Here is a 53133-nt window from a genome sequence, read left to right as displayed (position 1 = left end):
TATCCATGTGTTGACTACCATTGAATTTAAATCCAAGTCTACCTGCTCGAAGATAATACCAAAGATGTCTCTCAGCATCTGTGCTATTTTTTCGTAAATCGCGAGCTCGCTGTCTTTGCAAAGGTTTGTCCATTTCCCTCTCCCCAACCCTCTCCCGCGAAAGGCATCATCATACTACTCAAACTCCTAGCGCGGGAGAGGGAGCAGATCGAAGTAAAATTGAAAAATATGTGAAAAAAAACTTCAGGGACGTTGCCTATTAAGCATTTGTCCCACCATCAACAGTAAGATTTGTTCCAGTGATATACCCAGCCTCGGGACTTGCTATGAAGGCAACCAAAGCTGCTACCTCATCTACCTTCCCATAGCGTTTCAATACAGTATTAGCCAGCTGGGGCTCAGCCCACTCGCTATTTGCAGGGTTTAAATCCGTGTCGATCGGGCCAGGTTGCACATTATTCACGGTAATATTTCGCTCACCAACTTCCCGAGCAAGCCCTTGAGTAAACATCCTTATTGCCGCTTTCGTAGCAGCATAAGTGACTAATCCTGGAGTTAATATACGTTCTCCAACACAAGAACCGATAGTTATGATACGCCCTCCAGAAGGCAGATGTTTCAAAGCAGCTTGTGTTGTTACTAAAACGCCAACCAAATTTAGATTAATAACCTGATTTATTTCTTCAATTGATGTTTCTTCAAAAGGTTTAGGAATCGCTGTGCCCGCATTGTTGACTAGGATATCGATGTGACCAAAAGTATTTATCACTTGCTGGAAAACTCCTTCAACTATGGTTAAATCTGTTGCATCTGCTTGGATGGCCATAGCTTTCCCGCCTGCTGATTCTATCGAACTAACTACTGATTGTGCTGCTTCAAAGTTTTTGGCATAGGTGATCGCTACATGAGCCCCATCTTTGGCTAACCGTTTTGCAATAGCCGCTCCAATGCCTCGTGATCCTCCAGTAACTAGGGCTACTTTGTTTTTTAGCTGATTCATTATTTTCTCCTTTTTAGTTATTCCTTTTTTTATGCTGGTATTTTCATATTTGAACAGTAAACCACTACGCCACTCGTCTTAAACTAAGAAACTCCTCTTCTGCTCTCAAGCGTCATGTAATCAATCTTTCCTGAAGGCAACACTGGAATCTTACTTCCAGAAAAAATTTTATGCGGTATTAACAATTCCGAATAGCTTTGCTCTTGTACTTTTTTAATGAAGCTATTCTTATTAGCATCAACCGCCTCACTAAACAATAAAATTTGCTCACCCTTCTTAGCACTTTTTTGTGATACAGCAGCATGTAATAATTCAGGCCAGATCGACGCAGCAATGCCTTCAACTGCGGTTAAAGAAATCATTTCACCAGCAATTTTGGCAAACCGCTTAGCCCGTCCAGCAATCGTAATAAAATTTTCTTCATCCATAGTGACAATATCACCCGTATCATGCCAGCCATCTTTAGGCGCATTAATCACGCCCTGCTTTTCAACAGAAAGATAGCCTTGCATGACATTAGGCCCACGTAAAAACAACCGCCCACCTTCAGTAATTCCATCAACAGGTTCAATACGATGCTCCATAAAAGGTAACATCATACCAACACTGCCAGGAGTATCAGCTAAAGGACAATTCATAGAAATTACAGGTGCCGTTTCAGTCGCACCATAGCCTTCAAAAATTTTCACCCCAAAACTCTCGATCCAGTTGCGAATTGTTTCAGGTTTCACTTTTTCAGCTCCTGCAAAAACATAGCGCACACTGCTAAAATCATGGCGTTCTGCAGCACGCGCATAGCCGGTTAAAAAAGTATCCGTACCAAACATGATGGTCGCACCACTTTGATATACTAGCCCTGGAATAATTTTATAATGCAAAGGAGATGGATAAAAAAAGCAACTAACTCCCGTTAATAAAGGCAAAATAGCCCCTGTAGTTAGACCAAAACAATGAAATATAGGCAAAGCATTAAAAAAAATATCGCGCGAAGAAAAATCAACCCTTGAGATAAGCTGCCAGCAATTAGCTTCTAAATTGGAATGACTTAAAGCCACACCTTTGGGAACTCCTTCAGAACCCGAAGTAAATAAGATCACACCAGTCTGCTCCGCACTTACTGGTGTGCCCAACCACTTATAGGTTAATGCAGGAAACATCCCCTTCACTAAACCAGATAATTTATGACCTAAATGAATTGATGATTTAAATTTTTCTAAAAAACGCACCGTCAAACCAGCATTTTGTAATTCCTCAACCAAACTCTCTAATTTAGCAGTAGCAATAAATTGTTCAGAGGTATATATGGTTTTGATTCCCGCAGAATGGCAAGCAGAAAGTAAATTATAAAATCCCATGCTAAAATTCAGCATGGCAGGAATACGCCGATAAGCATGTAATGCAAAAAAGGTCACCATTGCGGCAATGGTGGTTGGCATCATTACTCCAACAAATTCTCCAGTCTTAGTTTGGGTTTTGATCTGACGTCCCAAGATAAAACAACGCGCTATAAATTGTCTATAATTCAAAGGGTTACGGTTAATGTCTTCAATTTTTGCTTTACGTTTTATGCCTAAGTAAGCGCCATCAATTAATGCTGCGAATAAAGATTTAGGACAAAAACCATTGGCAAAAGTCAATTCACTAATCAAACGAAACAAACGCAGGCTTACTGTCGCTCTGTCTACTGGCTGGCTTTGGGTACATTCGAATGATTGGATGGGCAAAACATGCAAAATTACTTTCGGAAATAAACGGATACGATGCTTGTCCTTACCAATTGAAAAAATACTGTATTGCGCCCCATCAATACGTACAGGAATAACTGAAGCACCGGCTTTTTGTAAAACCAATGACGGTCCTTCAAAAACTCTTACACTATCCTCTTGCAAGCCAGTTCCTTGTGGAAAAATCACACAACGCTTGCCTGAACGAACCGCTTTAATCAATGCTTTAGCCGCATAGGCACGACTTGAATCAATCGCAATAATGTCGGCAAAAAGCGCCATTGCTCTCATCCACAATTTCCCTGCAGCACGAGGATGAATGGCTACAGTAATCTTTTCTGGTAAAAATGCTGCGAGCAATAGTAAATCAATTTTTGATGTTCTATTGGCAATAATAACTGAATTAGGTTCAGGGCAATAATCACCGTGTAATTCGACACGAAACCAACGGAGTAATACGGCTTTGATCCAACGTTGTGCACGAAGCTTTTGTCTTTCTTTCCAGCGAGTTTGTTCCATATTATTCTTTCTCTAATTATCAATTCGCATTTGGTTATACTCAATCACTCTTTATTTTGCAAGATTGTAACTTATCATCAGGTATAATAGACTGCTTCCTACCATGAAAAGAGTCTTAATCCAAGTGAGAGTATGAGGTTTTCATTTCCCCCATTGAAAATATTCTTTATTATTTTAGTCCTAATCACCTTGATTACGACTGCATTTTTATTTCAAAAATATTCTAGCGAAATTATCTTGTGGGTAAATCAACTCGGCTGGCTGGCTCCAGTACTTTTCTTAAGTCTCTATTGCCTCGCCACAGTCTTGTTTTTACCAACGATGATGATAACCTTTGCAGGCGGTGTTATTTTTGGCCCACTTGCGGGTACTGTACTTAATTTATTGGGTGCCACCTGGGGAGCTACCTGTTCTTTTTTGATTACTCGGCATTTAATTTCCGACTGGGTATTACAAAACAAAGGAACACGCATCAACAAACTCATTTATGAAGTGGAACAAAAAGGCTGGATGTCTGTAGCAATCTTACGTTTATTTCCGATTATCCCTTTTAATATAGTGAATTACGGCTTAGGAATGACCCAAATTAAATTTCGTACTTATCTAATAACTACCTTTATTTTTCTGATTCCACCAGAAATTATTTATACTTATTTTGGCTATGCAGGAATGGATATCTTTTTAACCCAAGGAACATTTTATCGTAATAGTGGTATTATTATTTCAGGATCAGCAATCCTCATTCTCTTCCTCATCAAATTAAGAATGCTCAACCCATTTAAGCGTGCAAAGAAGCCTTTAAATCCTCTATAATCGGGTGATTTGTTAGAAAAATCATTTCATCTAAAACACTACTCAAAAAAACTGCATCAGCCTCTGCGATTATCGCTTTGCCAAATGAAATTTCTCGACACAAAATATTATGCTGCTTAGCCCATTGAATCACGCACGAACGGGTAATACCTGGCAGTACTCCATCCGTCAGGCGGTGTTAATAAACCGTTGTGCGCAATCGCTTAGCCTTTGCCAATGCAATGCAATGCATTGTAGTATAGCGCGGTTTGGCCTGCTCCACCTTGAGCGTTTCAAATAAACCTTCACCTAAAAAAACGCGAGCATCTACTACCAACATTAAAGTATTCCCCTTCCCTTCTATGAGCATTTGAGTATGCATAATAGTAGGTTACTGACTAGTAGTCACCAAAATCATCTAACTCGTCACGCAAACGTTTTTCATCTAACATGCTTTCCAACCGCCTACGCGCATCGACTTCGCGATGCACTGACTCATCTGCTTTTGGTGCTGAATACAGTTCAGTATCTGCATCAAGGAATTCTTCTCCGATTTCCGCACCAGTACCATTATTATCTTCTTCAAACAAATCACTCATCTTTTTCTCTCAATGATTTATTAAAATAGGTCACAATACATGTGAAGCTGAAACGGCTATATACCTTATTTTTTTTTTCTTGCCTAGTATTTCGTCTACTTTAATAAGATTTAGAAGGGATACAGTACATAGTTTGTTCTATAACAAAACAAGATAAACAAATGAATTACAAGCTAAGAAGTGATGGCTGGAGGGAAGAGGAACCCCACACCAGACACAAAAAGTGGTATCTCCTTTAAGAGCTTGAACTTTAGGAATAAAAAAAAGATAATCAAAATAGCATAATCGAGGTATACATCCATGGTAGATCAAGTAAAAAAAGCAATTCGAGATACGATGAAGCAGATACGCTCCAAAATATCGCTTTCCTATCGCGCTACAGCTTCAAATCAAATTTGCGCACGCATACGTACTTTAGAGCAATATCGTTATGCCAAAAAAATCGCTCTTTATTTTGCCATCAACAATGAAATTGATTTAGACGGAATTTGGAGCAGTGCTCCTTTGCAAGGAAAATTTTGTTACTTCCCTGCAATTAATCAAGATAATTTAACACTTTCTTTTTTACCAGCAACACCGGCAACACCTTTTAAGAAAAACCGTTTTGGGATTCCTGAGCCAGACGTAAGTTTTGATTTAGCGATTCCTGTAGAAGAATTAGATCTCATCTTAATGCCTTTAGTTGCCTTTGATGTGCGTTGCACACGCTTAGGGATGGGAGCTGGCTTTTATGATCGCACTTTTAAAAATAAAACCAATTGCACACTTTTTGGAGTAGCATATCAATTCCAACGCGTTGATTATATTCAAACCCATCCTTGGGATATTCCTTTAGATGCAGTCATCACTCAACGCGCTATTTATTGGCGTAATCTCTCTTAACTTAAAGCGTCTGTGCCTATCTCACCAGTACGTACACGCACAACTTGCTCTAAATCATAAACAAAAATTTTACCATCACCAATTTTGCCAGTGTATGCAGATTTACAAATGGCTTCAACTGCCGCGTCCACCATTTCATCAGGCAAAGCCAGTTCAATTTTAATCTTGGGAAGAAAATCGACGACATATTCCGCACCACGATAAAGTTCAGTATGCCCTTTTTGCCGCCCAAAACCACGCGTCTCGGAAATGGTAATTCCAGGAACATTAATATCCATCAATGCTTCATGAACATCATCCAACTTAAAAGGCTTAATAATTGCTGTAATCATTTTCATAATATATTCCGCTGTGATTATACTTTTGTTAGACTCTTATAAAAATAAAAATGGAGTGATTATGTTCGACCCCAAACAATTTGACGATTTAGCCAAAAAACTTTTTGCGGCCCTTCCCCCCAGTCTACAAAACATTGAAAAAGACATCCAACAAAAGTTCAAAGAAGTACTGCAAGCCACATTTGCTCATATGGATCTCGTAACACGTGAAGAGTTCGATGTCCAAAGCAAAGTATTAGCACGAACTCGTGAAAAGCTGGATCAAATTCAGAAACAAATTGATGAATTAATGAGTCAAAAAACCAAGAAAAAACATTAGGACGGCACATAAATAAATTGATGGCAGGAAAATCCATCAACAAACAAGTCCAGCAACCTCATTAAAGGAAATAGGTATTCTATGAATCTTGCATTTACAAAAACCCGTAGTACCGTAGGTATTTTGGCACATCCAGTGTCCGTAGAAGTTCATTTATCAAATGCATTACCAAGCTTTACGATTGTAGGCCTTGCAGAAACCGCCATTAAAGAAAGCAAGGATCGTGTACGCTCCGCCATTATCAATAGTCAATTTGAGTTTCCTTGCCGTAAAATCACGGTCAACTTGGGACCCGCAAATTTACCAAAAACCGGAAGTGGTTTTGATTTACCCATTGCCTTAGGTATTTTGGCTGCCTCCAAGCAAATTTCGCAAGAGAGCCTATCTAATCATGAATTTATCGGTGAATTAGCTTTAAGTGGAGAATTGAGAGGCGTATCAGCAGTTATTCCTTCAATATTAGCAGCTCATAAAGACAAGAGTACCTTAATTATTGCTCATGCAAATGCGGCAGAAGCCTCGCTTACCGGACATCAACAAATATATACTGCAAAGAATTTACGAGAAGTATGTAGCTACTTATGCCAAGGCACTTCTTTGTTATCTCTTCCACCAAAGCCAGATACCGATGACTCCGTACATGATTTGGATTGGTCCGATGTCAAAGGTCAGTTTCATGCGAAAAAAGCGATGGAAATTGCCGCCTATGGCGGCCACAGTATTCTCTTAAGTGGTGCACCCGGCAGTGGCAAAACAATGTTGGTTAAACGCTTTAATACCCTATTACCGCAATTGTCTGAAACTCAAGCACTTGAGTGCGCGGCTATTAATTCAATACGAGGTAAACTTCCCGATTTCTCCCAATGGCGCTCCCCTCCTTTTCGTGCACCACATCATACAACTTCGCCAGTAGCTTTGGTAGGTGGAGGCAGTCCACCGAAGCCAGGAGAAATCTCTCTGGCGCATCATGGTGTATTATTTTTGGATGAGTTGCCAGAATTTAATCGGCAAGTACTTGAAACCTTAAGACAACCGTTAGAATCTGGAGTAATCTGTATTTCGCGCGCTGCAGCACAAATTGAATTCCCGGCAAATTTCCAATTACTCGCAGCAATGAATCCCTGCCCTTGTGGGCAATGGGGTAATCCGCAAGCAGAGTGTTTATGCAGCCCTGAACGCATCAACCGTTATCTAAGTAAATTATCAGCTCCTTTATTGGATAGGATTGACATGCATATTACGGTTCAAGCATTAAGCAAAGAAGAGTTAGTCAAACCTAATACTACTACAGAGCATCAAAGTGAGCTTATTCGCGACCAAGTGATCCAAGTACGCGCATTACAAATGGAACGGCAAAATTGCCTCAATGCAAATTTAAGCGCCAAAGCTTGTGAACAAGTTTGTAATTTAGGAGTTAAAGAACAAGAATTTTTGAGTTTGGCCATGAATCAATTAAAGTTATCAGCTCGTGGCTATCATCGCTTGCTGAAAGTAGCACGCACTATTGCTGATGTGAATAAAAGCATTCCTGTGAGTTTAACCCATTTGCAGCAGGCTTTGTCATTGAGACATACATTACAGATACCTAAATAGTCTTTATAACAATTCTATTTAATTAAAAACGGAGGCGTGGCTTCAGCAGGCTTAGGATTTTTGAATGAGGGAGCGCAAAAATATGACGTCTATGAACGTTTTTGGGAACGAAAACGAAATGTCAACAGACCCTAATATCCTAATACGCCACGCACTCTTTGCACATACCCTGCTAATTGCGTTTCCTCTACTAAAAACTTCTTCAATGGCGTATCAATATCAAAGAAAAAAATATTGGCTAAAAAGCCATAGCAACAAGCATCAACAGTATGGACTACTTTACCAAAGAAAAAATCATTAGCACCTAATAATTCACTTAATAGTCGTAAATCCTCAATACCCGTTTGATAAATCTGCTCTTTATCGTAACGGCTTATGCCTTGATAATGATACTTTTCAAGATTGTATTTCCTGGAATTTTCTAAAGCACCTTCGTTTAATTGAGGTAATTGCTTTAGAAACTCAGCCTTAAATAAAGGCCAGAATTCCTCATCTTGCCAACGTGAATACGACATAATCCAATACAAATGGCAATCCAACATCCGCGTAATCAGAAAATGCAAATTTTTCTGACCTACAGCAAGCTTTTTATCTAAAGTGAGCTTATATTTCCTGATTAGATAATTAATAATCAGATTACTGTCAGTAACCAATTCTCCCTCATCAATAATGTAGGGTAACTGCCCTCGGGGAGCATCCTTGGTATTAAGAATATGTTCAACTCGATATTGAAGTTGAGTAAAGCGTAAAAAGGTATCCACCTTTAAACCAAAAGGATTATTATCAGGTAAGCCAAATAATTGTGGATAAGAATATAAGGTAATCATAAAAAATCCTTATTTTAATTATGTTCCATCCAGGAACAACTTATTGTGCTAAAGCATCAAAAATAGCCATTCGAGCAAATACCCCGTTTTGTACTTGCTGCAAAATAAAAGAGCATTCACCATCGGCCACATCACTATCAATTTCAACACCGCGGTTCATTGGTCCTGGATGCAGTACCATTACATTGGGTTTTGCATAGCGTAAGCTCTTCTGAGTTAAAGCAAAATTCTGGTGATACATATTAAGATCCAACTGATCTTCTGCTAACAAACGCTCATGTTGCACACGTAAACAAATCACCACATCTGCATCACTCAAGCCATCATGCAAGTTAGAGGTTACTCGCCCATAATGTACATTGTATGGTTGCCACCGCTCTGGAGCAATCAGCACCAGCTCCCCAACACCTAAAGCGCTAGATATACATTGGAAAGAATTAGCCACTCGCGAATGGCGAATATTTCCTAATACTGCTATTTTTAACTGATTTAATTGCGGCTTTTGTTCAAGTATAGTCATAATATCCAATAACGCTTGGCTAGGATGCGCATGTGTGCCATCACCAGCATTGATAATATGAATGAAATCACCTAATTTTTTAGCCAAATCCTGTGGGAAGCCATTATGTGGATGACGAATTACAAAATAATTAATTCCCATTGCTGCCAATGTCTTAATCGTATCTTCAATCACTTCTCCTTTAGTCTCTGAAGAGCTTTGCAAATCCAAATTAACCATTGGCATGGACAGATGATTTGCCGCTAACTCAAAACTTACTCGTGTACGCGTACTATTTTCATAAAATAAATTAGCGACTGTATATTGTTTTAATGAAGGATACGTTTTTGATTGCTTAAAAGAAAATGCGCGTTGAATTAAAAACTCTATTTGTTGACGTGATAATTGGCTGATATCTAAAAAATGATTCATAAGTCCTCATTCAGGATGTTGTAACCACTGCTCGAGTATAACACAAGCCGCTATTGCATCGACTTCTGTTTTTTTAATTTTTCGATACCCACCTTGAGCAAATAATTGCCCTCGCGCTTCCACTGTTGATAAGCGCTCATCAACCAAATATACGGGTAAGAAAAAACGCTTGGTCAATTCTTTAGCGAATCGTTTTGCTGCAGAAGTGGTGTATAAACGACTACCATCAATACAAGTAGGAAGCCCTACAATTAACGCCTGTGGCGACCATTGCACAATCACTTTAGCAATTTGGTTCCAATCGGGAGTACCTGCTTGAGCATTAATTGTTGCTAAAGGGGATGCGCTGCAGGTAAGTTTTTGTCCTACCGCAACGCCAATACGCTTAAAACCAAAATCAAAACCAAGAAAAACATCATCAGGCATGGCCAACACTTATACTTAATTGATTCATTTTAATCCCTAAGGTCGTTCCGGCATATTCCCAACGATCTTCAAAGGGTACTTCATAAAGAATTTCAGAGCGATAAGGACAAACAAGCCAAACATTGTCCAAAATTTCTTTTTCTAATTGATTCTCTACCCAGCCGCTATATCCTAAGGTCACCAAAATCTCTTTGGGACCTTCGTCCTTAGCAATTGCACGAATGATATCATTAGAGGTAGTCACCGTCACATCTTCTTGCAAAAACAAGCTCGATCGCCACTCTCCAAACTCTTTATGCATCACAAACCCTCTTTCTGGTTGTATCGGGCCACCAAACATTAAAGGCAAATGGCTGTATTCAATATTGATCGGCTCAATTTCCAATTGATCAAAAACAACAGACAAGGGAAACTGCATTGGGCGGTTAATAATTAAACCCACTGCCCCTTCTTCACGATGTTCACATATGTAAATCACTGTTTTTTCAAAATTTGGATCGTGTAATGATGGCATTGCGATCAACAAATGATTGGCGAGTGAGTTAATTGTTGCCATTCTGCCTCCTTAAAAGGACAGTTCTCAGTTTAAGTATATACCATACACAATCTATTTATTTCTAAATCACCAGCCCTCCGCGCCATTAATGCTTTGATTAGAACGACCAGGCCTACTATTCACTTGCGAACTGCTCCCAACAATTGTCACTTTAATATATAAAGCAGATTGTTGTGCAAAAGTATTACCTGCATTGTAGTAAGTCGAGGAATTATCTGTTGTTTGTGCACCTTCTGGATTACCTAAAGAAACCCACTTATTTAGCGGAACCATCACTGTAGTATCTATTTTTTGATTATCAAATTGTTGCCCGCCCGCGGGATTTGCCTGCTCTCGTAAGTGACGTACATTCAATTGCACTTGAGACCCTCGTAAAACTGGGTGTACTAAAATACCATTTCTTATTTGGTGTTGCTGATAAGAAATTCCAGAGAAATATCCGGCACCTACTGAGGTAACTATAGGCACTTCCTGATTCATTGCCACTAAAGCAGAATCACCGTTCATGACTTGCACAGATTGGCTTTGTAGCATTTGTGATTGCGTTTGTGTGCTGTAATTTACTGAACCATCGTTTTGCGTACTTAACCATTGAGGATCGCCTTGATACACGGAAATATTAAAAGTCACTGGTGGCACGTCCACTTGATGCAACACAGTTCGCATCTGAGTCAAAGTTTGTTCGCTGACTTTGGCAATTAATGTTTGTCCTGTCCCACTTAATTTTTCACCAGACTGCATCAAAGGTTGCATTATCTTAATCGCTTGTTCAGCAGAAATGTAGTGTAATTGGATCATTTTAGTGATCATTGGTTGCGAAAAAACCTGCGTTGCAATAAATAATAAACCAATCAGTAAGACTCGTTTCATCCTAAAACTCCCTATAAAAATGAAATGACAACATAGCATGCACCAATTTCACATCATGTAGTATTGATTAAAAATGCATAATATTTTCATATTGTAGCATCAATATAAAGAATGAATGGGTTTTGTTCTGATAAAAGTTTGGGTATACTTCCAGAAAATCTTTTGTATTGAGATCATTATATGGGTAGCATTTTTAACATGTTCGGTCCTTCTCCGATAAGGCCTATTGAACAACATATGCGCAAGGTGCATCAATGCGCTAAGCAACTCTACCCGTTTTTTGAAGCAGTATTAAAAAAAGATTGGCAAACTGCGAGCAATATTAATAAAAAAATCATTTCCTTGGAGAAAGAGGCTGATCTCATTAAACGTGATCTTCGCCTTCATTTGCCTACTGGGTTATTTTTACCCGTATCACGTACGGATTTACTTGAACTACTTAGTGCTCAAGATCGGATTGCGAATAAAGCAGAGGACATTGCTGGTTTAATTATCAGCAGACAAATGACTATCCCTGAGGCACTCGTTCCTTTGTTTATGCCTTTTTTACATAGCTGTCTGGACGCATCCAAGCAAGCGTGTAACGCTATTAATGAATTGGATGAGTTATTAGAAACCGGATTTCGAGGTTCTGAGGTAAAAATCGTTGAAGAAATGATTTTAACGCTTTTTGACATCGAACATAAAAGTGATGATCTACTCGCAGAAGTAAGGCATCGTATTTTTGAAATCGAAAAAGATTTATCAGCAATTGAGACAATCTTTCTCTATAAATTGGTCCAGTGGATCGATGACTTGGCTGATAATGCCCAAACCGTGGGCAGTCGACTACAAATTCTAATTGCTCGGTAGTAAATTCTTATGGATTCATCACTTATTTATCTTTCTATTGCTATTATTCTTTGTTTCATGATGACATGGGGGGTTGGGGCTAATGACCTTGCAAACGTCATGAGTACTACTATGGGCTCTAAAGCTGTTACAGCTAAGCAAGCCATGATGATTGCCATTATTTTTGAATTTGCAGGTGCATTTTTGGGAGGTAATGAGGTTACAGAGACCATGCGAGATGGAATTATTAATTCCAGTCAATTATCGGAGCAACCACTTATCTTGATTGAAGGTATGCTCGGCGTGCTTTTGGCGTGTACCGTATGGATGAATCTTGCCAGTTATATTGGTGTTCCGGTATCCATTACTAATGCATTGGTAGGCTCCATGGTGGGTTTTGGTGCCGTGGTTTTAGGTACTGATGCCATTCATTGGCATCAAGTAGGGCACATTGCTATTAGCTGGATTACTTCACCTGTTATTTCTGGAGTTACTGCATATATTTTATTCATCAGTATCCAACAAACTATTTTTGTTAAGAGTAATCCTTTGGCTAAAGCCAAGCTTTACATTCCCATATACTTGTTTTTGATTGGATCTATTTTATCTTTTATTACTGTTTTTAAAGGATTGAACCATTTCAATATCCATTTGAATTTTAAACAAAATTTGGCGGTAACCTTGGCAACCAGTATTACAATTACTGTCATTGGCATGATTTTTATCCGCCGCATTCCTGAACACTCAAGAGTTCGTCGTAGAGAACGCTTTATTCAGGTGGAGAAATATTTTGCTGTATTGATGGCGATGACTGCCTGTGCGATGGCTTTTGCTCATGGCTCTAATGATGTTGCTTTGGCAGTAGGTCCATTAACGATTATCCATAGCCTGATAATGCATTCTCATCAAGTATTTAATGCCAATAATTATCCTGCCTGGATTATTTTATTAGGTTGTTTTGGGGTGGTGACTGGTTTATTAATGTATGGCAGAAAAGTAATTGAAACGGTAGGGAGTGCCATTACGGCCTTAACACCAAGCCGTGCTTTTGCAGCAACTTTATCTGCTGCAACTACGGTTGTGGTTTCAACCAGTACAGGAATTCCTGTTTCTGCTACTCAAACTTTGGTTGGAGCGGTGCTAGGAGTTGGCCTGGCGCGAGGTATTGGTGCGCTGAACTTGATTGTGATTCGCAATATTTTTATGTCTTGGGTGTTGACCCTACCTGCAGCATCTCTTTTGACAATTTTGTCTTACAAGATACTTCATTGGCTGATGGGGTAAGATATAAATTGCCTATCTCACAATTCAAGTTACGAGTTTGTCTTCCTGCAAGAGCGGGAACGGTCAACCTGTGCTCAAATATGACCGTTCAGCCAAGATTCACCATCCCCCGTGACCTCTTATGCGGGAACTTCCAATTAACCTTGAGTTTTACTTACACCTAAAAGTAGGAGATTAAGGGCTGACCTTTTACAGCCCAATGGACTTTACCTTAAAATCCTTCCCAAATCTTACCTTTATTATCTTCATAATTCTTATCATCACGCATTTTGGCAATCAATTGATGCTTTTTAATTTCTTGCAATTGTGATTCTGATTTACTGTGAGTCGCATCAAATTCAAACATAAATTTGTCGTAAGGACTCACATAAAACTTATCAATATCTGTTGTACTCATAATTAATCCAAAATTCGCACATTCTTAAAACAACTATTTTATAACTTTTTCATCTAAGTTACCATTAGCTGTTATTGAAAGAAATTAGGGAATGGCGATGAATTTAAAAAAAGTGGAATTGCACGTGCACTTAGAAGGGACTATTACCCCACAATTAGCAGCAAAATTAGCACAACGCAACCAAATAACCTTACCGAAAGGACTGGTTGCTCCTGATGGCAAAAGCTATCTCTCCAAAAATTTCCTCGATTTCCTCAAAGTATTTGACACATTAGCTGCAGTGATCAAAACCTCTCAAGATTATTACGACATTACTTTTGATTATTTAAGAGCTCGGGCGCAAGAAGAAGCTATTTATGTAGAAATGATGTATTCTCCAGATCATGCAGAAAAATCCAGTGGCATACCCTCAGCAGAACACTTGACCGCAATTCAACAATCAATTGATGATGCCAAAGCACAATACGATATTGTTGGCCGTATCATTATTACTGCCGTTCGTCATTTTGGTACAAACGCTGCAGAACGAGTGGCACAACAAACACATCGAGATCCGTTCCCATGCGTGATAGGTTTTGGATTAGGCGGGGATGAAGCTCAATTTCCTCCTCAATTATTCACCAAAGCATACCAAATTGCAGCTGACGCGGGTTTAGCCTGCACAGTTCATGCGGGAGAATTTGCTCCAGCAAGTAGTATGGTTAATGCCATAAAGCATCTGCCTATTCGCCGTATTGGCCATGGCGTTAATGCCATTTATTCTCCAGAAACCATGGCGATGCTAAAAGATAAAGAAATTGCTTTAGAACTTTGCCCCAGCAGCAATATCTTTTTAGGTCTATTTAAAGACATGAATCATCACCCCTTACCCAAATTTTATGATGCAGGCATAAAAATCAGCATCAGTTCGGATGATCCCCCTTTTATGAGCACCACTTTAGGGCAAGAATATCAACGCGTTCAACACGCTTATCAATACAGTGATGCAACCATGAATGAGATCACGCGTATGGCCATTGAGTCCGCATTTGTTGATGAGGCAACAAGAATTACCTTATTAAATAAAATATAAACTTCTAAGCCTAATGTGTACGTAGCCCCCATTTTTGGACAAGATTTTAGGGTATACATATAACAAATTGAGTAATTAATGAGTTTTTTGATATGGTGTAGAGATTTTTATTCCGATTATTAACAGAGGCGGAACTTATGTGGGGAGATTGATTGTTGCATACCAGCTTTAATCGCATAAATAACGTTTTAAATCTTCTTCAGTTGGGACAGAAGGTAAGCACTTTGTTGTAGTGGTAACATGAATATCAAATTCTTCTCTGATTTTTTTGAATAGATCTCGCAAATAATCGAACTAAAATATCGATTCAGAATTGGTCACATTAAGGACTATAAGAATATATACGCGCTAAACTCTACAGCAAAAGGTAGAACTTTCAAAAAAGCCTAAAAAGCAATCCGGTCATATCAACTTCTAGTAGCTATTATTACTGTGGAATAAAGCCTGAGTCTCCATTATCAAGATCATCTTCTTCACTCGATGATTCCTCAACATCCACTAAAGGCTCGTCAATTTTTTTGGTATTTTCGTGCCAAGGTTTGTTATCAAGAGCCACATTTTCTATTTCTAAATCGCTGTTAGCATTAAAATAGGTTTTAAAAAAAGTTACAATTTTTTGCCAAATAGAGGTTTGATTATTTTGTAAAAATCTAAAAGCCTGCTCCGCTTCAGGACTTTTACTTATTTGTGTTACATTAAAGTTATAAATAGCAATTCTTTCCGGCGTTATGTCAATTTCAACTCGAGCCTGCAGGGAATCTTCTCTCGGATCTTTCTTGATATTCTGCCAGGTACCATTGAAAACCAATTTGACGTGATTTGGGCTTTGAACCTCAAATTTAACATCGTAATCGGGGCACATCAAAAAGTCATGCCCATTATCTAGGAGCAAGCCGTTTAAGACGTTGCCCATGGCATAATGCACTCCTGCTTTACACTGTAACAACATTGTCATGGCTTTATTCTGCATGAATTGGTCGACAACACCGCGTGAGCGCAACCCTTCTCGTAACGCAGCAAGTGTTATTTTTTCACCGCTCTCGAACATTGTCTGCAATTCAGGAAATACAGCATAAGAGCCTCTTCGACCCACTTCATTTTCGTCTGCAGTTCCAAAATCATTGATAACACCTTCGGATTTAAATTTAACTACTATGCCACCAATCTGTTTGATTTTACCAAAAAAATTTAGCCGCGTCGGACAGGAATAAATTAAATTTAAAGTCTTATCCATAATTAGCACCATAACATTACAAATATAATTCTTATTATAATGATTAATTATTATCAAAAAATTAAGACTGAAAGATTAATTCAGGGACTCTGCGCATCTAATTTCGAACATCAAGCCATAACAATCATTTGAAGTTAACTCTTGTTATGTAGTTCCGTCATTAACTGCTCAATATAACGTCGACAGGTCAAGGGATTACTTAAATAATTAATCATACGACGTGTACCACCAGTCCCGGTGATGCATACCATACCATAACGTAAAATACTGCCTAAAATAGATTGGCGAATATCAATCGCTTCAATTTTACTTAAAGGTATATCTATAGTTTGCCGTACAACTACTCCCGTACGTAAAATCACTTGATTCGTTTTTATCGTTAATGAAGAAAAATAATAGGTTACCCATGTCATAAACAACCAAACTAAAGTAAAAACCGTCAATCCGTATCCTACTTCACGTAATGGTGGTATAAAAGCTACAAGCGCGAGTGCTCCTATCAAGCCTAAAAGAGGCCAGGAAAATATAATCCAATGCATACGGGTAAAATAGACAACATTCTTGTCCTTCTTTAAATTCTCAATCATAAATCACCTTCTAAAAAAATGCTTCTGCTAAGTAGCTTTAGGATTATGCTTTAGCGAACATGCAAAATGGTTTCCGCCTGCGCGGGAATGACACAATGCTTACCAATTGACGTTAATTATAAAAATATCATATTGCATTTTGCATTATTTTGCTATTCTATAGTCGTCCTAGTTAAAAAAGACCATGACCATGCGTACCATTAGCCGTTGCCTTAATAAACAACTTGTCGACATCTGCCAACACTCGGTGCAATTAGAGGAACTTTCCAGTAAATTAGGGTCACTACTTCCCCAAGAATTAGCACGGCAATGTCAGGTAGGTAGTTTTAATAAAGGATGTTTAACACTCACCACCACGAACGCAGCTTGGGCAACACAATTAAGATTTGCCATACCCGAACTACGTGACAAATTACGTAAAGAAGCAAGAATGTATCAACTAAGTTCCATCAAGATTGTCATTAGTGAACCTAAAATCACGCCTAAAAAGAAAGATCCATTAAAAAAATACAGTCTTTCTGAAGAAACCAAAGCACTACTTATCAGCGAAAGCCAGCAATGCAACTATGAACCCTTGCAAAAAGCATTGCTGCATTTGGCAGAAGAAAGTTAAGAGAAATAGCCTAAATAAAATAAAGTTATTCTGACCGGCTCCTTTGCTTATTACTAGAATCTTTCGCTGTATACAGGTTTATATATGATTATCGCAGCTTATTTTTATATTTTCAAAGACATAAACTAGCCTTTGCGAAACATCGTGTTACCCACTCTTCGCCTAAATAATGAAAACAATCTTGCAAATAATCCCGCAATTCTTTTTCCTCTATTCTATGTTCAAAACCGATAGGCTCAATATCATGATGAAAATAGGTACCCAAATAACGCATAGAAAAATCGCAATAATCGCGCGTATGTAAGATAAAACAGTGCCATAACTTATCCAACACCAATAATGGGCCGAATAAATATGTTTTCTTATCTTGCGTTGCTCTTTGCAAATTTAACCACATCCAACTTAAAAGATCAGTAAATAACTTCTCCCCTTCAACTAAAGAGTATTCAGGATGATGATGACAAAAATAAGCAACAACCTCCGGGTTACGATAACTTAAAATTGTGGCTAAATCAGCATGCATTTTATTCTAAGCACAACAAGTTTTTTGCATACTGGGCCTTTGAGTAATATAGCGTACAATATGACAAATCATTTCTTCTTGAGTCATAAACTAATCTCCAAATTGTTCTTTCAAATTTCAAATGGACATATAGTTTACCTAATGCTCATCTAATATAGAAGTTATATTTTACTCATTTTGCACTACCAAATGACACAACGTTTTTTATTGACCATAGGACTGTCTTCTGGGATATTAAATGCTTGTTGAAATTGCGGTATGTTGGCCAAACTGCCATTCACTCGATATTGTGCTGGCGGATGCGGATCAGTAGTGACCTGATTTTGTAATTGTTCTGGACGTATATTCATTGCCCACACATGTGCTGTTCCTAAGAAAAATTGTTGATCTGGAGTAAAACCATCAATTGTTTTTGCTTGTTTATAAGCATTGGAATGATGAAAGGCACGGTAAGCCAAAGTAATTCCGCCTAAATCTGCTGCAGCCTCGCCAACTACCAATTTGCCTTGTACGTGCAAATCACCATTAACTACATATTGCGAAAATTGCTCAATAATACACTGAGTTGCTGCTTTAAACTTAGTTAAGTCCTCAGGTTTCCACCAATTTTCTAAATTGCCATGACCATCAAATTGTGCTCCTTGATCATCAAAGCCATGTGTCATTTCATGTCCCATCACAAATCCAATCGCTCCATAATTGACCGCTTCTGGCATATTAGGATCAAAAAATGGTGCCTGTAAAATCCCTGCGGGAATATTCAAATTATTCATAGAAGGATCATAATAGGCATTAATGGTTTGTGGAGTCATACCCCACTCACTGCGATCGATGGGTTTATCAATTTTATTTAAATCTCGCTTCACTAAAAACTGATTTGCTCGTACCACATTTAAGACATAAGGGCCACGATCTACTTTTAAAGAAGAATAATCCCACCATTTGCGTGGATAGCCTACACGCTCTTCCATCAAATCCAGTTTTTTTAAAGCGGCTTGGCGCGTTTTGGGGGTCATCCAAGTTAAATTATTCATGTCTTGCTTCAAAACAAAGCGAATATTTTTCAAAATATCCAAAGCTTGTTTTTTCGCAGCAGGAGAAAAATATTTGTCCACATACATCTTACCAATAGCAAAACCCAAAGCTGCATTTTCTGTTGCAACGACCCTTTTCCACCGAGGTAATAGCTTTTCTATGCCTGTAAGCACCTGAGCCATTTTAAAGTGTTCATCAACAAAAGGTTTAGATAAATAGGAAGCGTAACCATCAATTAAGTGCCAACGCAAATAAGTTTGCCAATCTTTAAGAGGTACTGCAGTTAACTGCACACTTAGGGATTTAAAAAATTCAGGCATAGCAAGATTCATGCTTTTTAGATTGCCTTGCCCCATTGCAGCAAAATAAGCAGGCCAAGAAAAATTGGGTGTTACTTGTGCTAATTGTGCCTCATCCATCACATGATAAATCGCATGCGGGTCACGCTGCTCAACTTGCGACATCGACACTTGCGCTAATTGCATCTCAAGCTTCATAACTGTATTCGCTTCTGCGGCTGCCTGTTTAGGAGTATCACCCAGTAATTCAAACATTTTTGCAACATGCACCACATAGGCACTACGGATTTTCTTAAATTTCTCGGTATCTTTTAAGTAATAATCTCTATCTGGTAAACCTAGACCACCTTGCACTGCGGCAGCGATCATTTTGTCACTGTTTTTATAATCTTGCATGCTGCCAAAACCAAAAAATACATCAACACCAATTTGATGTAAATGAGCAATTTCGCTTTGTAAATCAGTTAGATTTTTAATTGCAGCAATACGATCAAATTCAGGTTGTAGTGGTTTCACACCTAATTGGTTAATACTGGCCTCATCCATGCCACTAAAATAAAAATCCCCTACTTTCTGCTCAATGCTGCCCGATTTAGCATCTTTATTCGCGGCAGCATTAATCAACATTTGATGAATAATATGCTGCATCTTTTCGCTGACTATATTAAAACTGCCCCAACTGGGGTATTCTGGCGGAATAGGGTTATTTTTTTTCCATGTACCATTAGCATAATTGTAAAAATCTTGTGCTGGAGAAATACTACGATCTAACCAATCCAGATGCAATCCATTATCTGCCGTCGTTTGAGGCATTTTCGGAGCCGTGGAATATGCCGATGTACTGTATAATAAAACAATAGTTAATAGTTTTAATTTCAAATTCATAAAGTGGCTCCTTTACAGATAAGTTTGTTTCATCAAGGCAGACTTATAGCTTACCTGAATACCGCTTGCGCGGTCAAAACCCACAGCCATATATCACAAATTTGGCTTGCATTTAAAGAGCAGCATATTAAAAATTTTAAGCTTCGACAGGATAAAAATCAGCGTGAGAAACTGGGAGGTGATCATCGGCATCAAAATAGGTGTATTCCCATGCATCTTGTCTTGCCATTAACTCACGTAGCAAGCGGTTATTCAATTCATGGCCTGATTTATGCCCTTCAAAGGCACCAATTAAACTGGAACCTAGCAAGTACAGATCACCAATGGCATCAAGAACCTTATGCGTTACGAATTCCGATTCGAAGCGTAATCCGTCTTCATTCAAAACACGATAATCATCAACTACAATGGCATTATCCAAACTACCACCTTTAGCCAATTCGCACTCACGTAATTTTTCATAATCAGAAAGAAAACCAAAAGTACGGGCGCGGCACACTTGTTTTACATAAGAAGTTGTTGAAAAATCAAAACTTACTGCTTGTGGCTTGTCATTAAACGCTGGGTGATCAAAATCGATAGTAAAGGAAATTTTATATCCATTGTATGGATAAAATTGAACGTATTTGCCATTTTCTTCAACACGAATCGGCTTGGTAATGCGAATATACCGTTTTGGAGCATTTTGCTCGCGGATACCTGCAGATTGAATCAGGAAAACAAACGGTGCTGCACTGCCATCCATGATTGGCAACTCAGGTGCATTCACATCGATGTACGCATTATCAATGCCTAAGCCTGCTAAAGCAGAAAGCAAATGCTCAACCGTAGCAATCTTGACCTCACCATGATGAAGTGTCGTGCATAACATGGTATCGCCAACATGCTCATAGGATGCTGGAATTTCGACAACAGGTGATAAATCAACGCGTCGAAAAACGATGCCTGTATTAACAGGAGCAGGTCTTAAAGTTAAAAGCACTTTCTCACCGGAATGTAACCCCACGCCAGTAGCCTGGATTACCTTTTTAGGAGTTCTTTGTCTTATCATTCAGTGCTCACCTTGTTTCTCGTTCCTCTTAAATATTTTAATTTTGCACGCAAAAAACCTAAGGATTTTATCAACAAATTAGTCCTTAGTCTATTTCTTTATACATAATAGAAATTAAACTCCTAGGTTAAATAGAGCACCCAACCTAAGTTACTTATTTAAGAACTTTTTTAAATTATGCTTCTTCTTGGCGACGTAAGAAAGCAGGTATATCCAAATAATCTACATCCGGAATATGTTCACTCGCAGGTTTAATAGTAGAAGCTGATGCTGCTGAATGAGCTTGCTTACGTACTACAGCAGGTTTATCTAATTCTTCATAATCGAAAGTACCATCACTACGCATGGTTTCAACCAAACGCGCACGATGATTTGGTTGCACTTGCTGATGACGTTGTCTTGCATCACCTAAACCTGTCACAATGACAGTAACTCGCATTTCATCAGTCATTTCAGGATCAATTACTGTTCCAACAACTACAGTAGCATCATCAGAAATAAATTCTTTAACGACATCGCCCACTTCTTCAAATTCACCGATGGACATATCAAGACCAGCAGTAATGTTGACCAGAATTCCACGAGCACCAGAGAAGTTCACATCTTCTAATAAAGGAGAAGCAATGGCTGCCTCTGCGGCTTGGCGTGCTCTTTGCTCACCAACTGCGCTACCAGTTCCCATCATTGCCATACCCATTTCCGACATTACTGTGCGAACGTCAGCGAAATCCACGTTGATTAAACCTGGACGGGTAATTAAATCAGAAATACCTTTTACTGCACCTAATAATACATTGTTTGCTGCTTTAAATGCATTGAGCAAGCTAATGTTCTTACCCAGAACACTAAGTAATTTATTGTTAGGAATGGTAATTAATGAATCGACATGTTCTGCCAAGCGGCGGATTCCTTCTTCAGCAGCTAATGCGCGTTGCTTGCCCTCAAAGGAGAATGGTTTAGTAACAATCGCAACTGTTAATATACCCAATTCTTTAGCAATTTCAGCAAATACAGGTGCAGCACCTGTTCCCGTACCACCTCCCATACCGGCAGTAATAAATACCATATCAGCACCAGATAAAATTTCACGAATCAATTCACGATCTTCTTCTGCTGCTTCGCGACCAATTTGTGGGTTAGCACCAGCACCAAGACCTTTAGTAAGTTCGTCACCTAGTTGAATGTGAATTTTCGCATTAGATGCTCTTAGAGCCTGAGCATCAGTATTGGCGCAAATGAACTCAACGCCATCTATATTTTCAGCAACCATGTGTTCAACAGCATTACCACCACCACCGCCAACACCAACCACTTTAATTACTGCACTATTTGTCTGCAGTTGGCCTTCCATCAATTCAAACATTACCATGCTCCCCATACGTTCATTCTGTTATTGTAACTATCGAACCTCTTTGTTTCTCTTAACACTTATAGTGAAATTTATAGTTACTTATTATTCTTAATTTTAAAAATTTCCTTGAAACCATTCTTTCATGCGTATCCACAAGCCCTTTCCATTTTCACTCATTGCAGGAACATTGTAACGTGCATCATATTGCTGTTGAAAACCATGCAACAGTAAACCTACGCCTGTTGCAAAAGCAGGATTCTCTGTCACTTCAGCTAAGCCCGCGACATAATGTGCATATCCTTTACGTACAGGCATTTCAAAACAAAGTTCAGCCAATTCAATTGCGCCATGAACATTGGCTGCACCACCGGTCATTACAATACCGGCAGCCATTCGATCTTCAAAACCACTACGACGTAACTCATTACGCACCAGAGTAAATAACTCTTCATACCGTGCCGATACGACATCAGCTAAAGCCTTGGCAGAAATTTTACGGCCCGGTCTATCACTGACACTGGCGACTTCTAACATCTGACTAGAATTAGCCAATTCAGATAATGCACAAGCATGATTAAGCTTGATTGATTCTGCAGCTTTTGTAGGAGTGCGTAAGGCCATGGCAATATCATTAGTCACTTGATCCCCAGCAATAGGAATCACGGCCGTATGCTGGATTGCTCCCTCACAAAAAATGGCAATATCTGTAGTACCACCACCAATATCAATAAGGCAAACACCTAAATCTTTTTCATCTTCAGTAAGTACTGCATGGCTTGATGCTAATTGCTCAAGAATAATATCACTTACATCCAAACCGCAGCGGCGTACGCATTTAACAATGTTTTGAGCAGCACTGACAGAACCAGTGACTAAATGTACTCGTGACTCAAGACGAACACCTGCCATACCAACAGGCTCACGAATACTACCTTGATTATCGATAATAAATTCCTGAGGCAAGATATGCAGAATTTTTTGATCGGCAGGAATTGCAACTGCTTTAGCTGCTTCAATCACCCGATCAACATCTGCCTGCGATACTTCTTTATCGCGAATCGCGACAATACCATGTGAATTTAAACTACGAATATGACTGCCGGCAATCCCTGCAAAAACAGTACGGACTTCGCAATTTGCCATTAACTCAGCTTCTTGAACAGCACGTTGAATAGAGTTCACCGTGGACTCAATATCAACAACGACCCCCCGCTTTAAGCCACGTGAAGGATGACGGCCTATCCCGATAATTTCAATAGTTCTATCGGACGTTACTTCGCCAATAAGCGCGATAATTTTTGAAGTGCCTATATCCAAGCCAGTGATAATATTTTTTTCTATTTTTTTTGCCATTATCGTTCCGTTTGTTGTTTCCACTGCACTGCCATACCACGCGGGTAACGTAAGTCCACGCTTGCCAGTTGATCTGCTTTTTGAGCAAAAATGGCAGGATATGCCTTACAAAAACGCAGCAACCGTGCCTCTAACTCTTTCTTTCCTAAGTAGATTTTTACCTCGTTGTCGATCAATAATACCCAGGATTGGTTATCTCTTAAATGTAATCCAGTAGCATTTAATCCGTACATTGATAATATCTTACTCAATTTTTCATAAACTTGTAAGACTTCTCTTTGTTGTGATAGAGGCCCCTTCAATCGCGGTATATTGATGCTGGTTGGAATATCACCCTCACTAAAGAGCTGACCACCAGCCGTCATTAAAGCATTACCCCAAATTGCTATCGGTTTCTTTTCAACAAGTTTAATTTTTAAAGTGTCAGGCCACACACGCTCTACAGTTGTCATATCTACCCATGGCATTGCATTTAATTCCTTTTGCAATTTTTTTACCGGCAACATAAAAAAACTGTCGCCTACATATTTTGCTAAAACACCTTCTAAGTCTTTATGTGACACGTGTTCATAGCTTGCTGCAACTTTGATGGTTGCAATAGGGAAATATTCTACATCGGACAAATACCAATAAGCCAAGCGCCCAGCCAAGAGTATTGCCACGAGAATAAGCACCCAGAGCGTAAAGCCGTAACGTACTTTTTCAGAACGATTATCCCTTCTTTCGATCATTGCTCTCACAGGTAATTAGTCACTAAATGTTTACGACAATTTTGATGAATCAAAGCCAAGCGGATCAATTCATCAAGTAAATCTGGATAAGCTAAACCACTGGCATCCCACAGTTTTGGATACATACTGATGGATGTAAATCCAGGTAATGTATTTAGCTCATTAAAATAAATAGTTTCTGTTTTATCATTAACGAAAAAATCAACTCGCGCCATACCCTTACACTTTAAGCGTGTAAAAGCATCTGCAGCAGCTTGCTTTAATTCAGCTTGCAATTTCGGGCTTAAGTCGGCCGGAATCAGTAAATCAGTTTGATTACTTTCTAGATATTTTGCTGAATAGGAATAAAAACCATCCGGATGGTGAACCCGTATTTCGCCAGCAATACTGACTCGTGGTGCATTAGATGGAATTGCTGCTTCCAATACCGATAATTCAATTTCTCGGCCTTCAATAAATGACTCAATTAAAATTTCTTCATCATAGCGTAAAGCATCATCAACAGCAGCTAATAATTCGGCCATATCTTTCGCTTTGTGAATACCAACACTAGAACCCATAGCACAAGGTTTAACAAATAAAGGCCAACCAAACTCTGCCGCAGCTTCCTGGCAAAAACGTTGGCGCTCTGCTACTGGAGCATGCCATGAAAGCAGTTTATAATGTGCTGATTTTAAACCATTCACACAAGCAATCCTACGGGTCATGTCTTTATCCATGCCAATTGCAGAAGACAATACATCGCAACCAACATAGGCAACACTAGCTAGCTCCAAAATACCTTGCAAACAGCCATCTTCATAAAGAGGGCCATGCACCACTGGAAATACCACCTCAGCATCTACCGCCAAGCGTCCATTCACTAATAAACTTTCTAAAGACTTGGAACACTCAGTCACTACAGGCAGTTTCTCTTTATAAGTCAATAAATCCTGGTATTCATGCACATGGAATAGTCCTTCCTTATCCATAGCAATAGGGATAATATGATATTTTTCAACATCCAAATGCTTCAAAACTGATGCTGCTGAAACTAACGAAACTTCATGTTCGCCAGATTTTCCACCGTAAAGCAATACCAGATTAATAGGCTTAGACATTAATAGTCTCCAATAATATGTACTTCGCGCACCAATTCAACTTTTGTTTGCTCGCAAACTTTAGTTTGCACCAAATGAATCAACGCTTCAATATCTGCGGCTGTCGCTTCACCGTGATGATTGATAATAAAATTAGCATGTTTCTCTGAAACCTTGGCTCCCCCTATACTCAATCCCTTCAGTCCACAAGATTCAATCAAACGTGCAGCAAAATCCCCTGGGGGATTACGAAATACCGAACCACAATTGTATTCGCTCGTAGGTTGTGTACTAGCGCGATGCGCTAATAAATCTTTAATTCTTTGTAAGGATGTTTCTTTCTCACCAACCGGCAATTTGAACGTAGCAGAAATGAACCATTCATCTGCAGGTCCAGAAACATATCGATAAGCTACTTCATATTCTGAAGGCTGACGCGTTTTAATTTTACCATCGCGGTTGATTGTTTGCAGTTCAACAACTGATTGCCAAGTTTCTCCACCATGACATCCTGCATTCATACGCAAAGCTCCTCCCATGGTACCGGGAATACCTGCCCAGAATTCACCACCAGAGAGATTATTTCGTGCACAAAACCGGGCCATACTGGCACAAGAAACACCTGCATCGACGCTTACCGTCTGCGTATCAAGCAAATTAATTTCTTTGAGACATCCTTGAGTCAGAATGACAGTGCCTGCAAATCCAGCATCCTTGATTAATGAGTTTGAGCCTAAACCTAACCATAAGAGAGGTTCTTTCTTCGGAAAACTACGCAAGAATACCGCTAAATCGGCAATATTAGCTGGCTTATAGAGTTTAGCAGCAGGGCCACCTACTCGCCAAGTGGTATATTCTGCCAAAGGTTCATTATAAAGCAAAGTCCCTTGATATTCAGCTATTAAATAGTGCTCACGCTCAGCAATGCTCATATGGATTCTCTCACATTTCTTTCATCAAGTTCACAGCAATTTGCCCAATATTCCCCGCACCTTGCATCAAAATCACATCACCATCTTGAATAAACTGATCCAGTTGTGACTTGAGTGATTGTTCATTCACCAATGTTACGGCGCGATCATAATCTCTGATTTTTTGCGCCAGACCTTCACTTGATATCCCTGGAATTGCTACCTCACCCGCAGAATAAATATCAAACAAGAATAATTTATCTGATAATCTTAATACGTCCACAAATTGATCGTGCAAAGATTGGGTACGACTGTAACGGTGAGGTTGAAATACATGAACTAGCCGACGATTCGGCCAAACTCGACGAAATGCATCTATAGTTGATAAAATTTCTTGGGGATGATGTCCGTAATCATCAACCACTAAAGCGGAACCTTTTTCAAATTTCTTCTCACCCAGCATTTGAAAACGACGTCCTACACCTTGGAATTTGGCCAAGGCATTAATAATTGCTGCATCGCTTACACCTAGTTCAGTCGCAATTGCAATGGATGCTAAGGCATTCAATACATTATGACGTCCGGGATAACGGAAACGAACATTTAAAGAAGCATATGGCGCAGGACGAATCACGGTAAATTCACTCAGTAATTCATTTTGTGTCCAATCCACTGCTCGATAGTGTGCTTCGTCGTTAAATCCATAAGTTAGCGTTGGTCGTTGAATGGATTGGATAATATTGCGTACCTCAGGATCATCAGTACATACAACAGCTAATCCGTAGAAAGGTAAATGATGGAGAAACTCAATGAACGTCGTTCTGAGTTTGTCAAAATTATCTTCATAGGTACTCATATGATCAGCATCAATATTGGTGACAATCGCCATCATAGGTTTAAGAAACAAGAAAGAAGCATCACTCTCATCTGCCTCAACCACAAAATAAGGGGATTGGCCTAATTTGGCATTTACACCGACACTGTTTAGTTTCCCACCAATAACAAAACTAGGATCCAAACCACCTTCTGCTAATAAGCTACTGACTAAACTGGTAGTCGTCGTTTTACCATGAGTTCCTGCAACAGCAATCCCATGACAAAAACGCATTAATTCAGCAAGCATGGCAGCACGAGGAATTACGGGGATCATTTGTTCACACGCTGCTGCAATTTCTGGGTTATCCATACCTACAGCGGAGGAACGAACGACTACATCAGCTCCTTTAATATGTTCTGCTTTATGGCCCAGATAAACTGGGATTCCCAAAGATTTTAATCGGAGAACAGTACTACCTTCTCCTGTATCTGAACCAGTAATACGATAGCCTTGGTTATGCAATACTTCAGCGATGCCACACATGCCAACACCGCCAATGCCAACAAAATGAATTTGTTCAACTCGTCCCATCCTTGGAGATACAAATTGTCCTGAATAATTCACAATTCCCCCTTATGCTGACAGCGGTTTTAACCCTAAAGCCTGCCAACGATTTTCATGATCAATTCGCAAGAGTAATGCAATGACCACACAATTAATTACCATACTTGCACCACCATAACTCATTAATGGTAATGTTAGACCTTTTGTTGGCAATAAGCCCGAATTTACGCCCATATTAATAGTGGCTTGTAAACCAAGCCAAAAAGTTAAGCCATAAGCAGCATAGGATGCAAATAAACGATCTTGAACATGAGCATTATAAGCAATGGTCATGCCACGAATCACCAAAATGGTGTATAAGGCAATTACCACAAGAATACCCATTAAACCCAATTCTTCCGCTAAAACTGCGAATAAAAAATCAGTATGTGCTTCAGGTAAATAGAGCAACTTCTGAATACTTTCTCCTAAGCCAGCACCAAACCAGCCACCACGACCAAAAGCAATCAAAGACTGAGTTAACTGATATCCACTATTATATTGATCTGCCCAGGGATCTAAAAATGCCGTTAAACGGGCAAGACGATAAGGAGAAGAAACAGCCAAAAAGGCCAGTGCGCCAATTACCACAAGCATTAAACCTATATAATACCGCAACTTGACCCCTGCAAGAAATAACATTGCCATAACCGTGCCCGAAATAACCACTGTCGCACCAAAATCAGGCTCACGCAGAAGTAAAACCGAGACCAAAGCTAAAACCATCATCGGTCGAATAAAACCACCAATACGCTCACTTACCGCTTCTTGTTGGCGCACTAAATAACCTGAAAGATAAAAAATCATAGTTAATTTGGCTAACTCAGACACTTGAATACCAATAGGCCCTAAAGCAAGCCAACGGCGGCTACCATTTACAGTACGGCCAATACCGGGCACTAAAACTACTAAGAGCATTAAAAGACAAATAATCAGCATGGGCGTGCTGATACGTTCCCAAAAACTACTGTCTGTGCGAATAACAAATAAGGCAATCAATAAGCCAGCAAGTAAGTAACACGATTGGCGAATCAGAAAATGAAAAGGTTCATGGAAATATTTAGTAGAAATCATAACTGAACTTGAAGCCACCATCATCAACCCAATGACCAATAAGCCGATAACAACTCCTATCAGCCATTTATCATATAGTGAAATAGGCCTGCTTACTGGTTTGCCTCGTTGATTGACATGTCTTGGGCGCATAAAGTTACAATCCACCTACTAAAGCAGTAAATTGTTCACCGCGATGATTAAAATCACGAAACATGTCCATGCTCGCACAGGCAGGTGATAATAATACCACATCACCAGGTTTTGCTTGTGTTTTTGCCATTTGTACTGCACTGTCTAGTGAAGAAGCTCGCGCAATAGGCACCACATTCGCTAATGCTGCTTCAATTTTATCAGCATCTTCCCCAATTAAAACAATCGAACGCACATAATCTGCAATTGGTTGTGCCAATTCACGAAAATCAGCACCCTTTCCTTGCCCACCCGCTATAAGCACAATCTTTCCTTGCATAGAGCCCCCTATTCCATTAATTGCGGAGATTGTTGCCCCGATATTGGTTCCTTTCGAGTCATTAATCCAATCCACATCATTAAGGCTACGCACCCATTGGCAACGATGAGATAAACCCGTAAAGGTAGTCAGTACATGAATCATATGCTGCAAAGAAATGCCTGCAGCATCAGCCAAAGCACATGCGGCAAGCGTATTAAGCCAATTATGTACCCCTTTGATTAATACCGATTCTGCCGATAAAAAGCAAGTAGTTCCTTTCGCAAGATAAATTTTATGATCTTTAGTTCTTAATCCCCAATCGCCTGCTGCCGGTTCATTTTGACCAAATGAAATTGCTTTTGCTACAAGAGACTTAGGAGTTGTATACGCATCATCACGATTAAATAAAGTTACTTGCGCATGATGATAAACCCGTTGTTTCGCCTCAATATAGGCCTCCATACTGTGATGTCTATCTAAATGATCAGGAGATACATTAAGAATTGTTGCCGCTACAGGTTTTAATGAATGAGTTAAATCCAATTGAAAACTGGATAACTCTAAAACCCATAAATCATATTGATGCTCATCATTGAGCATATCCAGCACTGGAGTACCAATATTGCCAGCAACCGCAACCTTATAGCCAGCGGCTTTAGCCATCTCACCAACTAAAGTAGTCACAGTTGATTTTCCATTAGTGCCAGTAATGGCAATAACTGGTGCATGAACTTCTCGTGCCAGGCATTCAATATCCCCATACACAGCAATACCAGCTTGCTTGGCTTGTTGCAATAAGGGTAGATCTAATGCCAACCCAGGGCTTGCGATCACATCCGTTACTTGGCTTAAAATATCCATAGGGACCTGTTGTACATACACGGTCACCTCAGGAAACTCTACTGTAAAATCAGCTAAGCCTGGTGCTTGTGGACGCGTGTCAAAAGCAATAAACGGTTTATTATTTCTACGCAAATAACGTGCTACAGATAAACCTGTTTTACCTATGCCTGCAACCAAATATAAGGGATGTTTCATGAATCCACCTTCATTTATCGAAGTTTTAAAGTAGCCAATCCACAGAGCACAAATACCACTGTAATAATCCAAAAGCGCACAATAATTTTAGGCTCAGTCCATCCTTTTAATTCAAAATGGTGATGTAAAGGAGCCATACGAAATAGACGCTTACCGTGAGTATATTTAAAATAACCCACCTGTAAAATGACTGAGAGTGTCTCAATTACAAACAATCCACCCATCAGTAAAAGCACTAATTCCTGGCGTACTACAACAGCCACAATACCTAAAGCTGCACCCAAAGCTAAGGAACCAACATCTCCCATAAATAACTGCGCAGGATAACTGTTGTACCAAAGAAACCCTAAACCTGCACCGACAATTGAAGCACAGAAAATAGTTAATTCCCCTTCATTAGGAACAAAAGGTATACCTAAATAATGAGCATGAACTGCATTACTTGAAGCATAGGCAAATACTCCTAAAGCACCAGCAACCATGACAATCGGCATAATCGCCAAGCCATCAAGACCATCGGTTAAATTCACCGCATTGGAGCTCCCCACAATCACAAAATAAGCTAAAACAGGAAATAAAATACCTAAACCAATCGTTGCTGTCTTAAAAAAAGGAATCGTTAATTGCGTATGCACTGGCAAAGTCGCATTGACATATAAATAAATTACAGCAATTAAAGCAATAACTGACTGCCAAAATAGCTTCCAGCGCCCTGGCAAACCTTTACTGTTTTTTAATACCAGTTTACGATAATCATCAACCCAGCCTACTACCCCGTTACCTAACGTAACTAAAAGAACGAGCCATAAGCTGGATTGTTTCAAATCTCCCCATAATAGACAACTGACGGTGATCGCCAATAAAATCAATACGCCCCCCATAGTTGGGGTACCTGCTTTCGACAAGTGTGATTGCGGACCATCATCGCGGACCATCTGACCAATTTGCATGTTACGTAACCAGCGAATGGTAACAGGGCCACAAACTAGTCCTACGATAAGAGCAGTTAAAGCTGCTAAAATGGACCTGAATGTCAAATATTGAAACACACGTAACGCATGATACTGTCCTTGAAACAACTGCGTTAGCCAGTAGAGCATAATTCTTCCTCTCGTTAAGTAGTACCTAAAAATTATCTGTGTGGCCTTGCTTCATTTTCAGGATTAATGCAAAACTCTAAAAAATACAGACAGTGGGCCAAAAAGCGGCCAAGCATAGCATACACATACAGCTCAATTAAGCAGTTTATTCACAATTTTTTCCATAGCACTAGAGCGAGACCCTTTCACTAAAACAACTGTATCTTGAGTTAACTTTTCGAGCAAATTTTGAATTAATTGTTCCTGATCAGCAAAATGCTCACCACCAACACCAAATGACTCAGTCGCCAATTTACTGTAAGTACCACAACTTAAAAAGTAATTAATTCCCAAACGGCGAGCTGCCAATCCTACTTCTTGATGATGTTGTGTTGCCCAAATGCCTAACTCCCCCATATCTCCAAATACAAAAATTCGTTTTGCAGGCCATTTTGCTAAAACTTCCAACGCGGCCAAGACAGAGCGCAAATTAGCATTGTAGGTATCGTCAATTACTGTTGATTGATTTTTGCCTTTAAGCACAGTAAGACGTCCTTTGACTCCGGAAAAACCATTAAGTCCGTTTTGAATTTCTTTAACCGAAACTCCTACCGCATGACAACAAGCGGCTGCAGCTAAAGCATTACGGATATTATGCATACCAGGTACTTGTAACTGAATGTCTGTACGACCATTAGGTACTATTAACGAAAAATGCCCGCATCCATGTTCATCGAGGCGAATATCTTGCGCGTAAATATCCGCCGGATGTTCAATCGAAAAACGCAACACTTTTTTATGAAAAAGAATATCATCCCAAAAATGAGCATAAGCATCATCATCATTCACCACAGCAATACCTGTAGGGGATAAGCCTTGATGAATTTCCCCCTTGGCACGGGCCACACCATCAATAGAACCAAAACCTTCCACATGCGCGGGAGCAATATTACTAATTAAAGTAACATCTGGATGCACAATAGCCACAGTATGGGCAATTTCCCCAGGATGATTAGCACCTAGTTCAAAAACTGCGTAACTATGCTGATTATTAAGCTGTAATACACTTAAGGGAGCGCCAATATGATTATTTAAGTTTCCTTTAGTTGCGTGTGAAGGAGTGGGCAAAATGGCAGCAATCATTTCTTTTGTAGTTGTTTTTCCGTTTGAACCGGTTAAGGCAATAACTGGACAATGAATATTTTGGCGATGTGCAGCAGCAATTTTCGCTAAAGCCAATAAAGGGTCAGCAACAACGAGCTGGGGGATAGTTACACCTATAACAGCACGCGCCACAATTGCAGCTACAGCACCTTTTGCTTCGGCTTCTTTAATAAAATCATGGCCATCAAAACGCGCTCCCTGGATGGCAATAAACAAACTACCGGGCTTGAGTTCACGACTATCAGTGCACACGTTGGAAATTTCAACATTCACCTGACCTGGTTGAGCAAGTAATGCAGCTACTGTATTTAGATTCATAGTATTAATAGATGGCCAAAAGTCTAGTGTACTAACACTTTAGCGTAGAGTTCAAGGGTCTAAGCATTAGAAGCCTGGTTAAAAGACCATACGCTATAAATTTTATAGCGTATGGCCATTACACAATAGCAGCCATGACAGCGTTTCAGTACAAACTGCTATAAGGTCTTTTCCTTGAACTATTTTTTTCTTCAGTTTTTTCAGAAAGCACCGTTTTTTGCAATTGATAAGAGGCTACAAACATTGCAGATTCTGCTGAATTGCTGTTAGTTAATAATAACGATAAGTTCTCTTTAGTAAGAAGGTTATCAATGAATTCAAAGGAGAGTCCTGTTAGAAATGTCAATGAAGTTTCACGAACGGATGAGTCAGTATCCTCTAATTTCTCAATAGCAACAGCTATTATCTTCTGTTGTTCTTCTGCTTTTAAGCGAGGAAACAAAGTTATCAGGCTATACGGCATTTGAAGATCTAAAAGCTCATGCGGATTTTTTCTTTTCATAAGTGCGTCGACTATCTGTTGCTGTTCATCTTGTTTAAGATAAGGGGAAAAAAAAGTTACCACGCGCTCCAGGACTTCAGTATCCTTTATTTTCATAACCGCATCTACTACCCGTTGTTGTATGCTCGGTTGCAGGTTGGAGAATCTATTACTCAAAATTTTTAGGATGAAACATTGCACTCCGGGATTATAAATCATTAATTTTTCAATCATAACGTCCACCATCCGCAATTGTTCATTCGGCTGTAGGTGAAGAAATAGAGTATCCAGCGCTTGAAGTGCAGAATAAGTGATATAGCAGATATTTTGTGCCAATGCATCAATAATACCATCCAGTATTTGTTGCCGCTCATCCGGATTGAAGTAGAAAAATAGAGTGCTCAGTGCGTGCAGTATCTCACCAGAAGCGAAATGCGGATAGGCCAAATAGAATCGCTCCATAGCCTTCTCTCGTATTTGTTGTTGTTCATTTGGTTTTAGGTAGGAGAATAGAGGGCTTATTTTTTTTAACTTAGCATCATCATTAAATTTGTTGGGAGTTACTATGCTTATAACCGCTTCGATGACTTCTTGTTGTTTCTTCGGTTGTAGGTGAGGAAGCATGGTGACCAGAATTTTCCCTGCGGCATAACTGACATCAATATCTGCATTTGCGACGTTATTAATAACATCACTTACTATCTGTAACTGTTCATTTGACGATAGGTGGGGAAGCAAAGCTTCTACAGCTTCTAGGCCTTGTTGTATAAAAAATGCCCTCTTATCCAAAAGTAGTCTCTGTATCCGTTGAATTAGCTTAGTACGTTGTCCCGGAGTTAAAATAAGTACCAGGGGAAGCAAATATTTTAATGATAATCGCTCGATGGATTCATCAGGCAAATAGTACTTTAGTTGTTTTGCCAAGCATACTAAGCCAGTTAATTTATAATTATCAGAAGATTTTTTGACTCTTTCTTTAATTAAGTGAATAATTTGATTTCCATTATCTTTATTATAATCATTCAAATAGTTTAGGCTATTTTGTGAAGACATAGACCAATTTTTCATGAGTTGTTTTTGACATGCTCTTGCTGCATCATCACTTCTTTGGAACAAAATTTTTGTAGCCAAATAAAAACCTTGTCTGTTGAGCTGCGGAATTTTTTCCAATAATTTCGTGGCAGAAAACTTATCTAATATATTTTCCAGAATTAATTCAGGTAAGTTAAAAAAAGAGGCTGGGGAAGAAGATAAGGGGAACATGACTAATGACTCCTGTTTTTACACTATATAAGATTAACAAATTGACTATTATATCAAAATAATATCAAATTGTTAAATATAAGTCATTTTTAGGATGCACCAAATGAAACAATAGTTGAGCTATAGGAAATTCAGAAATTAATAATTTTAACCTAGCCCAATTCTTTTTGTTTGCATTTCTAAACATTCCATAGCTTGATGGACAAGAGTTTTGACTTTACTAGGTCCAATTGAGGCATCATAGTCAGGATATCTACGCATCACTTCAACCAACTCTTCTTTGCTTCCGGTGCCTTCACGTAACATGTGATGTGCCGCTTTTAGGACCTCTCTTTTATGATGATCTGACTTACCATTTTTCTGTTCGAGCTCAGCAAGTTTTTTCTCTATTTTTGGCAGCAAAAGATCTGGAGTTACATTTCTCACATAGCTTCCTGAGTGATGATTTGAGAAGAAAGCATATTTTCTTTTTTTCGATTCAGTAGACTGAGTTAACATAGAGGAATTTTCATGCATTAGCTTACCAAAACCATCTTTATAAATTTCGCTATTACTCTCACTATCATTAACTATAAATTGGTTTAATTGCTTAATTTTGTCTTTTATAGGCATCTCCATGGCAATAATAGCTGTGAGATTATCAATTATTACTGCCCGTTGCCGTTTCTTCATTGCTAATTTACAGCTATCTTCTGGCTTACTTAATTTAGCGATATCCTCATCTATCTGTGCCATTAACTTCTTACTATTTGCACAAACTGCAACCAAAGCATCATATAAGTTAAGTGTTTTAACAAAAGCATTAATTTCATTTGCTACCTGATGCCTATTACTGTGTTCGCATTTGTCTACTAATTGCTTTTCATAGGTATTAAGATACGTGATTTTTTGATGCATGCCTGCGTTCATCTCCTTTGGAGATTTAGCAAGCAGTTTTTCTTTCTCACCTTGCAATTGCGCATAATTACTCAAATTATCTTTATTAGTAAGTAATTGGTAATTACCTAACTTATCTCTAAATGATCTCACAAAAGCGACATGCTCTTGTAGCTGCTCCATATAAGCACGCTTTTCAGCCTCACCACTTCTTGAGAAGTCTTTATTTTCAAAAGCCTGTACTTCTTTTTCAAAAGCCTCAAATTTAGTAAGGATCTCTTGAATTAAAGAGTTCGTCTTTTTACCTTGAATCTGCTTTTTTACTTCTTCAATTACTTTAAGATCTATAGTAGTCTGTTCATAGAGTTTTTTAACTTGTTGAACAAAGTTCTCACCTTGCGTGATCGAAGGGTTCATTACCTCCACAAGTAAACTATTTAACCTATCTCTAATAGTTTGCTCAATTAAAGTGTCTTGACCTATGCTACTCAAGATTGATTCTTTACGCTCATCTAATAATTGCTTTATATCTTGAAAAAATTGCTTGGCATAAACACCCATCTTTGGGGTAACTAAAGGACGAATTTCTTGCTCCAAGATCTTTTCATAGGTTTCTTGTTTAAATTGCTCAAATTTTCTGGTATTTGTCGCTTCTTTTTCTTTTTTTAACTCCGTTAAATAATCTACTCTTTCCTGGGCAATTCTAATTTCCATCTGTCTCACTGGAGTCATTTTGCTCGCTGTTTCTTGAAGTGCTTGCACTCTTTCTTGCTCATGAATTATTCGCTTTGAAATAATATTGTTATCTGTTACTAATGTTAAAATTTCCTGATTGGAAAGAGGCATCTGCATACTCGTCACCAGCTTCTCAAGGAAGCTTTCAAATTGCTTAGTCAATGTAGAAGATAAAACCCCTGGTTTCAAACCTAGTGCACACTCAGCATCATCGGTTAACAAAATTATTGATGCCACTTCGCTTTGCACACTTTTTAGTTTTTCCACAATTAACTCGCGACTTCCGACACTAACATTTATTAATGCGGCATAAAGTGCTTGGACTGATCTAAAAAGTTTTTGTAGTTTTTCAGGAGTTACTCCTATATTCGATAAAGGTAAAATCATCCCTTCCAGAGCAACAACAAAATTTTCTTTATCTTGCGCTAGAGCAGGTAATTTCTTAATGCCCTCAATGACTTTTTGTAGAGTCTCCTTTTGCTTCATTTCATCTGATTTTTCTACAATCATTTCTTGAGAGGAGTCGGTCTGTGCAATAAGGTTTGCAGTAAGCGCTTTTCTTATGCCTTTAAGCTCTCGTATATAATAAAGACCTACCTGAGCTAATTCTTGTAAAGAATCAATATCCTGATTTTCTCTTTCTTGCCCTTTAGAAATATTTCCTTGCTTACCATGAAGACCATCTACTTTAGCCAGTTTTACTTTTATTTGTACGTTGATTTGATGTAAAGCATCTAAAATTTTCTCTGTCGCGAGAGTTTTTGCTAACCCTTGTGACTCTAGATCTTGGAGAAAAAGAATAAAACCTTGCTCAAATTCGTTAAAACGAGCATCCATTTCTTCAAGGGGGGTATTTTCGAAAAAATTAAACAGCTTATATTCTAACCAATCAATCACTTTAGGTATGAGGCAAGGATCATCGGTATGCTCCAAATATTCAGTTACCTCTTCAGGCATGTTTTGCAACATCACGGCAAATCGTGGATCAACTTTGGCTTTTGCAACAGCCTCACTCACTTTCTCAGCGGTCATTACCTTTGCTTGTTCAAAAAACTCCGCTAATTCTTTAGGCAGAATTTTAACCAAAGCAGCAAACTGTGGATTATTGCTTACATTTCTCAGTGCATTAATCATATTTGTGGCAGATGAAGAAACCGCCAAGGTTGTTTTACCGAAAAAGTAAGCTCTTGAGAAAATATTTTTTGTATATTGATATTCGTTTTGCTCTTCTAGCACAACAAATGATTCTCTTAAATAATAAAGAGCATTTATTGCATTTTTGTATAAAGCGGCCTGATTAGAATCGCTTGCATTTAACTGATAGGGACGAAAAACTTTTACTGAACTCTCTTGGTTAAGATGAAGAGTTTTTAGCATTTCAGTAGAAAGGTTGTTTTTCAAAAATCCAATTGCTTTTTGTAGGGCATTATCAATGACACGATAAACATAATTGAATAGAGTTTTGTACAAAATAGATTCAATTGAGTCACTTTCATTGATTAGATAGAACGGTTTTGGTGAACTAGCGTCGTAATGAAGCTCTTCCGCTACTCCAGTAGCAAGATTTTTTTGCAAAAACTCAATTGCTTTTTGTAGGGAATCATCAATCTTTGCGGATGTTTTATATACTCTTGCTTGGGTAAGTAGAGTGCCTTTAGATACATTACTTGATGGTTTTAGAATAATAGGATCCATTGGTCTTTCTTCTGATTTCGCTTGTAGATATTGCAAATAAAACACTTTCTTTGCCGCAATATTCTCTTGAATATTAAGCATGTTATCAGAAATATTTTCTCTACGAGCTAACAGGTCTGCAATAGCCAGCTCCTCTTCTCTCTTCGGTTTATCACTCATCAACGCAATAACGAGTTGCTTATCTAACTGATTTAATGACTCATCTTCTTTAAGCCCAATATATTTTTGGAATTGAGCATAATGTTTACGTAAGTATTCTTTTTCCTCTTCATTTGCACTACTTAGGAGTTGATGCTCTTTTGCAACTTCAGTGAGCATACTCATAAATGCAGTAAACTCAACTTTTGCTTGTTCCAAACTCGCTAATTCGTCACTCAAAGTGGATATTTCTTTATTAAGGCGTTCGAAAGGTAAATGTTCATCAACTGAGAGTTGTGCTAATGATAAGCATCTATCAGAAACTGGCGAAATGGATGTCTTTTTACCTGTTCTGACATACATCGATTCTTTTGCTCGGATTTGACTGGTTTTACTTAACTCTATTTGTGTTGTGATTGAAGTGATTTCCCTATTTATAGCGTCAGTAACTGAAGCACGTTGAATCAAAATCTTGTCAAATAAGGATTTTACTGCCAATCGAACAGGACGCTCGACTGCCGTTTTAGGACGCCTCCATAGCTCTTTTTCCTTCTCGGTTAAATTAAGATAGCCAACAATTGCCTTATCTAGTTGAGGATCTCTAACCACCATATAAGATTGGAATTGCTGATAAAGAAATGCTAATTCTTGTCTATCCTTGAGCGTGAGATTTTTAGGTCGCGCATTAATTTTTGTAAAAAATAATTCAGCAGCTTTAGCGACATTCTGTACTTCATGCATCTGTTTTTTTGCAGTATCAAGTCTTGCAATTTGTCGCTTTTCTCTTTGTTCTTTGAATGCATCATCAAATAAATAGGCTATTTTTCCTCTTATTTTGAATTCAGAATCTAATTCTAATTTATTTTGATTATCTTCAGTGACAAATAAGAAAGCTTTCACCAAATTTTTATTGGTTTTAACTCTTGCTTCTTCAATTTTAGTGTTAAGTGTTTCAATTAATTTATTGTAATATTGGTTAGCAGCATCTAAAGCTGGCTCAACTAGAAAGCCCGGTTTTAAACCCAAAGTTACCTCTAAGGCTTCCAATTCATCGATAATTGCTGGCAATATTTCGAGTTTAAAATGAAGTAATGCTTCTTCGAGCCTTGCATTTGCAGTTTTAGAAGTTGCTATCCCTATTTGGACTATGGATTTTGTATGCTCTTTCATAAAACCTGTCAATCTTCCAACTGCAGCAACATATTCAATCCCTAGCCCTTGCATCCATGTTTTAGCAGCCAGGCTATCCAAATTAGCAGCAAATGCCTTTGCGTCTTCTTTTCTTGCCTCTTTTTGTTTTAAAAGTCGAGGATCTAGAGGTTGTTCTGGCTCTGGTAATAATGCGCCGGTTTCAAGCAACATTTGTAATTGCTTGAAATATTCCGGAATATTGAAAACAGCTTGTCCAAGCAGATTAAAGCTTCCTTGTTCTGGAGTGATACGCTCTTTGGGTAGCAAGTTAAACATTTGTCCAAGAACTTGCCCCCAATTTTGTTCAATGACAATACGGTTAGGCGTAAATTGACTTAATTTCGCAATTAAGGGACTTATGTTTTGTTTCAGTTGATTAACATAAGGTCCAAATAGCACCTGAGCTGAAACATTAGAATTATTGATTAAATCGAACATTTCATAAACTTGTTTCACTGCTCTATAAAGATTTCGTGCAATTTTGGGTGCATGCGCTATTAATTCTTTGGGACTTGTTGTTTCACTAAGATTTATTGTTTCGAGATCTTGGAGTATTTTTTCAATATTTAACAAGATATTGATTACTTTTTTCACCAAGACTACTTGTTCAGGATCAGAAGAATCGATGTGATACGCTCTCCCTTTAAGTGGAGGCACCATCTTGACAGTGATCTGATCAGACATGATGTCGGGATTAGTAATCAACAGAGTCAGATTATAACGGATATGATTAACTTGTTTAGAGAGATGTAATTCCTTAAACTCGTCTACCATACTTTTAATCTTTTTATAATGTTCGTCCATTAAGCTCATTTTAATTACAAGAAATAAAAATCTTATACTTAATTATACTACCTAATTCTTATCAGAGTATTAAACTTGTATAAAAATCATAAAATCGAATTTCACTGATAAAATAATTTGTAGGTTGGGCCAAAGCCCAACCTACTTCTTTCAAGATTATACTTTGGTGAAATCACCCTGTCATGTAAAAAAATATTTCTTGAATCGAATACGAAAGATAAAATTCTTAGTATTGAACAAATCGATATAGATTAGCCAGACTTAAAAATTTCGAGCAGAAATCCTGGAACCAACATCTTCATCGTCAAGAATCTCTTCTTCGCGAGAATTGGCAGGAGCGCTTTCTATAGTTTGTCGCTCGACAATTTCTGCTTCTACAGTCAATAAAAATTCTTCAGCGTATTTTCTTAATTGTTTTGCTTCCTGCCAAGATTTTTGGGCTTTATTACAAGCTATGCTGGTAGGTCCAGTAATGGCTGTCGCGGGAGAGAAAAATCCTACCTCTCCTGATTCTTTAGCTGCTCGGCTCGCATATTGATAATGCTCATCTATTTGCTGCACAGCTGTTCTTATTTCTGCAACTGTTTTACGTAAACCAACAGCTACTTCTTCCATTTCAGCAACACTTGGTTTTGCCTTCAGGGTTGAGAGAAAAATTTGACCTTGCTCTCCCTGAAGAGATTCAGCAGATTTTGTAACCTTTATTAACTGCGCTTGTGCTTCTTTAGCATGAGCAGTGGCTTTTCTTTCGTGAACAGTCATCTGAGGCAGCATCTTAAGCTCTACATTTTTAATGAGATTGACATGAGTCATTACTTCAGTAAGTTTGTTAAACGTTTTTTTATAACCCTCTAACTCTTGATTAACGCCTTGTTGCCATCTTGCATCACCGCTAGAAGACGTTTTTAACAATTCTTGGGTATCTACTAATGCTTTAGTTATTTCTTTAGATGTGACTTCTATCTTCTGAGCGCGTTCTTGCATGTTGTGATAAACTTTTAAACGCTCATCATAACTTTTTTGCAAATTAAACTTGCTTGCATCAGGTTTAGTCGTGCCATAACCAACAATTTGTTTGTCCTTAATTTGTTCATCAACTAAGCTTTGAAATTCTTTTAATTTCGTTAGTAATTGACCAAGCGCTTGTTTTTCAGTTTCCAGAGTATTACGTGTAGGATGAGAACGAGTCAAATCACGCGCACCTATTGCAGTATCGACAACCGGTTTAACACCCTGAGTAAAAAGACCGGCTACTTTCTGATAGAAGGTATCCAACAACACTGCTTTTGCGAATCCAATTCCGAAACATTTCACTCCCGTTAAAGCCGTTAACATGCCTTTTTTGATGGGAGAAGCATTGCTTTCTTTAATGGCTTGAAACTCATCATCACGACGCCTGACCTCTTGAGCCGTAGTATACACCACTCTTGCTGCAGCAATGACACAAAGACCTACGAAACCCAAAATTCCTACTGGACCAGCAGTGACTCCAGCAATACCCAATAGAGTCAATGCACCAGCTCCAATACCTCCCTTAATGAAAGCCGAAACTAAAGTACCCCAAAAAATCGTAGGTGTGGCTATCTTAGCTAATCCAACAGCTATTCTACTAAACAGATTCAATTTGGTGGCCTTTGCTACTTCAGCCCCCAAGACCGTTTTTCCTAATTGTTTGGGCTCATCTTCTTTGAGATCAGCGTTTAACCGATCATCGCGGTCCTTAATTCGACCCTCGATGAATTGGGACGTAGAAGATAATTCCTGTTGTAATTCAGTTAACTTAATTTGTGCAGCAAGCTTGGTTGCGGGAATAATTGGTTGTGCGCGCGCGCGTACTCGAATATCATCAGCATGAGCATATGCATCAGCTTTTTCCAAGTTTTTTAACACTGCGTCTATAGTGTTCATGGCTCTTTGTTGTAGTTTTCTTGCTTCCTCTTCACTTACTTGTTTAGACGCTTCAAATTGCATCATCATGAGCCGATTGGCTATGGTCATAGTAACTAATTCAATTTCCCCAGGCTCAGGAGAATCAAAATCAATCGTATTCATTAAAAAGAGTAACTCTTCTTCTAATACTGATTCTTGAGTATTCGCTGCTCTTTCGCTTTTTAATGTATTATCAAGTCGTTCATATTCTTCACTAAATCCTTGAACAATTTTATTTTTTGTTTCCAGATCTTTATCAGCTAACGACTGACGAAATAGATAGTGAACACATGCTTCCCTATCCAGTTGTGGATTGTTTTTTTTGATGGCTCGATATTGTAAGTAAAATCCTGAAAAAGAATCACGCTCACCTTTATTAAGCATTGTTCTTTTATCTGGTTCTGCGACAACATAATCATATGCTTTTTGTTCCAGAACTTTTTGTACCTCGATATTTAACATCGGACAAACCAGCTCTTTAAGCGGTTCAACCAATTTTTCTTGCTGTCGCGATACAAAGTCTGAAAACCGCCCAGTGACTCCACTAAAAAGATTCGTTACAGGTCCTAGATAACTACCGATTTGTTGTTTTACGGTAGGGCGAGTGAGTATACCTACAGCAATATCAGCAAGAAGAGCTTGTGGAAAAACAAAAGCAAGAGCAGTACTTGTTAAATAATAAGAAGCTAACGGTTCAACCAAATAGCTTCTACCTACATCAAGAGCACCTGAAACCGCTTTACGTACTACATCTTCATTTACTCTTACCTGTAATGGATTACCTAATTGTCCCATTAGTTCTGCAGGAGGCGGTGTTTCTCGAGCTATTTTGTTAAAATGATGTTTGGCTTCGACAACACCCTTCAAATGAATATTACTGCTCAAAGCATAAGCTAAAATCTTTTCTGACATCGATGCAGCAACCATTCCACTTTTGGGTAGCAAAGTTTCCCAACTAAGCGACATGAGCTGTTTAGCCATCATGCTGGAATCGGCCATTGCTGATAAGTCAGCTCCAGCTTCACCACCGACTATTCTTCTTATTTGCTCAGCAAGTTTATTGTCTACTTTTATATCCTCCATGAGTTTTGTGATGCTCTGTTGTAATACTTGCATGTATTTAATTTTAGAATCACATAAACTTTTTAAAGGTTCATTAGGACATAAAGCTCGTAAACCCTCGCAAGCTTCTAATTGTTTTTTTAGCTCCTCAGAAATATGGCTACATACAGGATGAATATAATCCAGTACTGTTTGAATTGATTGACGTGATTCTTCTTTGGGAGTTAATGATTTGGCCACATCCTTACTTTGAGTTGGAGAAAATTTTTGAACTATATCTTCTATATCTGGCTCAATAGAAAATTCTATTTCAGAATGAGAAAAATTTTCTAGTTTTAGTAAATCTTCACCAGATAAAAGTTGTCTTGCTTTTAATTTGCTATAAATATCTCTTAGCTCTTCATTTCCACTATCAAGCGCTTTTTCCAATTCCGGTATAAAATGTTGTTCATAATATACTAGGCATTTTTCCAGTGCAGGCTGTAAATAGAGTTTTTGAAATTGGATAACTTGGGGATTGTTGGATTGAAAATCCAGTGTTTCGTTTAATTCATCTAAAGTTTCTTTTAGTTTGACCATGGCTTCTTTGGAGTCATTTAGAACATCTCCTTGCCTGGTTTGATTTTCTAAGGTTTTTATTTTTTGCAGCATGCAAATTACTTTATCAAACTGTTCTTCGCCTTGAGCTTGTTCAAAAGATTGCAGCTGTGTTACCAATGAGGTATTTAAATCCAGTGCTCGTTTAAAAGCCAAGTAATCGGTATAACTCGCAGCAATACGGTTCTTTTCCATAAAAGCTTGAAAAAATTCTTCTTCCAGTTCCTCACTATTACTGGCTGTTACTTGCACCTGAAAATTCAAAAAAGCTTCCGCAATATTAGGATCTATGCTAGTACTTGATTTTAGCGATTGCCAAAATAAAACTGCAGGGTCTTGTTGCTTCAACCTTTTTTTTACAAAGGAAGACGCCGCTCCCCATACTCTGTTTCCAACATTAAAAAATGTTTGTTTGGGCACATATGGGGTATAATTGTAAGGTGTTAAATATCCCACAGTTGCTGCAGCCGTACTGACAGTAGGAGCAACCTTTTGTCCCACCGCTATGCTTTTATCTAAAACTATATTGGCAACCGTCTTAATACTTTCTGGTGTATAGTCCGATACTGTTGAACCTAACGCTCCCAATACTTGGCCAATGCCACCTGCCATCTGACGTGCTCCGGAAACAACTTGACCTACAGTCTGTGAAGCAGTCGTATAATAACGAATATAGTTTTGGAAAGATTGAGGTAAGATTTCTTGAGGTATACCGTTTATTACATTACCTATTTGATCGAAAGTATTATATATTTGTAAATAATCTAAGCCATCTTCGGTCGAGATTGATGAGGCTGAGGTGCTTAATTCTCCAGTAGCATACAAAGCATCTTCCACCGGCTTACGCAGCGTTTCTTGACAAAGCGAAGTTAATGAAACAAACTCGATGCCTATTAACGCCAAAAGATCCTTTCGTGTACTTGCCTGTTCCGGATTCTTCACTGGAAAAAGAATCGCTTTTTGCTTTTCCAGTTCCCTACCGCTCTCAATAATTTGATTAACACAAGGTAGTAATTCGCCTATGCTTCCCAAAGTCAGAGCATCGGCAGGCAAATCCGGCATAGTGGCTTTTGTTACCAATCTTATGGCTTTTAAAAGTTTTTCTGCGTTCCAGGTATCTTTCCCACTTTTTTGTAGTGTCTCTAATAAGGCGGTAATCATCTGAGCATTTTGTTTAGGTGTGTAATTTTGACCCGTATTTTGGCGTAAGGCATTTATTAATTTTTCGATAACAAAAGGCAAATTTGATACCGCATTAAGGTAATCGCCGTACTCATTTAAGATATTCTTATAGTTTTGTAATTTGCCATCATCTGGAACAAGTTGTAATTTTTGCTCTATTTTTTCCTGTAATTCAACGCAGGCCTTTTGTGCCTTATATACCGCAGGGGAAAAATAATCTCTGATCAGTCGTTCTGGCGTAGAACGTGCGTGCGGTGGAATATTTTTTTCCTTATCAATTTGAGAGGTCATGCCAGATACAAATGCATCAAGTCTTGCATGTAGTGCTTCAATTTCCGTGGCTCTAGTACGTTCGGAAGTAACTATCTCATGGGGATCAAAATGTGCTTTCAAAACATCTTCCGTTAATTGATTCCATTCTTGCGCTTGCATTACTAATTGACGTTTAATAGCAAGGTCTATTGCAAGTTCACTTTCATGTAAATCAAGTTTACTCTTACATTCTAGCTTTATATAAGCTAGCAGTGCTTTTTTATCTTGTATTACAGTCATAATAAATACCCATGCTGACCACATATAATACAATTATAGATCTTACATTATTAAATCTACCTTAAATTAATGCATTAATTTAAAAAAAATACGAAAAAATGGTTATTTAATTCAAATTTATTGTGATAAGCAAAGATATTAATCCCCAAAAAGCATATGCAGTTAATTAACCGCATGCCTTAGATGTGTATAAATTCTGAGCTTAATTACATAAAGAAAACAGATTAAGTGAACACCCCGATTTATTTAATTTAAATCTAAGCAACATAATTAACCATTAAGCAATCTCTAAATGCTCATGATTCAATTGCAATAAATGATAATAACGAACAAGATTCTCTTCTGTTAAAGGGCGACGTTGCTCATCAAGTAAATGTGCGTCTAAACCTTCACTTAATTGTCGTGCAGTATCCAGCATTACAGAAAAACGTTCAGCATCCAGCTCCGGCCTATTGTTCGCTTGCATGTATAAACACAAACCACGCACACTAAATGCACCTATATTTTGTAGATCAAAAACTCCTGTTGCAGTCGCAGACGCTAAGCTACAAATGATTGGGCCATCGCCATTGGTAAATTGATGACGATGAAATAAGCCATCATCACCAAAGCGTAATCCCGAAGCTAACACCGTCTGCAATAACTCATAGCCAATAAATTGCCTATTTTCTTTAGCAAGCAAAAACATCATGAGCATAGGCCCATTGCCTATGTCTGCTTGCTCTGCAAACTGTGCATTAATTCTTGGAACAGGTTTTGTTTCTGCCCTTAAGGTGACTTCCTCATCATCTTGTGGCATCAGTTTTGGTAGCGCTGAATTTTTTTTAAAAGTCACAGCATCTACTTCAACTAAAGGCTCAACATTTACCTTACGAACCGCAATAATATCATCATTATAATTTGGTCCATCGTAGATAGCATTTCTATCTGTTGTGCTTAAGGATCGGTAGCGTTCGGCTTTTAAGCTCTGCCTACGAACGTTCATCAAGCGCCCAATTGCCACTACCACGCCTACTAACAACAGGACATTAAGAATTAAGCTCCAATTTGCCTGCATTATTTACTCCATAACCAAAGCTTGTGTTACATCTACTGCAACCAAACGCGAAACTCCCGGTTCACGCATGGTCACCCCCATCAAATGATCTGCCAACTCCATGGTCACTTTATTATGTGTGATAAAAAGAAATTGTACGAATTTCGACATTTCCTTTACTATAGCGCAAAAACGCCCTACATTAACATCATCTAAAGGCGCGTCAACCTCATCTAGCATACAAAACGGCGAAGGATTTAGCTGGAAAATGGCAAACACAAGTGCTACTGCCGTCATTGCCTTTTCTCCACCCGATAACAGATGGATGGTACTGTTTCGCTTTCCAGGTGGCTGCGCCATTACTACAATACCAGCTTCTAACAGATTATCACAAGTTAATTCGAGCTGCGCCCTTCCACCACCAAAAAGTCGAGGGAAAAGCGCTTTAAATGAAGTGTTTACCTCATCAAAGGTATTTTCAAGACGCAATCGTGTTTCTTTATCCATTTTTTCAATGGCGGTTTCCAACGTTGCCAAAGCTTCGCTTAAATCATTATATTGCTCATCCAAGTATATTTTGCGTTGTTGTTCACTGGAAAACTCTTCAATTGCCGCTAAGTTAATCGCACCTAAACGTTTGATTTTATCCATTAATGCAATTAACTCTTCTTCGTGCGTGGCTTGCGTTGCCCCTTCAGGAATATGCTCTAATAAGGTACGCGCCTGCAAGCCTGATTCATCTAGTGAGTCCTGCACGGAACTGGCTCGTACGGCTAAAGCCTGTTCTTGCATACGTGCTTGTCCAATAAGTTCTTGCACATGTTTTACTTCAGAATCACATTTTAAAATCTCTTTTTCAATATCTTCCTGCTCTATGCGTAACTGTGATAATTGCTCGCGACTCATAGTCAGTTGCATTTCTACTTCTACGCGCCGTAATAAGAATTGCTCCAACTGTCCCTTCAGCTCAACGCCAGGTGCTTCGGTTTGTATGCAGAATAAGGCTAACTGTTCTAAGCGCTCATGTAATACATCGAATCGCTCTTGTTCACGATGAATACGTTCACCTAATTGCTGAATTTTATTTTTTTCGCGTTCGTATTCCAGCTCAGTATGATGTAATTTCATACGTGCATCGTCAATCTGTTTCTTCTGTTTAGCCAAGGCATCAAACCATTGCTGTTTTTCATGTAGGTATTGTTTTTGCTGCACATCCCAAGCATGACATTGTTGCTCTAAATTCTGTAATCGCTCTTTAAACAGCAATTGTTCTTCGGCAATCTCTTCAAGAACCATTTGCAAATCGTGATACTCTGCTGCCAAAGTAGCCACTAACTTTTCAGTATGTATGATTGCTTGTTCATTAGTACTTAAAGCCACGGTGTTATTTCTTAAAGCCTCGCTACTGGCAGTGACGTTGAATTGTTGTAACTCACTCTCATGTTGCCATTTTTGCAACTGTTGATGGCATTCATCACGTACACTTCTAAGCGTTGCAATTTTATCTTCTGACTCAGAAACCACAGCTCTAAGATCCGTAATTTTTTGTTTCCGCGCCAGTAAACCAAATTCATCCTGCCCAGTTGACGGCACAAATTTTACCCATCCTTTGCCTAACCAAAAACCATCAGGAGTCACTATAGATTGGTACTCCAATAAATCAGGTAACCAACTTAAGGCTTCAGCAAAATTTTCGGCAGCAAAGATATATTCCAATGGAAAAACATGAGCTGGGATTGCACCTTGAATTTTATCAATCAAACGTGGATGATCTGCATTTTTTGTACTCAAACATCGCAGGGTTACAATACTTTCTCCTTGACGTGCACAGAGCTCACGTTGTGGCCATAATTCGTCAAAGGTTTCTAAAACATAAGCATTCAAAGAATCATTCAACACCTGCTCCCAAGCTAACTGCCATTTGAGCTCGACTTGTAAAACATCCATTAGCCGCGGCTTCTCCATCCATTCTTTGATACCTTCTTTAGTATTTTGGAGTTTCTGTCTTGCGGCATGTTGAGCTGCGATAAGTGCTGCAAGTTCACTGTTGCTGCAATGAAAATCATCTTGCAGTTGATGCAATTGTTGCTCAACCTTCTGAACTTTAAGGCGTAAATCATTCACTTGCTCTTGAGAATGTTTTAATTGCTGCACCTCAATTTTATGATTTTCTTCTAATTTAAAGCGCGTGGCTTCTAACTCAGTCTTTGCTTGCTGCAACTCACCCAAAGAAATAGATTGTTGTTCTAATTTTAGTTTTTCCAAACCCAGTAAGGTTTGTTGCTTTTTTTTCTCTACATGATCAGCATTGGCCCGCGTCACGTACAATTCACGTGTCACATTATTGGCTTGGGCTTGCACTTCTTGCCAGTGCTCATCCCATTGTGCCTGTTGCCGGTGGGTGTTTTGCCATTGCTCTTCCTGAGTATTAAATTGAATGCGTAATTGCACTACTTGCTCTTCGAAACTCTGGGCATTCTTTTGGCTCTTGGATAACTCTTCTTGATCATATATTAATTGTGCTTTAGCAATTTGCCAATCTTCTTGCATTTGCTGCTGATCTTGCTCAAGGCGTCTTTTTTCGCGAGCGTGTTGTTGAATGGTTTCTTCCAAGCGCGCAATTTCGGTGCTCAACTGATAAAAAGTGGATTGAATTTGTTGCATTTGCTCATCTGCATCATGCAGTTTTTCGTTAACAATCACTCGTTCTTTATTCGCTTTAGTCAACAGACTTTGATGTTCGGCGTGCTTTACTGCCAATTCTTGGAGGTCTCGCTGTTTGATTTCTTGTTGAACAATAAAATCTTGCCATTTAAGCGCTAAAATCTCTGCGCGACAAAGCTTTTCTTCTTCTTTATAAATCAAATAACGTTCAGCAGCCTTAGCTTGGCGATCAAGACGTTGTAATTGTTTATCCAATTCATCACGAACATCCGCAACTCGAGTTAAGTTTTCACGCGCATGAGCAATACGCTGTAAGGTTTCTTTACGTCGTTCTTTATACTTAGAAACACCAGCAGCTTCTTCAAGATAAACACGTAAATCTTCAGGCTTTGCTTCAATTAGTTGTGAAATAGTTCCTTGACCAATGATGGAATAACCGCGAGCCCCTGCTCCTGTACCTAAAAAGATATCAGTAACGTCTTTACGGCGACACCGGCTGCCATTAAGATAATAAGAAGAGTCGCCCCCGCGTGTAACTACGCGTTTTACGGAAATTTCACCATAACTTGCAAAAGGACCGGTTAATCGCCCAAGACTATTATCAAATATGAGTTCAACCGAGGCTTGCCCTACAGGCTTACGACTGGAAGAACCATTAAAAATAACATCGATCATGGATTCACCGCGCAAATTACGGACAGAACTTTCCCCCATGACCCAGCGCACCGCATCAATGATGTTTGATTTACCGCAACCATTGGGGCCAACTATTGCAACCAATTGACTAGGGAAATATACCACCGTCGGATCGACAAAGGATTTAAAACCCGCTAATTTTAATTGCTTTAAATTCATAACAAGGCAAATTACCCCAAGAATATCTCATTATAACTGAGGAATATAAAAAAGGCTGCATTTGACAAAGACTATTGTCACTATATAATGCTGCCAACTTGCTAATAATGGATGGATAATGAAGCAATTTCTCAAAAAATTATCATATGCAGCGATTACATTTAATACTGCCTTACTTTTGACAACCCCAACATATTCCGAACCACCTAATTTGTCGATTGTTAAAAATGAAATTAAAAAATATCATGACTCTGGGCAATATCAGCATGATTTAGCCTTAGTAGTTAAAAAAGCGCAGCACTATGTTGCCCAACAAGCCAAGATTAATGCGCATCAAAATCATCCTAAAAAATTGGCCATCGTTCTAGATATTGATGAAACCAGTCTCTCTAATTACAAACACATGATTCAACGCGATTTTACGGGAACTCATAAAGATTTTCATCATGACGTTATGGCTGCAGATGCTCCAGCAATTAAACCTACATTGGCTTTGTATCAAGATGCGGTACGCCATGGCGTAAGTGTGTTTTTTGTTACAGGAAGGCATCAATCTGAACGTCAAGCAACGCAAATGAATTTGCATCGTGCTGGCTATAAACATTGGACAGGACTTTATTTACGCCCAAATAATTACACCCGCAAATCCATTATTCCATTTAAATCGCATACGCGCGAATTAATTACACAAAAAGGTTATACCATTGTTGCAACCATTGGTGATCAATGCAGTGACATCAAAGGTGGATATGCTGAAAAAGGATTTAAATTACCTAACCCCTATTACTATTTACCTTAGATAACGAGCGCTCAGCCTATGGGCAAAGACAAAAAATCAAACAGCTCGCGATAGCGCTCATTGACGTGAACGTTTGCCTGCCCGTTTGCGTTCCCGAAAAGAGAGATACGCCATTTGGATCAACATGGAAACTATTCGTCATCGTGATTTAGAATCCAAGCGTTCATCGATCCAATTTAAACATCTACAGAAATCGAGAATCCAGCACATTCTGACGTGCGGACGTTGGTAAAAAATAACTACTAGCAGCACTATTATTTCGGGAACGCAGACGGGCAGGCAAACGTTCACGTCAATGAGCGCTATCGCGAGCTGTTTGATTGATTGATAATATATGAAATTAGTGGATGATAGCTGGATGCTTCATACAAAATTATTTCAATTCGTGACCTCTTTGAAGTGATAAAAAGATAATAATTAACGCCATTCTCAATGTTAACGCTGTGTCTGTATAAAAATACCCCTATAATACCCAGTCTATAGGCGCTTTGATGGCTCCTGAGCTGGATGATTCACTAGTTTTTCTAAAACGATATTCATTAATAATTCAATCTGTCGTTCATACATCGAACGATTATATCCTCCTTCCAAACCCCAATAGACCCCTGAAAATACCTTTTGATTCGCTTTGTATAGATCAAATAATTGCTCATAAAAATTGCTCAAATCCTGATTACTAAAGCGCGTCCTTTCGGCTTCATCTTTATTCATCCAATGGTCATTTATGTACTTCCCACAAGGAGCCGTTTCATCTTGATGTGAATCCCAACCGGTTGGTAACATCAGCATGATTCTTTGGCCTTTATCTTGCGCCTGCTTCATTTGTTGCCTGATTTTCTCCAGAGCAAATTCTAAAGCAGCATGCATTGAACCATTGCCTCGCTGAGTAAGACTTAAATCCACAGCAAAATAAGCCATATTATTCTGCGTCCATACTCGAATTTCTTGCCCAACATCTTGCCCTTTACTTTTAAACTTAAGTTCAAGACTTAGATGATTTTCTCCTGGATACACACGTGAATCAAAAATATCAACATGGCAAATATCCAGTTTAGAGGCAGTTGTCATTAAGTCATGACTTAAACCATTGTCACGATTAATATCAGTGCCAACGATTATAAATTTTAAGGAACTCAAGCTAGTTTGCGCTTTATATTTAATCAGCATTGCCGTTTTATCCATAATACAAAATCCACTGCCACTATCTCTAAAAGCATGATGTGTAGGCAAACCAAAAGAAAATTGCACTTTTGCTGGATGCAATAAAGTAGTAGCCAGATCTTTTATCAAGATCTCAAACGTTCCGGGAGTAATGGTAATTTCTGTGGGCAGTGCCACCATACCCATGGCTTTGGATGCGATGGAAAAAGAAATCAGTGTACGTAAATAACTCATCGGATGCGTGGTTAATAGTGCTTGTAAAATTGTATCTGCTTCAGGAATCTTTGCCAGTAATTCTAAAGTTTCTGTCTCATTACCATGATCCATTGCGACAAACAACTTTTGCCAATATTTAGGTAATACAACTTTATCCGTGGTGATGATCGGCAATTGAGAATGCTCCTCTTTAATATGCTGCAATTTGTTCGTCATATTAGATAAGCGTTTAAATTGATCTTCATTCTCACCAGCAGGCATGCCATGGGTTTCTTTGATATCGCGCTCGGAAATAATTTGAATCTGGCAATTTGAATTATTACGAGATGGTTTTGCTGATGTAAAAAATTCGCCACTCTTTGATTTCATAATATATCCTATGAAAATAGTTATCGTAGAGAGACTTTCCTAAGCAGCCCCTCCCTCTATGTCCTAAGATCCATATTAACTATAGATGAGAAGGCATAATTTTGTTTTTCACTGATGTTATTAGGTAACATCCCGGAAGTTTTTTTAGACAACATTTAATCTTGAATTGATCACATATTTTTCAATTTCACTTCGATCTGCTCCCGCTCCCGCGCTAGGAGCTTTAATAGTATGATGATGCCTTTCGCGGGAGAGGGTTGGGGAGAGGGAAATGGACAAACCTTTGCAAAGACAGCGAGCTCGCGATTTACGAAAAAATAGCACAGATGCTGAGATATCTTCGAGCAGGTAGACTTGGATTTAAATTCAATGGTAGTCAACACATGGATA

Annotated in this window: 44 protein-coding genes; 9 read left to right on the top strand and 35 right to left on the bottom strand. The window is 38.7% G+C overall.

Annotated features, from left to right (window positions below):
* From QM652_RS05685 to QM652_RS05675, 3 genes are all read right to left on the bottom strand, one after another.
* Window positions 1-133: DUF559 domain-containing protein (locus QM652_RS05685; RefSeq protein WP_415073717.1), on the bottom strand; the 133-nt coding region annotated here is incomplete at its 3' end.
* Between the two features lie 126 nt (window positions 134-259).
* Window positions 260-1000 carry an SDR family NAD(P)-dependent oxidoreductase gene (locus tag QM652_RS05680; protein WP_415073713.1) on the bottom strand — a complete coding sequence of 247 codons (741 nt, stop codon included), beginning with the start codon at window positions 998-1000 and terminating at the stop codon, window positions 260-262.
* Window positions 1001-1083: 83 nt separating this feature from the next.
* Window positions 1084-3243: an AMP-binding protein gene (locus QM652_RS05675; RefSeq protein ID WP_415073711.1), complete on the bottom strand. Its 2160-nt coding sequence runs from the start codon at window positions 3241-3243 to the stop codon at window positions 1084-1086.
* 132 nt (window positions 3244-3375) lie between these two features.
* Here QM652_RS05675 and QM652_RS05670 point away from each other — a divergent pair, with 132 nt between their 5' ends.
* Complete coding sequence (locus QM652_RS05670; protein WP_415073709.1) at window positions 3376-4056, top strand: TVP38/TMEM64 family protein; 681 nt, start codon at window positions 3376-3378, stop codon at window positions 4054-4056.
* Here the strand turns inward: QM652_RS05670 and QM652_RS05665 are convergent.
* Genes QM652_RS05665 through QM652_RS05655 form a run of 3 tightly spaced genes read right to left on the bottom strand, consistent with a single transcriptional unit; the run spans window position 4022 to window position 4634 of the window.
* Window positions 4022-4228 carry an aminotransferase class IV gene (locus QM652_RS05665; protein WP_415073715.1) on the bottom strand — a complete coding sequence of 69 codons (207 nt, stop codon included), beginning with the start codon at window positions 4226-4228 and terminating at the stop codon, window positions 4022-4024. The genes QM652_RS05670 and QM652_RS05665 overlap by 35 nt on opposite strands.
* Window positions 4229-4234: 6 nt before the next feature.
* The gene (locus QM652_RS05660; RefSeq protein ID WP_415073707.1) at window positions 4235-4405 is read right to left on the bottom strand and encodes a hypothetical protein; all 171 of its coding nucleotides are present in this window, start codon (window positions 4403-4405) and stop codon (window positions 4235-4237) included.
* Between the two features lie 28 nt (window positions 4406-4433).
* On the bottom strand, window positions 4434-4634 hold the full coding sequence (locus QM652_RS05655) for a PA3496 family putative envelope integrity protein (RefSeq protein ID WP_415073705.1): 201 nt from the start codon (window positions 4632-4634) through the stop codon (window positions 4434-4436).
* A gap of 300 nt (window positions 4635-4934) precedes the next feature.
* Between QM652_RS05655 and QM652_RS05650 the strand changes: the two genes are divergently transcribed.
* Window positions 4935-5516, top strand: a complete 582-nt coding sequence (locus tag QM652_RS05650; RefSeq protein WP_415073703.1) for a 5-formyltetrahydrofolate cyclo-ligase — start codon at window positions 4935-4937, stop codon at window positions 5514-5516.
* Here QM652_RS05650 and QM652_RS05645 read toward each other — a convergent pair.
* The gene (locus QM652_RS05645; RefSeq protein ID WP_415073701.1) at window positions 5513-5854 is read right to left on the bottom strand and encodes a P-II family nitrogen regulator; all 342 of its coding nucleotides are present in this window, start codon (window positions 5852-5854) and stop codon (window positions 5513-5515) included. The genes QM652_RS05650 and QM652_RS05645 overlap by 4 nt on opposite strands.
* A 61-nt stretch (window positions 5855-5915) precedes the next feature.
* Here QM652_RS05645 and ubiK point away from each other — a divergent pair, with 61 nt between their 5' ends.
* Window positions 5916-6173: a ubiquinone biosynthesis accessory factor UbiK gene (ubiK, locus tag QM652_RS05640; RefSeq protein ID WP_415073699.1), complete on the top strand. Its 258-nt coding sequence runs from the start codon at window positions 5916-5918 to the stop codon at window positions 6171-6173.
* An 81-nt stretch (window positions 6174-6254) separates the two neighbouring features.
* Complete coding sequence (locus QM652_RS05635; protein WP_415073697.1) at window positions 6255-7766, top strand: YifB family Mg chelatase-like AAA ATPase; 1512 nt, start codon at window positions 6255-6257, stop codon at window positions 7764-7766.
* 131 nt (window positions 7767-7897) lie between these two features.
* Here QM652_RS05635 and QM652_RS05630 read toward each other — a convergent pair whose 3' ends face one another.
* The 5 genes from QM652_RS05630 to QM652_RS05610 form a co-directional block, all read right to left on the bottom strand.
* A complete protein-coding gene (locus tag QM652_RS05630) occupies window positions 7898-8593 on the bottom strand; it encodes a glutathione S-transferase C-terminal domain-containing protein (protein WP_415073695.1) in 696 nt (231 codons plus the stop codon).
* A gap of 40 nt (window positions 8594-8633) precedes the next feature.
* On the bottom strand, window positions 8634-9524 hold the full coding sequence (locus tag QM652_RS05625; RefSeq protein ID WP_415073693.1) for an aspartate carbamoyltransferase catalytic subunit: 891 nt from the start codon (window positions 9522-9524) through the stop codon (window positions 8634-8636).
* Between the two features lie 6 nt (window positions 9525-9530).
* The gene (ruvX, locus tag QM652_RS05620) at window positions 9531-9950 is read right to left on the bottom strand and encodes a Holliday junction resolvase RuvX (RefSeq protein WP_415073691.1); all 420 of its coding nucleotides are present in this window, start codon (window positions 9948-9950) and stop codon (window positions 9531-9533) included.
* Window positions 9943-10506 carry a YqgE/AlgH family protein gene (locus QM652_RS05615; RefSeq protein WP_415073689.1) on the bottom strand — a complete coding sequence of 188 codons (564 nt, stop codon included), beginning with the start codon at window positions 10504-10506 and terminating at the stop codon, window positions 9943-9945. Before QM652_RS05615 ends, ruvX begins: the two co-directional genes overlap by 8 nt.
* A gap of 66 nt (window positions 10507-10572) precedes the next feature.
* Window positions 10573-11376 (bottom strand): type II/III secretion system protein, encoded by an 804-nt coding sequence (locus QM652_RS05610; protein WP_415073687.1) that lies wholly within the window; start codon window positions 11374-11376, stop codon window positions 10573-10575.
* 198 nt (window positions 11377-11574) lie between these two features.
* Here QM652_RS05610 and QM652_RS05605 point away from each other — a divergent pair, with 198 nt between their 5' ends.
* On the top strand, window positions 11575-12228 hold the full coding sequence (locus tag QM652_RS05605; RefSeq protein ID WP_415073685.1) for a TIGR00153 family protein: 654 nt from the start codon (window positions 11575-11577) through the stop codon (window positions 12226-12228).
* A gap of 9 nt (window positions 12229-12237) precedes the next feature.
* Complete coding sequence (locus QM652_RS05600) at window positions 12238-13491, top strand: inorganic phosphate transporter (RefSeq protein WP_415073683.1); 1254 nt, start codon at window positions 12238-12240, stop codon at window positions 13489-13491.
* Between the two features lie 211 nt (window positions 13492-13702).
* Here the strand turns inward: QM652_RS05600 and QM652_RS05595 are convergent, their stop codons facing one another.
* Window positions 13703-13888: a CBU_0585 family protein gene (locus QM652_RS05595; protein WP_415073681.1), complete on the bottom strand. Its 186-nt coding sequence runs from the start codon at window positions 13886-13888 to the stop codon at window positions 13703-13705.
* Window positions 13889-13985: 97 nt separating this feature from the next.
* On the opposite strand from QM652_RS05595, the gene QM652_RS05590 reads away from it, so the two are divergent.
* Window positions 13986-14960 carry an adenosine deaminase gene (locus QM652_RS05590; RefSeq protein WP_415073679.1) on the top strand — a complete coding sequence of 325 codons (975 nt, stop codon included), beginning with the start codon at window positions 13986-13988 and terminating at the stop codon, window positions 14958-14960.
* Window positions 14961-15387: 427 nt separating this feature from the next.
* On the opposite strand, the gene QM652_RS05585 is transcribed toward QM652_RS05590, so the two are convergent.
* On the bottom strand, window positions 15388-16194 hold the full coding sequence (locus QM652_RS05585) for a hypothetical protein (RefSeq protein ID WP_415073677.1): 807 nt from the start codon (window positions 16192-16194) through the stop codon (window positions 15388-15390).
* A 134-nt stretch (window positions 16195-16328) separates the two neighbouring features.
* Window positions 16329-16781: a PH domain-containing protein gene (locus QM652_RS05580; protein ID WP_415073675.1), complete on the bottom strand. Its 453-nt coding sequence runs from the start codon at window positions 16779-16781 to the stop codon at window positions 16329-16331.
* A gap of 190 nt (window positions 16782-16971) precedes the next feature.
* Here QM652_RS05580 and QM652_RS05575 point away from each other — a divergent pair, with 190 nt between their 5' ends.
* Window positions 16972-17394 carry a DciA family protein gene (locus QM652_RS05575; protein WP_415073673.1) on the top strand — a complete coding sequence of 141 codons (423 nt, stop codon included), beginning with the start codon at window positions 16972-16974 and terminating at the stop codon, window positions 17392-17394.
* A gap of 112 nt (window positions 17395-17506) precedes the next feature.
* On the opposite strand, the gene QM652_RS05570 is transcribed toward QM652_RS05575, so the two are convergent.
* The 18 genes from QM652_RS05570 to smc form a co-directional block, all read right to left on the bottom strand.
* Window positions 17507-17917, bottom strand: coding sequence for a hypothetical protein (locus tag QM652_RS05570; RefSeq protein ID WP_415073671.1), 411 nt, complete (start codon window positions 17915-17917; stop codon window positions 17507-17509).
* A 182-nt stretch (window positions 17918-18099) separates the two neighbouring features.
* Window positions 18100-20136, bottom strand: a complete 2037-nt coding sequence (locus QM652_RS05565; RefSeq protein WP_415073669.1) for a M13 family metallopeptidase — start codon at window positions 20134-20136, stop codon at window positions 18100-18102.
* A gap of 136 nt (window positions 20137-20272) precedes the next feature.
* Window positions 20273-21187 (bottom strand): UDP-3-O-acyl-N-acetylglucosamine deacetylase, encoded by a 915-nt coding sequence (lpxC, locus tag QM652_RS05560; protein ID WP_415073667.1) that lies wholly within the window; start codon window positions 21185-21187, stop codon window positions 20273-20275.
* Window positions 21188-21362: 175 nt separating this feature from the next.
* Window positions 21363-22550, bottom strand: coding sequence for a cell division protein FtsZ (gene ftsZ / locus QM652_RS05555; protein ID WP_415073665.1), 1188 nt, complete (start codon window positions 22548-22550; stop codon window positions 21363-21365).
* A 102-nt stretch (window positions 22551-22652) separates the two neighbouring features.
* Window positions 22653-23891, bottom strand: coding sequence for a cell division protein FtsA (gene ftsA, locus QM652_RS05550; RefSeq protein ID WP_415073663.1), 1239 nt, complete (start codon window positions 23889-23891; stop codon window positions 22653-22655).
* Window positions 23891-24622, bottom strand: coding sequence for a cell division protein FtsQ/DivIB (locus QM652_RS05545; protein WP_415073661.1), 732 nt, complete (start codon window positions 24620-24622; stop codon window positions 23891-23893). The genes ftsA and QM652_RS05545 overlap by 1 nt, the downstream gene beginning before the upstream one ends.
* A gap of 5 nt (window positions 24623-24627) precedes the next feature.
* A complete protein-coding gene (locus QM652_RS05540; protein WP_415073659.1) occupies window positions 24628-25722 on the bottom strand; it encodes a D-alanine--D-alanine ligase family protein in 1095 nt (364 codons plus the stop codon).
* Entirely contained in the window at window positions 25722-26633 is a 912-nt protein-coding gene (murB, locus tag QM652_RS05535; protein ID WP_415073657.1) for a UDP-N-acetylmuramate dehydrogenase, read from the bottom strand. Before murB ends, QM652_RS05540 begins: the two co-directional genes overlap by 1 nt.
* 10 nt (window positions 26634-26643) lie before the next feature.
* Window positions 26644-28053, bottom strand: coding sequence for a UDP-N-acetylmuramate--L-alanine ligase (gene murC, locus QM652_RS05530; RefSeq protein ID WP_415073655.1), 1410 nt, complete (start codon window positions 28051-28053; stop codon window positions 26644-26646).
* Window positions 28054-28062: 9 nt separating this feature from the next.
* Window positions 28063-29238 (bottom strand): putative lipid II flippase FtsW, encoded by a 1176-nt coding sequence (gene ftsW, locus QM652_RS05525; protein ID WP_415073653.1) that lies wholly within the window; start codon window positions 29236-29238, stop codon window positions 28063-28065.
* 4 nt (window positions 29239-29242) lie between these two features.
* Window positions 29243-30577, bottom strand: a complete 1335-nt coding sequence (gene murD / locus QM652_RS05520; protein ID WP_415073651.1) for a UDP-N-acetylmuramoyl-L-alanine--D-glutamate ligase — start codon at window positions 30575-30577, stop codon at window positions 29243-29245.
* A gap of 14 nt (window positions 30578-30591) precedes the next feature.
* Window positions 30592-31677 (bottom strand): phospho-N-acetylmuramoyl-pentapeptide-transferase, encoded by a 1086-nt coding sequence (gene mraY / locus QM652_RS05515; protein WP_415073649.1) that lies wholly within the window; start codon window positions 31675-31677, stop codon window positions 30592-30594.
* A 132-nt stretch (window positions 31678-31809) separates the two neighbouring features.
* The gene (locus QM652_RS05510) at window positions 31810-33138 is read right to left on the bottom strand and encodes a UDP-N-acetylmuramoyl-tripeptide--D-alanyl-D-alanine ligase (protein ID WP_415073647.1); all 1329 of its coding nucleotides are present in this window, start codon (window positions 33136-33138) and stop codon (window positions 31810-31812) included.
* Between the two features lie 145 nt (window positions 33139-33283).
* Entirely contained in the window at window positions 33284-34882 is a 1599-nt protein-coding gene (locus tag QM652_RS05505; protein WP_415073645.1) for a hypothetical protein, read from the bottom strand.
* A 147-nt stretch (window positions 34883-35029) separates the two neighbouring features.
* Entirely contained in the window at window positions 35030-40321 is a 5292-nt protein-coding gene (locus QM652_RS05500; RefSeq protein WP_415073643.1) for a hypothetical protein, read from the bottom strand.
* 261 nt (window positions 40322-40582) lie between these two features.
* Window positions 40583-45643: a hypothetical protein gene (locus tag QM652_RS05495; RefSeq protein WP_415073641.1), complete on the bottom strand. Its 5061-nt coding sequence runs from the start codon at window positions 45641-45643 to the stop codon at window positions 40583-40585.
* A gap of 277 nt (window positions 45644-45920) precedes the next feature.
* Window positions 45921-46700: a cell division protein ZipA C-terminal FtsZ-binding domain-containing protein gene (locus tag QM652_RS05490; RefSeq protein WP_415073639.1), complete on the bottom strand. Its 780-nt coding sequence runs from the start codon at window positions 46698-46700 to the stop codon at window positions 45921-45923.
* Between the two features lie 3 nt (window positions 46701-46703).
* Window positions 46704-50198, bottom strand: coding sequence for a chromosome segregation protein SMC (gene smc, locus QM652_RS05485; protein WP_415073637.1), 3495 nt, complete (start codon window positions 50196-50198; stop codon window positions 46704-46706).
* Between the two features lie 118 nt (window positions 50199-50316).
* On the opposite strand from smc, the gene QM652_RS05480 reads away from it, so the two are divergent.
* Window positions 50317-50997, top strand: a complete 681-nt coding sequence (locus tag QM652_RS05480) for an HAD family acid phosphatase (RefSeq protein WP_415073635.1) — start codon at window positions 50317-50319, stop codon at window positions 50995-50997.
* Window positions 50998-51474: 477 nt separating this feature from the next.
* Here the strand turns inward: QM652_RS05480 and QM652_RS05475 are convergent, their stop codons facing one another.
* Both QM652_RS05475 and QM652_RS05470 read right to left on the bottom strand, forming a co-directional pair.
* Window positions 51475-52743, bottom strand: a complete 1269-nt coding sequence (locus QM652_RS05475; RefSeq protein WP_415073633.1) for an acetylpolyamine aminohydrolase — start codon at window positions 52741-52743, stop codon at window positions 51475-51477.
* Window positions 52744-52913: 170 nt separating this feature from the next.
* A partial coding sequence (locus tag QM652_RS05470) for a hypothetical protein (protein WP_415073631.1) occupies window positions 52914-53133 on the bottom strand: 220 nt, incomplete at its 5' end.

Source organism: Legionella sp., assembly GCF_047605385.1.
Lineage (GTDB): Bacteria > Pseudomonadota > Gammaproteobacteria > Legionellales > Legionellaceae > Legionella.
The sequence above is the reverse complement of the archived record's forward strand: the minus strand, read 5'-3'. Positions and strand labels throughout refer to the sequence as shown.

Coding starts and splice junctions, on each gene's coding strand:
- QM652_RS05635 (WP_415073697.1), top strand. CDS start 6,255: ATGAATCTTGCATTTACAAAAACCCGTAGTACCGTAGGTATTTTGGCA.
- ftsW (WP_415073653.1), bottom strand. CDS start 29,238: ATGCGCCCAAGACATGTCAATCAACGAGGCAAACCAGTAAGCAGGCCT.
- QM652_RS05500 (WP_415073643.1), bottom strand. CDS start 40,321: ATGGACGAACATTATAAAAAGATTAAAAGTATGGTAGACGAGTTTAAG.
- ftsA (WP_415073663.1), bottom strand. CDS start 23,891: ATGGCAAAAAAAATAGAAAAAAATATTATCACTGGCTTGGATATAGGC.
- mraY (WP_415073649.1), bottom strand. CDS start 31,677: ATGCTCTACTGGCTAACGCAGTTGTTTCAAGGACAGTATCATGCGTTA.
- QM652_RS05495 (WP_415073641.1), bottom strand. CDS start 45,643: ATGACTGTAATACAAGATAAAAAAGCACTGCTAGCTTATATAAAGCTA.
- smc (WP_415073637.1), bottom strand. CDS start 50,198: ATGAATTTAAAGCAATTAAAATTAGCGGGTTTTAAATCCTTTGTCGAT.
- QM652_RS05650 (WP_415073703.1), top strand. CDS start 4,935: ATGGTAGATCAAGTAAAAAAAGCAATTCGAGATACGATGAAGCAGATA.
- QM652_RS05540 (WP_415073659.1), bottom strand. CDS start 25,722: ATGTCTAAGCCTATTAATCTGGTATTGCTTTACGGTGGAAAATCTGGC.
- ruvX (WP_415073691.1), bottom strand. CDS start 9,950: ATGCCTGATGATGTTTTTCTTGGTTTTGATTTTGGTTTTAAGCGTATT.
- QM652_RS05565 (WP_415073669.1), bottom strand. CDS start 20,136: ATGAATTTGAAATTAAAACTATTAACTATTGTTTTATTATACAGTACA.
- QM652_RS05510 (WP_415073647.1), bottom strand. CDS start 33,138: ATGAATCTAAATACAGTAGCTGCATTACTTGCTCAACCAGGTCAGGTG.
- QM652_RS05615 (WP_415073689.1), bottom strand. CDS start 10,506: ATGGCAACAATTAACTCACTCGCCAATCATTTGTTGATCGCAATGCCA.
- QM652_RS05670 (WP_415073709.1), top strand. CDS start 3,376: ATGAGGTTTTCATTTCCCCCATTGAAAATATTCTTTATTATTTTAGTC.
- QM652_RS05590 (WP_415073679.1), top strand. CDS start 13,986: ATGAATTTAAAAAAAGTGGAATTGCACGTGCACTTAGAAGGGACTATT.
- QM652_RS05655 (WP_415073705.1), bottom strand. CDS start 4,634: ATGAGTGATTTGTTTGAAGAAGATAATAATGGTACTGGTGCGGAAATC.
- QM652_RS05680 (WP_415073713.1), bottom strand. CDS start 1,000: ATGAATCAGCTAAAAAACAAAGTAGCCCTAGTTACTGGAGGATCACGA.
- QM652_RS05545 (WP_415073661.1), bottom strand. CDS start 24,622: ATGATCGAAAGAAGGGATAATCGTTCTGAAAAAGTACGTTACGGCTTT.
- QM652_RS05490 (WP_415073639.1), bottom strand. CDS start 46,700: ATGCAGGCAAATTGGAGCTTAATTCTTAATGTCCTGTTGTTAGTAGGC.
- ubiK (WP_415073699.1), top strand. CDS start 5,916: ATGTTCGACCCCAAACAATTTGACGATTTAGCCAAAAAACTTTTTGCG.
- murD (WP_415073651.1), bottom strand. CDS start 30,577: ATGAAACATCCCTTATATTTGGTTGCAGGCATAGGTAAAACAGGTTTA.
- murB (WP_415073657.1), bottom strand. CDS start 26,633: ATGAGCATTGCTGAGCGTGAGCACTATTTAATAGCTGAATATCAAGGG.
- QM652_RS05630 (WP_415073695.1), bottom strand. CDS start 8,593: ATGATTACCTTATATTCTTATCCACAATTATTTGGCTTACCTGATAAT.
- QM652_RS05585 (WP_415073677.1), bottom strand. CDS start 16,194: ATGGATAAGACTTTAAATTTAATTTATTCCTGTCCGACGCGGCTAAAT.
- QM652_RS05480 (WP_415073635.1), top strand. CDS start 50,317: ATGAAGCAATTTCTCAAAAAATTATCATATGCAGCGATTACATTTAAT.
- QM652_RS05595 (WP_415073681.1), bottom strand. CDS start 13,888: ATGAGTACAACAGATATTGATAAGTTTTATGTGAGTCCTTACGACAAA.
- ftsZ (WP_415073665.1), bottom strand. CDS start 22,550: ATGTTTGAATTGATGGAAGGCCAACTGCAGACAAATAGTGCAGTAATT.
- QM652_RS05600 (WP_415073683.1), top strand. CDS start 12,238: ATGGATTCATCACTTATTTATCTTTCTATTGCTATTATTCTTTGTTTC.
- QM652_RS05660 (WP_415073707.1), bottom strand. CDS start 4,405: ATGCTCATAGAAGGGAAGGGGAATACTTTAATGTTGGTAGTAGATGCT.
- QM652_RS05475 (WP_415073633.1), bottom strand. CDS start 52,743: ATGAAATCAAAGAGTGGCGAATTTTTTACATCAGCAAAACCATCTCGT.
- QM652_RS05675 (WP_415073711.1), bottom strand. CDS start 3,243: ATGGAACAAACTCGCTGGAAAGAAAGACAAAAGCTTCGTGCACAACGT.
- lpxC (WP_415073667.1), bottom strand. CDS start 21,187: ATGATAAGACAAAGAACTCCTAAAAAGGTAATCCAGGCTACTGGCGTG.
- QM652_RS05580 (WP_415073675.1), bottom strand. CDS start 16,781: ATGATTGAGAATTTAAAGAAGGACAAGAATGTTGTCTATTTTACCCGT.
- QM652_RS05605 (WP_415073685.1), top strand. CDS start 11,575: ATGTTCGGTCCTTCTCCGATAAGGCCTATTGAACAACATATGCGCAAG.
- QM652_RS05505 (WP_415073645.1), bottom strand. CDS start 34,882: ATGTTCCCCTTATCTTCTTCCCCAGCCTCTTTTTTTAACTTACCTGAA.
- QM652_RS05645 (WP_415073701.1), bottom strand. CDS start 5,854: ATGAAAATGATTACAGCAATTATTAAGCCTTTTAAGTTGGATGATGTT.
- QM652_RS05570 (WP_415073671.1), bottom strand. CDS start 17,917: ATGCATGCTGATTTAGCCACAATTTTAAGTTATCGTAACCCGGAGGTT.
- QM652_RS05625 (WP_415073693.1), bottom strand. CDS start 9,524: ATGAATCATTTTTTAGATATCAGCCAATTATCACGTCAACAAATAGAG.
- QM652_RS05610 (WP_415073687.1), bottom strand. CDS start 11,376: ATGAAACGAGTCTTACTGATTGGTTTATTATTTATTGCAACGCAGGTT.
- QM652_RS05575 (WP_415073673.1), top strand. CDS start 16,972: ATGCGTACCATTAGCCGTTGCCTTAATAAACAACTTGTCGACATCTGC.